This window comes from Bradyrhizobium sp. CCBAU 45394 (assembly GCF_028128655.1).
Lineage (GTDB): Bacteria > Pseudomonadota > Alphaproteobacteria > Rhizobiales > Xanthobacteraceae > Bradyrhizobium > Bradyrhizobium diazoefficiens.
The window spans coordinates 4,433-62,103 of record NZ_LBIX01000004.1 but is presented as its reverse complement, the minus strand read 5'-3'; the positions used below and the strand labels follow the sequence as shown (position 1 = coordinate 62,103).

Here is a 57,671-nt window from a genome sequence, read left to right as displayed (position 1 = left end):
GTACTGTCTTTCGGTAGAACGAGCCATTGACCATCTCTCGACCGAGCGAACCACCACTGCGTGCCACAAGGTCAGCTGCAAACTTACCTGACCACGGCTCGGGTAAGTAGCTCCACTTCGGAGGTACCCCGCTGGAAAGCGTGGACTTTCCGACGTCCACCTTTACGCTCCCGACCAGGCAGGTTCGGTCGGCTAGGTTGTCTCCCGACCGCGCCTTGTTCCGGCGGTAGGCGGTCGCTGTCCCGGAGATTGCGGCAACGGAGGCCGGACCGGTCGACCGCAAGGCGCTTTCCGCGAAGGCTATGGTCCACGGACCGAAGTCCGTCGCGCATACATGGAGGTTCGTCATGGTCTCCGACACCAATTCCATCAGCCATTCGAGGACATGGACATTCTTCCGAGGCCAGTGGCACGAGGGCAATGTGCCGATCATGGGGCCACGCACCCATGGGCTCTGGCTCGCCTCGACCATCTTCGATGGTGCGCGCGCTTTCGAAGGCGTCATGCCCGACCTCGATCGTCATTGCGCCCGCGTCAATCAATCTGCGGTCAACTTCGGGCTCAAACCGGTCGTCGATCTCGACACGTGGCTCGGACTGGTGCGCGAAGGTATCGCCCGTTTCCCGGTCAATGCCGAACTCTACATCCGCCCGATGTACTGGCCGCAGAACGGCATCGGCGGCGGTGTGCTGTTCGATCCGGAAACGACGGACTGGTGCCTTTGCATCTACGAATCGCCGATCCCGGAGCCCGTCGGCAGCGCGATTACCCTGTCGCCGTTCCGCAGACCGACCGCCGAATGCGCGCCGGCCGATGTCAAGGCCTCCTGTCTTTATCCGAACAGTTCGCGTGCGCTCAGGGAAGCCGCCTCGCGCGGCTTCCAGAATTGCCTGATGCTGGACATGCTCGGTAACGTCGCGGAGTTCGGCAATTCGAACGTGTTCATGGCGAAAGACGGCGTTGTCTTTACGCCTGCGCCGAATGGCACGTTCCTGAACGGAATCACGCGGCAGCGCGTGATCGAACTTTTGCGCGGTGACGGCATCACGGTGTTGGAGGCAACGCTGCGCTACTCCGATTTCGTCAGTGCGGACGAGATCTTTTCGACCGGCAATTTCGCAAAAGTCGCGCCCGTGATCCGGATCGACGACCGGCAACTCAGGCCAGGGCGCTTTTACGCGCGGGCACGAAAGCTGTATTGGGATTTTGCCCACGGAATGAAGCTTGCTGCGTGAGAGGGCATCACTGGGCAACATTGCGAGAGGATAGGGCGCGACTCTATATCAGCTTTCGCGGTCGCTCTGGTGAGCCAAGAAGCATTGCGAAATGTGAGAGGATGCGCGTGACGGCGAGCAGGAGGACCGTCCTTGCTGGCACCTATTCAGCGGCGACCCGGCCCGTGCGGCGGGGGCGTTCCTCGTCGGATGTGACGAAGAGGTGGCCTGCGTGCTTGATCACGTTGTCGGTCGTCTCGCGGATATGGCGCTCGATCAGCTCCTCGGCCTTCGCGGCATCGCGCGCGACGACCGAATCCATGATCATCTTGTGCTCGACATCCTTGGCGCGCCATTTGGTCCGGAATTGCGAGGACATGCGGCGGTAGCGGTGCGCGCGTTCGAACAGCTTCTGGCGGATCTCCAGGAGGTTGGGCGAGCCGCACGCGGCAACAAGCGAAAAATGAAAATCGCCGTGGAGCTTGCCCCATTCTTCCGAGAGATAATAATTGGAGCCGAGCCGGTTCTGCAGGCGATCCATCCGGTGGAATGCGCCGATGATGTCCGCCTCCCAGGCGTCGTCGCCGTTCTTGATCGCGAGCGCAACGCATTCGCGCTCGATGAGCACGCGGACATAGGTGAGGTCGTTGAGATCGTCGATCGAAACCGGCGCGACGACGAAGCCGCGCTGATCCTCCGCGATGACGAGCCCTTCGGCCACGAGGCGCGAGAGCGCCTCCCTCAGCGTCGAAAAGCTCACCGCGTACATGTCCCGTAGCGCCTCGAACCGCAGCTTGGCGCCCGGCTTGAGCGTGCAACTGATGATGTCTGCGCGCATCCGGTGGAGCACGTCAGCCGCGCGTGTTTCACCTGCTGGCTTGACCCTCTCACGCATCCGACGCCGTCCTGCCATCCCTCTGCTGCCAGTCAGTATCATCGATTTTCGAAAGAATATCAAACAGTTCGGGCTGCCGTTGCCCGGTTGGCACGGCGGTATCCACGGTGTTGAACGGATCGAAGCCTGCAGCAAGCGACGGGATTGCTGCGAACTCTCCGAACAGCTTCGGGTCCCTTCGTCGGCGAGCAGGATCGGACGAAGTCGTATAATTTCGAAATAATCATACTTCATCGAAAATATGTTTGTGCGCATTGCCCTGATGCGGTATCAGGACATCAAACATCGTCGAGCCCTGGGAGGGGAGCAATGCCGCCTATTGTTCATGCGGTCGGGTACGTGAAAATCAACACCACGGCGATCGAGGCCGTGGTCCGGGACGCGACCGAAATCCTCGGCTTGCAGATCACCTACACGGACGAGGGGCAGACCTGGTTGAGCTCCAACGGGCGCGCGGCGGAACTGGTGCTGCTCAGGTCGCACGAGAATGCGACCCATACGATCGGATTGGAGGCGCTCACCGTCGATGCCGTCCGCGAGGCGGAGTCGCGCGTCGAGAGCGCCGGATGTCGCGTCATCTCGCGTAAACCCAGCCTCGATTGCATAGCCGCGGGCGTCACCTTCGCCACGCCGGAAGGGCTGCGCTTCGAGGTGCATACGCCGACGCGCGACCAGATCTACGGTCGGCGCTATCCGACCCACGGCGTCGGACCGAACCGCATGGATCATCTCAATCTGACGTCGCCCGATCCGATTGCAACGCGCCAGCAGCTCGAGAGGATCTGCGGCCTCCGCATATCCGAACGCATGGTCGACGACAGCCTGAGCTGGATGTACGGCGGCAATCGCCAGCATCACATCGTCGGCGTCGTTCGCGGCAAGGTGGGGCTGCACCACTACTCCTTCGAGTTCAGGGAGTTCAACGACTACCTGAAGCTCGGTGACCTGCTTGACCGCTTCGACAGGCAGATGCTGTGGGGGCCGGGCCGGCATCGGCCGGGCGACAACACCTACGCCTATTACACCGATTCCAGCGGCGCGATGATCGAGTGCTCCGGATCGATGGCTCTCATCGCTGACGACGACGGCTTCGTGCCGAATGTCATCACCAATCTCGAGCGCCCGGGCAATGTGCGCTGCATGAATGTCTGGGGCACGCCCGCGCCGCTCGAATGGCGTCAGTTTCACTTTCCCTTCACCGCCATCACCTGACGGGAAGTCGGGCAGCCTTGCCCGTGTGCGCACTGCGTGAGCGCGCCGCCCCTGTCGCAGCCTACGAGAGAGATGCCAATGCAAGAGAAGCACACCTTCCGGTCTGACGGGCTCAAGCTATCGGCCGTATTGCACGTGCCGGACGCGAGAAAGCCGGGCCAGCGGCTGCCTGCCTTCATCGTCCTGCACGGCTTTGTCGGATCGAAGGACGAGTCCCACGCCGAAATCCAGGCGCGCATGCTCGAGCAGATGGGATATGTGGCGCTTCGCTTCGATTTCCGCTGCTGCGGGGAGAGCGAAGGTGAACGTGCGCAGGTGCGCTGCTTCGACCAGGTCGCGGACGCCAAGAACGCGCTGACGTTCCTTGCGGAGAGGGAAGAGGTCGATCCCGGGCGGATCGGCGTGGTCGGCCATAGCTTCGGCGCGGCCGTCTCCGTCTACGCCGCCGGCGTCGACGATCGCTTCGCCTGCGTGATCTCGTCCTGCGGCTGGGGCGACGGGGAGCGGAAATTCCGTGGCCAGCATCCGACGCCCGAAGCCTGGGCAAAATTCACCTCGCTTCTGGAGAAAGGGCGCAAGCAAAAGCAGGACACCGGCCAGAGCATGTGGATCTCCCGCTTCGATGCCGTCCCGATCCCGGAGCATCTGCGCAAGAATCTCTCGCCAAAGGCGATCATGGAGATTCCCGTCGAGACCGCGTGGAGCATGTACAATTTTCGTGCGGACGAGGTCGTCGGCAACATCGCGCCTCGTCCGATCCTGTTCCTGCACACCGCCAACGACACGATCACGCCGACGGAGCAGTCGATCCGCATGTTCGAGAAGGCCGGCCAGCCGGCCGAGCTCGTGCTGATCACCGGCACGTCGCATTTCCCGCTCGCCGAAGGCGATGCGCCGCGCACCAAGGCGATCATCAAAGGCTGGCTCGACAAGTTCTTCCCGTCTCCGCTCGGTGCCTGAGCATGACGGGCGCTTCAGACACGGTCGCGATCGGCGCCGATGCGCTCCGGCCGTTCGCGGCGGATCTTCTCAGGGCGGGCGGCTTCACGGCCGACCAGGCGGATCAGACGGCGGCCATGCTCGTCTGGGCCAATCTGCGCGGCGCCGATTCGCACGGGCTGTTGCGGATCCCGCGCTACGTCGAGATGGTCGAGCTTGGTCTGATCAATCCCGCCGCCGAACCGCGCCAGGTTTCGGGCAAGGGCGCGGTGGCGGTGATCGACGCACAACGCGCGCCCGGCGCCGTCGGAATGAGCCTTGCTGCGCGAAAAGCAAGCGAGCTTGCGGACACCCACGGGATCGGCTGGTGCGCGGTTCGCTCCATCAGCCACGCCGGCGCGATCGGATACTACGCGCATCAGGTCGCTCAGGCGGGACGGATCGGCATTGTTATGACGGCTTCGAAACCGCTGATGATCTATCACGGATCCAGCGCAGAGGGCGTCTCAACGAACCCAATCGCGATTGCCGCGCCGACCGGCAATCCCGATCGTCCCTTGCTCCTCGACATGTCGACGGCATCGGTGGCGCTCGGAAAGATCATGGCTGCGAGGGATGCCGGTCAGCCGATTCCGGTTGGCTGGGCTGTCGATGGGAATGGCCAGGCGACAACGGACCCGCGCGAAGCAAAAGCGGTCCTTCCGATGGCCGGTCCCAAGGGTTCGGGCCTCTCTCTGATGATAGAGGTTCTCGCCAGCGTCCTGACGGCCAACCCACTCATCGCCGTGGCGCTCGTCCACGGCGGCGATCCAGGCGGCAACGGTCTGGTGGCTGTGCTCGACCCGTCGGCCTTCGGCGACAACTTCACCCTTGAAGTCGATCGGCTCGGCGCGGCGATCAAGAGCCTGCCGCCCGCGGCCGGGGTGGACAGCGTATACCTGCCGGGCGAGCGCGGCTTTGAGGAAATGGAAAGACGGTCGCGCGCTGGGATTCCGCTCGCGCGGGGAACTGTTTCGCGATTGCTGGCGCTCGCCTCGAAACTGAATGTGGCGGTGCCCGAAGGCGTTGCCTAGTCGAGGACCCTCGGGCGCACCCCGGGCCGACCTGGTCGCCCTTATCGGCGTGAAATCGCGTGATTTGGCGATCCGTCGCCGACCGTTCCGTCACGCATCCCCACCTGCCTGCGTTGCGCGCGGGAGCCCAGCGTTTCCGTCAACCCTGATCTCGACGACATCGGGACCTGGATCGGTATACTGCCACCATGTACCGGAACAAGGATCAGATGATGGACGATACGATTGGCTTCCCCGACCCCGGCCTCGACCTGTCCGACGGTTTCAAGCCGCACACCTCGCATTGGGGCGTGTTCTCGGCGCGCAACGGCGCAGCCGGCCTTGAGGTCAGGGCCTATGCGGGCGATCCTGATCCGAACGGCATCATCGACAATTTCCCCGGCGCGCTGCGGCACCATGCGCGTATCGCTCAGCCGGCGATTCGCCGCGGCTGGCTCGAGCGAGGTCCCGGTCCGGACGATCGCCGCGGCCGCGACGAATTCGTCTCCGTGAGCTGGGAGAAGGCGCTCGACCTCCTCGGCGACGAGCTCGGCCGCATCCGCGACACGCGCGGGCCCGGCGCCGTGTTCGGCGGCTCCTATGGCTGGTCGAGCGCGGGCCGCTTTCACCACGCGCAGAGCCAGGTGCACCGCTTCCTCAATATCGCGATGGGCGGCTATGTGCGTTCGGTGAATTCCTATTCCTCGGGCGCCTCCTCGGTGCTGCTGCCGCAGATTCTCGCGGGCTACGAGGACATCACCAAGCGCAACGTCACCTGGGAGCAGATCGCGACTGAGACGGACATCGTGCTGGCATTCGGCGGCATGGCGCTGAAGAACTCCATGGTGGCCGGCGGCTCGATCAGCAAGCATGTCGAGCGCGGCGCCATGGCGGCGGCGCACCGGCGCGGCTGCGAGTTCATCCTGGTCAGCCCGCTGCGTGAAGACCTGCCGGTCGAGGCCGGTGCCGAATGGTTGACGTGCGTGCCCAGCACCGACACCGCGCTGATGCTCGGCATCGTCCACACGCTGGTCAGCGAGAACCTGCACGATCAGGCCTTCCTCGATCGCTACACCGAAGGGTGGCCCGTCTTCCTGCGTTATCTCACCGGGGAGAGCGATGGCCAGCCGAAGAGCGCCGAGTGGGCCGCCGCGATCTCAGGCGTTGACGCGGACACGATCCGCACGCTCGCCCGTCGCCTTGCCGGAAAGCGCGCGCTCATCACCGTCTCGCATTCGCTCCAGCGCGCCGAGCATGGCGAGCAGCCGGTGTGGATGGGCATGGTGCTGGCGGCAGCGCTCGGCCAGATCGGCTTGCCCGGCGGCGGCTACGCCTATTCGCTCGGGGCGATCGGCTATTACGGCCGCCGCGTCAACGACGTGCCGGGGCCGACGCTCGGGCAGGGCCGCAACGGCGTCCGTGATTTCATCCCGGTCGCGCGCATCGCCGACATGCTGCTCAATCCCGGAACCACCTATCGCTACAATGGCGAGACGCGCACCTATCCGGATATCCGCCTCGTCTACTGGGCCGGCGGCAATCCCTTCCATCACCACCAGGACATCAACCGCCTGCGCAAGGCTTTTGCGCAGCTCGATACCTTCGTCGTGCACGAGCTCGCCTGGACTGCGACGGCGCGCCACGCCGACATCGTGCTGCCGTCGACCATGACGCTCGAACGCGAGGACATCGGCTATTCCAGCAACGATCCCCTCATGGTCGCGATGCACCGGATCGCCGAGCCGTTTGGCCTCGCGCGCGACGACTACGAGATTTTTGCCGATCTTGCCGAGCGTCTCGGCGCGCGCGAACCCTTTACCGAAGGACGCACGTCGCGGGAGTGGCTAAAACATCTCTACGAGCCGACCCGCGCCTCGCTCGCCATGCGCGGCCTCGAAGCGCCGAGCTTCGACGAATTCTGGCAGCGCGGCAGCCTGGTCGTGCCGCAACAGCCCGACGACGGCGGCCGATTGCGCCGCTTCCGCGAGGACCCGGTCGCTCACGCCCTGCCGACGCCGAGCGGCCGCATCGAGATTTTCTCGACGAAGATCGCCGGCCATGGCGATGCGGATTGTCCGGGCCATCCGGTCTGGCTCGACAAGACCGACATGCCCAAGCCCGGTGCGCCATGCTTCCTCGTCGCCAACCAGCCGGTGACGCGCCTGCACAGCCAGCTCGATTTCGGCGGACATTCGCTCGGCGCCAAGCATCGCGGCCGCGAGGTCGCGCGCATGAACCCGGTTGATGCCGACGCGCGCGGCATCAAGGACGGCGACATCATCCGCCTGTTCAACGAGCGCGGCGCCTGCCTCGCCGCGGTCCATGTCACCGACGGCATCGCGCCCGGCGTGGTCCAGCTCCCGACCGGCGCCTGGTACGACCCGATGGACCCCGAGGACGACGCGCCGCTCTGCGTCCACGGCAATCCGAACGTGCTCACCCGCGACGTCGGCACCTCGTCCTTCGCGCAGGGCTGCACGGGGCAGCTGACGACGGTGGAGGTGGAGAAATTCACCGGCAATCTGCCGCCGATCCGGGCGTTCGATCCGGTGTAGCGGGGCGTTCGCCCCTTGCTCCGTCATTGCGAACGCAGCGAAGCAATCCAGAGTCTTTCCGCGGTGGCAGTCTGGATTGCTTTGCTGCGCTTGCAATGACGATGTGGAGGCTGTGAGCGCAACTTCATCCCCGTCAACAGACAAAGAAAAGGGGCCGTCCTGTGTGGGAGCAGGGACGGCCCCGAGTGGCTCGTAGGCCCGGGAGGACGAGGGCGCGAGCCGGCACAAGTGGCAGGGCACTACGTTCGAAAAATTGCAGACCAAACCAGACGCGTATTCCGCAACGCCATGTCGCCTGTCGTGTCGAAAGGACGAGCTACGCGGCCGCGCTGGCCATCCAGTCCCTGTCTGCAGCAGGACGGCGCCGCGGCAGCGCTTCCGCTGCGAGAGGCTCGGCCTTGCTGGCGAGGCGCCAGCGTGCCGGAGACTGGCCGCTGATGCGCTTGAAGACGGTCGAAAAATGCGCCTGGGTGCTGAACCCGACGGCAAGTGCGATTTCGGCCAGTGGCCGCCCGGTCGTCGCGAGCAGCGTCTTCGCATTCTCGATCCGGTGATTGAGCAGATATTCGCGCGGACGGTAGCCGGTCGCGGCGCGGAACTGTGCTGCAAAGTGCATTCTGGACAGGCCGGCGACATTGGCGAGTTCGGACAGGCTGATGCAGCGGTCGAAATTGTCCGCGATATATTGCTCAACGCGCCGCAGCCGCCATTTCGGCAAGGCGTTGACCCTGGCACGCGGCGGCTCCAGCCGGGCCAGATGCATCGCAAGGGTCTGGCCGACGCAGCGTGTGAACTCCCGGTCCGCGGCATCGCCATGCTCGGTCAGCGCCCTGGCGAGCTCGGCCGCGAGCGGGTCGCGCAGCAGGACGAGGTCGCCAAGTCCTTCCGCGGCAGGCGATTGCGCCGGGAAATGATCAGCGGAGATATGGAAGTGCAGGAAGGCGCAAGGCGCCTGGAATTGTGCGGCGAGAGGCTTCGACGGTGCGCTGACATAGAGCGTCCCTGCGGGCATGGTGCCGTCGAAAATGACCTGGCGGTCACGGGTCAATTTCGCACGCGTGGCCTTCAGGGCAATGCCGACGAAGTAGCGATCCTCCGGCGTCGTCGCCTCGTGCGACGAGCTGTCTCTGAAATCCTCCCATCGCGAAATCGTGATGTCCTCGATCGTCGCCTCCGGGCCGCGGTCGATCCGGCGCCACCCGCGTTCCCTCGGGATCGCTTGTGCTGCCTGGCGGAGCTGGTGATCGCGCGGCTCGGCCTGAAGATCAATCCAGGCAGGCGCCGCCTGCAAGTCGGTAAACATCGCTCGTCCTCTCTTGGCATCGCGGCCGCTGGCGGCGACCGGCAAACCCCCAAGCCCAAAGCTTTCGACAAGGCTTTCGAGAAGGTTTTCCATGCTCAGAGGATAGGCGTGAGCCGGACAAGAAGCCCGTTAGTGATGATTAGGATGTGTTAGATTTTGTGTGCGCGAACATGGTGTGACAGCCCGTCGCAGAGAGGTCGACTTTCTCAAATGTTTCAAGTCTTTGGCGCGAGGATGGCGCCGGACCTGATGTGGCGATCGACCCACCGGCGTGAGGTTTGCGCTCGGCGTTCACTGGACATCGCCTCGGCGCTGGATATGGCGCGCCGCGCGTCTCGATGCGGTGAAGGTGGTCGTCAGGATGAGCGACAAGTGAACGAGCTTTCGGCAGGACATGGCCCCCGCAGCAGTGGATCGTGACGTCGAGAGCCGCGCCGGCGGAAGCCGTCGGCGCCTCCTGCCTTCGTCTTCAGCCCTTGTGTCCGTCCAGTCGCGCAAGGAAGTCGCGGACGAGCGACGCGATCTGGTCGGTCGCCTCGTCCAGCGCGAAGTGACCGGCTTCGAGGATGTGAACCTCCGCCTCCGGAACATCGTCGCGATAGGCCGTGGCGCCGGCGACGGCGAAGGATGGATCGTACTTGCCCCAAACCACCAGCGTCGGTGGCCGCGTCTTGCGCAGCCAGTCCTGCCATTTGGGATAGGACGCGACGTTGGTCCGGTAATCCAGGAACAGCGTGGTCTGGATCTCGGCCTGGCCCGGGCGCGTCAGAAACGCGTATTCGTCGGTCCATGTATCCGGATCATAGCGTTCCGGGCGCGGGCTGGAACCGAGGTGCCGCTGGCGTGTCGCCTCCAGAGAGGTGAAGTTGGCCTTGAGCGCCTCGAGCTCGTGCGCCGGATCCGCCCAGTATCTGCGACGCGCTTCCCAGAGCGGGCTCAGCCCCTGCTCATGCGAAACGGCGTTCTGGATGATGATGGCGCTGGTACGTTCGGGATGCGCCAGCGCCATGCGGAAGCCGACGGGGCCGCCGTAATCCTGCATGAACAGCACGTAGCGGCTCAGGCCGAGCTTCGCCGTGAGCTCGCCGATCACGCCGGCGATATTGTCGAACGTGTAGGCGAAGCCGGACGGCGGCGGCGCGCTGCTGTTGCCGAAGCCGGGATAGTCCGGTGCGATCAGGTGATATTTGTCGGCCAGCAGCGGCAGCAGGGGCTCCCACATCCGCGAGGAGGAGGGGAAGCCGTGCAACAGCAGCACGGTCGGCGCGTCGGCCGGCCCGGCCTCGCGGTAGAAGATCTTGAGGCCGTGGATCTCGATGGTGTGGTAGCTGATCGAGCGCCGGCTCGACCGCAGCTCCTGCGCCGAGGCTGCACGGTCGCGCAGGCAAGGGCAGCAGAGAGGGCGAGGGTGGCTGGAATGCTCATATGTCGTCGCTCCGATGTCAGGCCGCCGCGCGATCGCCCGCTCCGGCGCTCGCGCGCGCGGCAGCTTCGGCCCGCCGCACGACGTCCGTGAGCTCGGGCGTAAAGCTTTCCTCGCCGTCCTCGATATGTCCCGTCAGCCGCGCCGTGATCTCCTGGAACACCCAGCCGTTGCCATCGGGATCGCTGAACGAGGCGTAGGAGGCGTAGCTCTTGCGCTGCGGGTTCGGGCCGGCGGCAAGGTCCTGGACGCTGGCATGATGGAATATGCCGCCGGGGTCGTGGAACGGCTCGCCGACGGTGATGCCGCGACGGCGCAGGTCGTCGCATGCGGCCTCGATGTCGGACACGATGAGATGGAGCCCCTTCACGGAGCCGGGAGCAGCAATGGTGAGGTTGCTGCCGAAAATGACTGAGCAGCCCGAGCCGGGAGGCGTGAACTGGATCACGCGATAATTGCTTGGGCCCTGATAGTCGATGTCGAGCCGCCAGCCGAGGTCGGCATAGAAGCGCTTGGCGCGCTCGACGTCCGAGACCGGGAGGACGACGACCTCGATCTTCATATCGACCGTATCGGTGGCAGCGGGTTCGCGAAGCCCGGCCTCGAGGATGTCGACGTCCTGCTCGACGGTCCCGCCGCTGATGCCGACGCCGGCGACGAGCTGTCCGTCGATGTGCAGCGGCGCGCCGCCGCCCATCGAGCAGAAGCGTCCGCCCGCAACTCCCATCAGGGGAAACAGAGCCTGTCCGGGCTGGACCATCGGAGAGAGTTCCGCCGTTCGCAGCCCCACCAGCGCGGACGTATAGGCCTTCCGCTCCGACAGCTCGAGCGAGAAGGTCGGCGCGCCGCTCATACGGTGCTTGAGAATGATGTTGCCGTGAATGTCGATGATGCAAACCGCCATCGGAACTGTGGCGCGGGCAGCCTCCGCTTCGATGCGCTCTGCGATCGTCTTCGCATAGGAAAGCAGGTCCATGATCGTGTCCTCTCCGAGGAATATCGCGGCGTCGGGAGGCGCCGTTGCGGGCGCCTCCCGAGATGCGACCGCATCCAGAATTTTACGACGCCTTCGCCATCCGTTTGCTCTTGAGGGCGGCGAGCAGCGTCTGCGCGGCGGGGCCCGACGAATGCGGATTCTGTCCCGTGATCAGCTGGCCGGCGCTGACGACGTGCACGCCCCAGTTGGCCGTTTTCGAGAAGACGGCACCGAGCTTCAACATCTCGTCCTCGACGAGGAAGGGAACCACCTTGGTCAGGCCCACGTCCTCTTCCTCGCCGTTGGTGAAGCCGGTCACTTCCTTGCCCTGGACCAGCGGCTTGCCATCGGGCGTCTTGACGTGGCGCAGCGCTCCGGTCGAATGACACACGACGGCGATGGTCTTGCCGGCGGCGAGGAAGGACTCGATCAGCTTGACCGAGTTCTTGTCTTCGGCGAGGTCCCACATCGGGCCGTGGCCGCCCGGATAGAACAGCGTGTCGAAGTCTTCCTGCCGGACGCTGTCGAGGCGGACGGTCTCGTCGAGCTGGGCCTCCGCCGCCGCATCGTTCTCGAAACGCACCGTCAGGTCGGTGCGGAACTCGGGCTCGTTGCTCTTGGGGTCGAGCGGCGGACGGCCGCCCTTGGGCGAGGCGAGCGTGATCTCCGCGCCGGAATCCTTGAAGACGTAGTAGGGGGCTGCAAGCTCTTCGAGCCAGAAGCCGGTCCTGCGTCCGGTGTTGCCAAGCTGGTCGTGGGAGGTGATGACCATCAATACTTTCATGACACGGATTCCCTTGATTGCGTTTGCTGAATGACGCGCTCCCTCCTGGTGGAGCACATCGGTGCAAGTCTTCGTCGAGCTGCTGCGTTCGTTCGCCGCTCGCAAACGTAATCTGCACCCAAGTTGGGCCGTTGGCTCGTTATGTGGTGTTAGACGTTGCGAGGGCGGCGTTGTCGCCGCGGCTACTCGAACACGGCGTCGAAGATCTCGACGTCCATCAGCACGGGCCTGGCAATCACGGTTCCATCAGCCTGCAGCGTCTGCACGCGCCGAAGCGTCGGCACCACGATGCCGGCGAAATTGTCATGGGCCCAGGAATAATGCGCTACCTTCATCCCGAAGAGATCGTGATCCGTCCGCCGTTGCAAAGCGCTCTGGTCGAAATAGAAGATCTGCTCGGGCGCGAGGGTGATCAGGTGCGCGGGGAATTGCGCCCGCAGCCGCCGCCAGGTCTCAGTGCCTTCAGACCACGGTGACAGCTCCTCCAACACGACATCGGGATGAGCGAGCAGGAATGGAATCGTCAGATAGTTCCAGATCGCGACGCCGCAGAAGAAGACGAGATGCAGTTCGTCCGCAAGCGCGGGGGCACTGGCCTCGGGAAATGCAAGGCTCGGATTGCGCCAGGTCCGCAGCACCTCGCCATCCAGGCTTTCGATCGTGATCGCGTCCGGTTGAAAGGAGCCTGAGTGTTCTCCCCCGGTGATGCCGGTGAAGCGGACGGATTGCGTCCGGGTCGAGCCTTCCGCGGTCACATCCTTGAATTCTCTGGCATGTCCGGCACTGGAGAACAGCATTCCGCCGACGGAAAGGTGGAGCGTGAAACGGTTCAAGCTGCTCCAGCGGTCCAAACCGCCACTAGCATCGATTACATCGTGAAGGAGAGCCATGTCCCGCCATATCCACCGTGAAACGTCACCACCATGGCGGGGCGGATGCGGCTTGGCGTGTTAGAAGTTGTTAGGAGTTGCGAGCAGGCAGTATGGCGGTATCTTGTTGAAGATACTCTCAATTCAGCGCGCCCAGGAGCTCCCTGGCGGCGACGAGATCACGGGTCTGGAGGCCCTCTTGGTACCGCGCGAGGAGCGGCGCGAGCAGATCGCGTGCGTCGCCGGCCTTTCCGGCATGACGCCAGACGCGGCCGAGGCTGATCGCCCCCCGCAGCTCCCAGCCGAGCGCGCATTGCCGCCGTGATAGATCGAGCGACTTCCGGAAGTAATTCTCGGCCCCCGCGGCATTTCCCGACCCGGCCAGGATGTCGCCCTTGACCCTGAGCATCTCCGGCATGTCGAAGGATTCGCCGTGCTCGGGGATCTGGGCGATGGCCTCATCGATCGTACGCAAGGCCTCATCGGGCTGGTTCTGCGCCACGAGACCCTCGGCAAGCGCGGTCGCAAACACCGTCGTCATGATCCGGTGCCGTGTGGCGTATAGCGTAGCCTGGCTGCGGCGAAGATGCTCGATCCCGCCGGCGACGTCGCCGCGGCGAAGCAGCAGCTCGCCCTTCTGGCCGATGCCGACCGCGTGGTAGGGGCCGAGGAAGTGCCGCGCCGAATGGTCGATCAGCCGCTCGATCAGGCTTTCGGCACTGGCCCAGTCGCCCACCCAGAGGAACACGTAGATGGTCCAGATCAGGGAAATGCCGAGGGTGAGCGGCTGTTCGAGCAGCTCGGCCTCGCGCACCGTGTATCTGGCCGCCTCGACGGCCCGATCGGGCCGGCCGGTGAGCCAGAGCCCGCGCGCCAGCGCCACCAGTGCAACGATGCGGTCGTCATAACCGAGATGGCCGATGTTCAGCCGCTGCGAGCCGGGATTGTGCACCATCGCGCTCTCGCAGAACTGCACGGCCTTGTCCTGGTTGCCGATCAGATGGTGGGCGACGCCGAGCATCCATTCCACGTTCAGTGTGGCGGCTGGATCATTCAGCTTTCGCGCGACGCCTTCGCCCTGCTCGCCGGTTCCGAGCGCGCCGTGAAAATCTCCGACCCTGGTCAGGTAGATGTGCAAGCCGCGCAGCAGCCAGAGCTGCCAGTGCAGGTCCTCGAGCTCTCTGGCAAGCTGGAGGCTGCGCGTGAAGGCGGAGCGGACCGCCTCCGTATTGCCCTGCGTGAACATCACGGAGACGCCGAGCGCGGCCTGCAACGTCATCTCCTGGCGGCTGTCGATCACGCCCTTATCGAGAGATACAAGCGCCTGCTGTGTCCAGCGGTAGCATTCCGTCAGCAATGTCAGCTCGAGGAAGAACTGGGCCGCTGAGGCCGCCAGATCCACGCCGATCGTCCGGTCGCCGCCGTCCGAGAAGCTCCAGGTCAGCGCGGCCCTCACATTGGGCAGGTGGTCGGCATAGGGAAGGAAGCCGCCCGCGCTCTGCATGCCCGTGGATTTGAGCGCGATGTCGCGCAGGAAATCGCGGAAATATTCGGCGTGGGCACGCGCGACGCGGGCCGCTTCGCCGCTCTCGACCAGCTTGCCGGCGACGAAGGTGCGGGTGGTGTCGAGCAGGCGATAGCGCAGCCGCCGCTCCGCGGGCGAGGTCGCGATCAGGGACTTGGAGAGCAGGTTCGAGATGGCTTCGACGGCCTCGGATTCGCCGATACCCTGGCAGGACGCGACGGCAAGCGCGGCTTCCAGGGTGAAGGGCCCGACGAATACCGATAATCCGCGCAGCGTTGCGCTTTCGGCTGCCGGCAGCAAATCGTAGCTCCAGGCGAGCGCGGCGCTTAAGGTCTGGTGCCGCGGGATTGCGCTACGCCGTCCCCGCCACAGCAGCGAGAAGCGGCTGTCCAGCAGCGAGGCGGTCCCGGCAATGCCGTAGGCGTTCACACGTCCGGCCGCGAGCTCGATCGCCAGCGCAATGCCGTCCAGCCGCCGGCAGATCTCGGCGACGAGCGGCGCATCCTCCTCGCTGAGCTCGAATTCGCTCAGGCTCTCGGCAATGCGTTCCACGAAGAGTTGGCTTGCGGGATAGGCAAGGATGTCGGCGATGCCGAGCCCGTCGCGCTCTGGCGGGCAATCCAGCGGAAACAGCCGATGGACGCGCTCACCTTCGCTGCGAAAGGATTCGCGGCTGGTGGCGAGAATATGCAGCTCCGGCGCCTCCTGGACCAGGCGCTCGGCCACTGGTGCGAGCTCGTCGAGGATGTGCTCGCAACTGTCGAAGACCAGCAGCGTCCGCCGGCTGCGCAGGAACGCCAGCAGGCCCGGCATCGGGTCGTCGGAATTGACGGTCAGGCCCAGGGTTGCCGCAATCGTTCCGGGAACGAGCCGGGCATCCGTCAGCGCTCCGAAATCGACGAAGCTCACCTGGCCGTCGAAGGCCGTGAGCTCGCCATGCGCGACGGCAAGTGCGACCGAGGTCTTGCCGATCCCGCCGGGGCCGACGATTGTGACGAAGCGATGCAGGGCAAGCTCGGCCGAAATCTTCTCGACGGCCTCGTCTCGCCCGATCATCCTCGCAAGCGGTGAGGGCAGCGCGTGGGGCGACGCGACAGGCGGGCTGCTCCGGCTCTCCGAAGGAGCCGGGTGAAGCAGCGGGGCGGTGAAACAATAGCCGCGTCCGGGGACGTTGACGACGTAGCGGGCACCTTCGCCGGCATCGCCCAGCGCCTTGCGCAGCGTCGTGATGTGGAAGCGCAGGCTGCCTTCGTCGACCGTCACGCCGGACCAGACGCGCTTGATCAACTCGCGCTTGTCAACGACCTCGCCGGCGCGCTCGGCGAGAAAAATCAGAATGTCGAGTGCGCGGCCGCCAAGGTGAAGCGGGGCGCCGTCCTTCTCCAGCAGCCGCGACTTTGCAAGCAGCCGGAATGGACCGAAGGCAATCGTCGAATCCTGGTCGTTAGTGTCCGGCACGGGCCAATGATTCCAGTGAAAGGGCTGGCGTCTGCGCTTTGACCTACCTGAGCGAGGTTATCAGTAAACGGACCGAAAGTGGCGAAATCGCGTGGGGATCGGCCGAATGCAGGCGGGATACCCGTCGCGAATTTTGCTTAAACGCGAGCGGTTTATGACGCGACTGCGACAAATCGTCAGCAGGCTTGACCGTCGCGACGACAGCCTCCGCTGCCGGTTTGTGATGCGCCGATCATAACAGAATCTTGCAACGTCTAACGGGCAAAACGCGCGCGATGCATCCAGTATGGCTTCCGAGTTAGGTCCTATTCCAATGGGAGGCTATCATGTCCGTTATCGGCTCCATGTCGGACGCCAGTGCCGTTCGATCTCAATTTGTCGCCAGCCTTGACGATCAGTCGCGTGATTGGGAACTCGTGCTGCGGGAGTCCCATCACCGCATGAAGAACACGCTGACGCTGCTGGGTGCGTCAGTCCGTCGCGACTTCACGCGGGCCGGCACCAGGGACGTGTCGCTTGCGGTGGATCGGTTCGAGCGGCGCGTCGTTGCTTTCGGCAGGCTCTATCAGCTCCTGTCCGACAACGACGATGACTCGGCCGTCCCCGTCGGGGCTTTTTTCGAAAATCTCTGCGGAGCGCTCTCCGAAGCGGTGCTGGAGCCGGCGGGCGTCCGCTGCGAGGCCGCGATCGAGAGCGGCGTGCTGCCGGCATCGCAATGTCATCGGCTCGCGCTGATGCTGACGGAGCTGGTCACGAACGCGGCAAAGCATGCCTTCCCGAACAAGAATGGGGCACTGATCCGCATCGACATGGACAACCGCGACGGCGCCTGGGTCTGTACGGTGGCCGACAACGGGATCGGCGCCACCGGGCCGCTTCAGGGCACCGGCATCCGCATTCTCGAAGGGCTCGCACGCAGCATCCACGCGCGGTTGCATGGCGAGGCGGGGGAGGGCGGCACGCGGGTGACCATCGTGATGCCGGCCGCTTGAAGTTCGACTGTATCCGGAACCGCTAACGAGCCCAAGCATTCGAGAACGAGCGACATTCGCCGTTCTGCGCAAAGTTGAGCCTGCAAAGCAAAGTTGAGCCTGCAAGAATGGGTTCGGTTGAGAGCCCGCGCCTCACATCAGGGAGTTCGACATGGCTACACTCGAAATCGATCGCGAAGCCGGGACCAGACCCTCGCCGTCGCGCAGCGTTGATCTGAAGCTCGAGGTCGTCGTGATCCCGGTGTCCGACGTCGACCGCGCCAAGGCGTTCTACATGCGCCTCGGCTGGCGACTGGACGCCGATTTTTCCTCTGGCGACGACTGGCGCGTGATCCAGTTCACGCCGCCGGGCTCGGCCTGCTCGGTGATCTTCGGCAGGAACGTCACGGCGGCAGCGCCCGGCTCGGTGCGCGGCCTGTATCTGATCGTCTCCGATCTGGAGGCGGCACGACAAGATCTGCTTGGCCGCGGCATCGCGGTCAGCGAGCCGTTCCACGGCGGCGGCGACGTTCATGCCGGGCCGGACGAACCATACCTGTTCGGCAGTATCCGGGTCAGCGGTGTTGACCCGAAGCGCGGCAGCTACAGCTCCTTTGCCTCGTTCAGCGATCCCGACGGCAATGGCTGGCTGTTCCAGGAGATCACCACACGACTGCCCGGACGCATCGAGGCAGACGGCACGAATTTCCCCTCGCAGAGCGATCTGGCGGCGGCACTGCGCCGCGCGGCGGTGGCGCATGGCGAGCACGAGAAGCGAACCGGCGGACACGACGACAACTGGGCGGCCTGGTACGCCGACTACATCGTGCGCGAACAGGCCGGTCAGCCGCTGCCCTCCTGACATTGTGGCATTCTCCGTTCACGGCGCGCGATGACTTGGTCATCGCACGCCGTGTTGCGTTGTATCGTGCCCATCGCAGAATCGTCGATCGCTAGCCTCTAGCGCGCAGGCTCGCAACGGCTAACGCGGTCTAACAATCCATAACGGGCAAATCGGAAGTGCCGGCGCCAATCTCCTTGCACGACGAACCGACGTCTCGATTTCGAATTCGGTCAACGGTGCCGACCAAAGCAAGGGAGATCCAACATGACCACGCAAGCACGCGCCGACATCCTCAACCCCGACCGCCGTCAATTGCTGGGCCAGGCCGCGATGACCGCGGTCGCCGCCAGCGTTGCGAGCCTGTTGCCGCTGCGTCCGGCAAAGGCGGCGGCGAGCGGCGCGATCCGCCCCTTCCACGTCAACGTGCCCGAGGAGGATCTGCTCGATCTGCGCCGGCGCCTCGCGGCAACGCGCTGGCCCGATCGCGAGATCGTCGCCGACCAGTCGCAGGGCGTGCAGCTGACCACGGTCCAGCAGCTCGTGCGCTACTGGCAGAACGACTATGACTGGCGCAAGGTTGAAGCGCGGCTCAACGCGCTGCCGCAATTCGTCACCGAGATCGACGGCGTCGACATCCACTTCATCCACGTCCGCTCCAGGCACGAGAATGCGCTGCCGATGATCGTCACGCATGGCTGGCCGGGTTCGATCATCGAGCAGATGAAGATCGTCGGCCCGCTGACCGATCCGACCGCGCATGGAGCGAAGGCGGCGGACGCGTTCGATCTCGTGATCCCTTCGCTGCCCGGCCATGGCTTCTCCGGCAAGCCGACGACGCTCGGCTGGGATCCGCAGCGCATTGCGCGTGCCTGGATCGTGCTGATGAAGCGGCTTGGCTACAATCGCTACGTCGCGCAAGGCGGTGATTGGGGCAATGCGGTGACGGAGCAGATGGCGGTGATCGCGCCGCCGGAATTGCTCGGCATTCACACCAACATGCCCGCCACGGTTCCTGATGACATCGCCAAGGCGCTGCAGCCCGGCGGAACGCGCCCGTCAAAGCTCTCGACCGAAGAGCGCATTGCCTACGACCAGCTCGACGATTTCTACAAGCACGGTCTCGGCTACGCGATCGAGATGTCGAACCGGCCGCAGACGCTCTATGGCCTCGTGGATTCGCCGGCGGGCCTTGCGTCCTGGATGCTCGATCACGATGCGCGCAGCGCCGCGATGATCGCGCGGGTGTTCGACGGCAAGGCGGAAGGGCTGTCGCGCGACGATGTGATCGACAACATCACGCTGTACTGGCTCACCAACACCGCGGTCTCGTCGGCCCGACTGTACTGGGAGAACAAGCTGGTGTTCTTCGAACCCAAGCACATCAAGATCCCGGTCGCCGTCAGCGTGTTTCCGGACGAGATCTATGCCGCCCCGCGCAGCTGGACCGAAAAGGCCTACCCGAAGCTGCTGCACTACAACCGGCTCGACAAGGGCGGCCACTTTGCCGCCTGGGAGCAGCCCGCGCTGTTCTCTGCGGAAATGCGCACCGCCTTCCGCCCGCTGCGCCAGTCGATCTGAACCGCATGGGGGACGCGCGCACCCGGCGCGTGTCCCCGTCCTTGAACGACGCCATATCAGGAGTGCAAACAATGAACCGCCCCGAACGTACCTTCACGACCGAGGACATCCGCCTGGAGCGCCGCCTGCCGTCATATTGGCGCGTCACCTTCGATATGCCGCCGGTGAACATCTTCGGCCCGAAGCAGCTTCCGCTGCTGGGCGACATCGTCACCGCGATCGAGACCGATCCGGAAGTCAAGGTTGTCGTGTTCGACAGTGCCGTCGAAGGCTTCTTCATCACGCATTACGACTTCCTCTCGCCGCTGGAGGATTCGCTGGGCATCTCGCCCGGGCCGACCGGTCTCCAGGCGCTGCCCGACATGCTGGTGCGTCTCAGTCGTGCGCCGGTGGTTTCCATTGCCTCGATCCGGGGCCGCGCCACCGGCGTCGGCAGCGAGCTCGCGCTCGCCAGCGACATGCGCTTTGCCAGCCGCGAGAAGGCGATCCTGTCGCAATGGGAAGTCGGTGCGGGCCTCGTGCCCGGTGGCGGACCGATGGCGCGGCTGCCGCGCCTGATGGGCCGCGGCCGTGCGCTCGAAGTGCTGCTCGGCGCCGACGACATCCACGGCGATCTCGCCGAACGCTACGGCTATGTGAACCGGTCGCTGCCGGATGCCGAGCTCGATGGCTTCGTCGAGGCGCTCGCCATGCGCATCGCGTCGTTCGACAAGGAGGCTATTGCCGAGACCAAGCGCCTGGTCGATGTCGCCAGTCTTCCGCCCGATGTCGAGATCAAGCCCGAGTGGGACGCGTTCCTGGCCGCGCTTGGCCGCCCGGCAAGCCAGGCCCGTATCAAGGCGCTGATGGCGCGCGGCTTCCATCGCGCCGGCGACGTCGAGAACCGGCTCGGCTTCCACGTCGGACAGATCGGAAATTAGAGCGTTTTCGAGCGAAGTGGATACCGGTTCGCGTGAAGAAAACGCGTCAAAACAAGAATCCGGAGCGTCGTTCCGATTCCATCGGAACGGGGCTCCGACGGAACCGCTGCGGCGTTCGGCCGGTTGGAATGGTGACAGGCGGTCGTGCCAATGTCGCTTTCCTCCGGTACCGAGCGCCGGCGCTAAACCCAACAAGGAGAATTGAGATGATCCGCAAGGCAACAGCAGTCTGGAAGGGCACCGGCCGCGATGGCACGGGCCATCTGTCGAGTGAATCCGGCGTGCTCGCCGAGACGCCCTATTCGTTCAAGACACGCTTCGAGAACGAGAAGGGCACCAATCCCGAGGAGTTGATCGCTGCGGCCCATGCCGGCTGCTTCACCATGGCGCTGGCCTTCGGTCTTCAGCTTGCCGGTTTCACGCCGGACGAGCTCTCGACCGAGGCCGCGGTTACGCTCGAGCCCGAAGGCAAGGGCTTCAAGATCAGCAAGTCGGCGCTCACGTTGCGCGCCAAGGTGCCGAACCTTGACGACGCAGGTTTCGCCAAGATCGCCGGCGAGGCCGAGAAGAACTGCCCGGTGTCGAAGGTGCTCAACGCCGCGATCACGCTCGACGCCAAGCTGACCTGACCGAACAGAGGGAGCAGCACCATGCCTCGCCAACATCAGCCGGATGAAGACAGGTTCCGGGCGATCCTGCCGGAGGATATCGCGTGGCAGCCGTTCCCCGCATTTCCACCCGGCGCGCGCCTCGCCGTCATGGTCGGTCATCCCGCTGAGCCCGGACCTTACGTGGTCCGGGTCAAGGTGCCCGGCGGCACCAGGCTGATGCCGCACAAACATCCCGAGGACCGCATCTACACGGTGATGTCGGGTGTGTTCTATATCGGGCTCGGCGAGCGTTTCGACGGCGACAAGGTCAATGCCTATCCGCCGGGCAGCGTCATCGTGCTGCCCGGCGAGACCTGGCATTATCACTGGGCGAAATCAGGCGAATACGTCACGCAGGTTTCCGCCATCGGTCCGCTGGGCCTGGAATATCACGATGACCATGATGATCCGCGCTTGCATGCGGCTGCGGACCAGCGCTGAATATCTCGACCGAACGAATGGAGCATCAAATGACGACGGAGCGCGCAGTGTTGGCCGGAGGCTGCTTCTGGGGCATGCAGGATCTGATCCGCAGGCAGCCCGGGGTGATTTCGACTCGCGTCGGCTACACCGGCGGAGAGGTCAAGAACGCGACCTATCGCAATCACGAAGGGCACGCCGAGGCGATCGAGATCATCTTCGATCCCGCCAAGACGAGCTACCGGACGATGCTGGAGTTCTTCTTCCAGATCCACGATCCCACCACGCTCAACCGTCAGGGCAATGACTGGGGCACGAGCTATCGCTCCGCGATCTTCACGACGAGCGACGAGCAGAAGCGGATCGCGGAAGACACGATCGCCGACGTCGAGGCCTCGCATCTGTGGCCCGGCAAAGTGGTGACCGAGGTCACGCCCGCCGGCGATTTCTGGGAGGCCGAGCCGGAGCACCAGGATTATCTCGAGCGCTATCCGGACGGCTACACGTGTCACTTCATCCGGCCCGGCTGGAAGCTGCCGCGGCGCGCGGCGGTTGCGGGGGGCTAGACCGCGGCGTCGCGTATTGCCGGGGAGAGGCTGGGTCTTGCGCGCGGACCGCTCGCGACGGCAGCCGCCTATTGACGAGGAATGCAAATGTGCCGGTTGTCGTCATTTCATTGTGCGGGAGAGTTGCTCCCGACCGTCACCGGCACGCAGGTTTTCGATCCCGAGAACGCCTCGCGGCTCAATGCGCATCTGCCCGGCATCCGCAGATCACGTCCACGGCCTTCCGGGCAAGCTCCCTTAGCTCGGCGCGGCGGGCGCCGGCGCGAGCGCGAATGGCGATGGTATGCATCGTGGCAGAGGCGAGGATTGCAAGCGCTGCCGGATCGGCATCACGCTTCAGTTCGCCCTTGTCCTGGGCAAGGCGGAAGCGGGCCTCGAAATCGGCGTCAATCGCGCGCAATCCCGCCGCTACGCTGTTCCGGATCGCCGTATCTTCTGCGACTTCGGTCACCGCGGTTCCCACCACGAAGCAGCCCCGCGCGGTTCCCTTGCCGGAAAAATAGATCGACAGCGCTGCGTCATAGGCCAGCATCAGGGCTTCGTCCAAGGGATGGTCCCCCGCGAGGGCCTCACGCGTTGCGGCAAGGCTTATCTCCCAATAGCGCGCGAGCGCTTCGAGATAGAGCGTGTGCTTGTTGCCGAACACGGCGTAGAGGCTCGGTGGGCTCATGCCGGTCGCGGCGGCGACCTTGTCCAGGGACGTGCCGGAGTAGCCGGTTCTCCAGAACGTCTCCGTCGCTCGCTTGAGGGCCGTCTCTGCGTCATAGGCGGGCGGCCGTCCGCGGCGCGCCGGGCCCGCTTCGCTCTTCTTCCGTGCCATGTCGCCAAAATCCTGGTTGTACTGTTCCACACATATATTTGTATGGACCGTTATAAAAATCAATGGCCGCGCGTCTTGATAGCGGCACTGCAGTACAATATTTGTAACGTACGTTAGTAAAAAAGATAAGACGAGGGCTCACGATGCGTTTGAACTTTGCGCCAATCGCCGGCTGGTTGGGCGATCGCAGCTTCCGCGGGAGCGAGGGGGCTGTGCCATTGTTCGGAGCGGACCTCGGCCGGCGGCTGCGCCGGCCCCTGATGCTCGCGCTGCCGACCGTGGTCGCCGTGTTCGGCGCCTTCATGTATCTTGCGCAGGAACAATATGTCTCGACCGACGACGCGTTCGTGCGTGCCGCCAAGGTGACCATCAACGCGCGGGTGTCAGGCCAGGCGGTCGAGATCGCCGTGCGCGATAACGAGCGCGTGCGACGGGGGCAGGTCCTGTTTCGGATCGATCCCGAGCCCTATCAGATTGCGGTCGATCAGGCCGAGGCGCGGCTCGGCAGCGCGCGACTCCAGATCGACTCGCTCAAGGCGACCCACCGCCAGCAGCAGGCGGAGCTGCAATCGGCCAGGGAATCGGCTTCCTTCGACGAACGCGAGTTCGATCGCAAGAAGATGCTGGTCGCCTCCGACTTCACGCCGCGTGCGGTCTATGAGCGGGCCGAGACCGATCTCAAGGTCGCCCGCCACCGCATGGCATCGATCGAACAGCAGATTGCCAACACGGTCGTCGCGCTCAACGGCGATCCCGATATCGATGCCGATCGTCATCCCACGGTTCGCGCGGCAAGAGCCCAGCTCGACCGGGCGCGGCTCGATCTCTCCTACGCGACGGTGATTGCGCCCGACGACGGTATCGTGACGAAGGTCGACGACTTGCAGATCGGGGGCTTCGTCAACGCGGGAGCGCCGACGTTCTCGCTGATGTCCAGCCGGGACATCTGGATCGAGGCGAATTTTCGCGAGACCGGCCTGACCCACATGCGTCCGGGCCAGGAGGCGACGATCGACGTCGATGCCTATCCGGATCGCAAGTTCAGGGCGCATATCGTCAGCATGAGTCCCGGCACCGGGTCGGACTTCTCGGTCCTGCCGCCGGAGAATGCGACCGGGAACTGGGTCAAGGTCGTGCAGCGGCTGCCGGTGCGCCTCGAGCTCGACGATCTCGATCCGACCCGGCCGTTGTTCTCCGGCATCAGCGTGACGGCGCGGGTCGATACCGGCCACCGCCGCAGCTGGCCGCATCTGCTCCAAGGCGCGCTCGCGACGGAGGTCAAATGAGCACGACCGTCCCATCGACCGGCGCGGCCGGCGACCATCGTGCGATCTCCGCGGCGGCCCTTATCGCGATCTACATGCAGGCTGTGAACATCTCGATACCGAATGCAGCGTTGCCGCACATTCAGGCGACGCTCTCGATGGCGAATGACGAGGTCGGCTGGGTGTTCTCCTCGTATATCGCGGCAAGTGCCGTGACCATGTCGATCACGCAGTGGCTCGCGGGCCGCTATGGCCGCAAGGCGGTCTATCAGGCTGCCCTCGCCATCTTCACGTTCGGTCTTGTCCTCGACACGCTGGCAACGACGTCGATCCAGTTCGTGCTGGCGCGGATCCTCCAGGGCGCGGCGAGCGGACCGCTCGCGCCGCTCTCCTTGGCCATCCTGCTCGAGGTGACGCCGCCGGCGCGGCATGCGCGCATGAGCCTGGCATCGACGGTCTGCTCCCTGCTCGGCATCAGCACCGGCCCCGCCATTGGCGGCTGGCTCAGTGAATACTACGGCTGGGCGTCGATCTTCTATGTCAGCCTGCCGATGACGGCCTTCATCTTCATGACGATGGCCTCGCTGCTGAGCGAGAAGCGGGCCGAGCGAAGCCAGCCCTTCGACTTCTTCGGCCTGACGACCTTTTCCGTCGGCATGATCGGGCTACAGATGCTGCTGGACCGCGGCGAGCGCCTCGAATGGTTTGCCTCGACGGAGATCTGGGCCGAGGCGGTCGCCTCGGTCCTGGGTTTTTATCTCTTCAGCGTGCACGTGTTGACGACCCGAGAGCATTTTCTCCGCACGGCGCTGTTCAGGGATCGCAATCTCGTCCTCTCGACGGTCATCTCCTTCGCGCTTGGCTTCGTGCTGCTGCCGACCCTGGCGTTGACGTCTCCGATGCTGGAGGAATTGCTCAACTATCCCGTCGACACCACGGGCTACATGACCATTCCGCGCGGTGTGGCGCTGGTGGGAGCGCTGGTGCTGACGAGCCTGGTTCCGGGGCAGGTCGACTACCGGCCGTTCCTCATGGGCGGCATGGCGCTGGTGGTCTATGCCAATTGGCTGATGCTCGGCTATTCGCCGGCGATGGATTGGCGGCCGGTGGTCGAAGCCGGCATGCTCCAGGGTGCCGGTCTCGGCATGTTGTTGCCGGCGCTCGCGAGGGCCGCGTTCGGCACGCTCGATCCGAAGCTTCGCCCGGAAGGCGGCGCGCTGATCAACCTGTCGCGCCTTTATGGCAGCACCATCGGCATCGCGGTGGTCCAGCTCTTCTTCTATGCCAACACCCAGGCCGTGCACGTCGCGCTCGCCAAGCATCTCACGCCTTTCCGCGTCGCGGCGCATGGCGCGGGCCCGATCGGGAAGCCAAGCCTTGCCGCGCTCAACGGCATGGTCACGCATCAGGCGGCCACGGTCGCGGTCATCGATCAGTTCGAGATCCTGATGTTCGCCATGCTCGTCGTGATCCCGCTGGTGTTCTTTCTCCGCAAGCCACGGCCTGCCGGTTAATGCCGGGGAGCCGCCAACCTCGATCGCTTCGTCCGCTAGGGCGGCGAGCAGACAACAAGGGAGTATCACCATGACGACCTCCGATTCGCTTCGTGACACGAGGATTCCAACTCATGAGTCCGTGACGATTCCGGCAGTGGGATTTGGCACGCTCATTCCGGATCCGCTCGTGACCAGGCAGGCCATCAGGGCCGCATTGGAGGCCGGATTTCGACATCTCGATTGTGCGGAGCGCTATCGCAACGAAGCGGCGGTCGGCGATGCGATGCAGGACGCCTTCAAGGCCGGGAAGCTCCGGCGCGAGGAGCTGTTCGTGACGACGAAGCTATGGAACACCAATCATCGGCCGGAGCGGGTCAAGCCTGCCTTCGACGCCAGCCGCCGACGGCTGCAACTCGACGAGATCGACTGCTACATCATCCATACGCCCTTTGCCTTTCAGCCCGGTGACGAGCAGGATCCGCGCGACGCAAGCGGTCGGGTCATCTATGATTCCGGCGTTACATTGGTGGAGACGTGGCACGCGCTGGAGCGCCTCGTTGACGAGGGGCACTGCAAGTCGATCGGCCTGTCGGACATTACCCTGGAGAAGCTGCGCGAGATCGTTGCCGTCGCGCGGATCAGGCCTGCCATGGTGCAGGTCGAATCGCATCCGTATCTTCCCGAATGGGACCTGCTCGACTTCTGTCGCGAGCATGGCATCGTGCTCCAGGCGTTCGCGGCGTTGGGACATGCCATGGAGCCGCGCGTGCTGGAGGATCCCGTGATCACAGCCATCGCGCGGCGCGTGCAGAAGACACCGGCTCAGGTTTGCCTGGCGTGGGCCGTCCAGCGCGGCACGGCGTTCCTGACGACCTCGACCAATCCCGCGCGAATCCGGGAGAATTTTGACATCTCGGCTCTGCCCGAGGATGCGATGCGGGAGATACGAGACGGGATCACGACGAACGTCAGGTTCAACGCAGTGGTGGAGACTGGCGTGCCCGGATTTATTCCAAGGGCCCGATGAACCGGGCAGTGCGGAGCGATCGCTCGACGGCCGAGCAGCGCTGCCTCAGTTCCGGAGCTGCGCGATCAGGCCTCGGGCCTCGCGCATGTCGGCGGTGCGGGATCCCTCGGTCAGCGGCCGGCAAACGGTTTCCAGAACCTCCAGCGCCTCTGCATCGCGGCCTTGTCCCAGTCTGAACCGCGCGAGGCCGATGGCGCATCTCAGCTCCCACGATCGTGCGCCCTGGTGCGTCGCGATGTCCATGGCCTCGCGAAAAGCCGCTTCGGCGGCGGGCAGGCCCTTGGTCTGCTTGAGCATCAATTCGGCCTTGATGCGCGTCAGCTCCGGCAGATACCAGCGCTCCTGGCGGTCGTTGCAACGCGCCAATATGTCCTCGATCATCTCCAGGCCGCGATCGGTCTGGTCGGCCTCGCCGAAACACGCGGCGAGTTCACCGAGCAGAGGAAGAAAGCGCGGCAGGAAGCGCGCATCGCCGGCGCGGTTGAGCTCTTCGCGCAGCAGCGGCAGGCCGGTCGCGACGTCGCCGCGCTTGGCAACGACTGCCGCGTTGAAGGCGCGTGCCCACAGGCCCCACAGCCGGATCGCGTGTCGCTCGGTGTGTTCGAGCAGCTCGGCGCCGTGGCGTTCCGCGGCGGCGAAATCGCCGGCCCAGAAGGCGATCGGGCAGGCCGCCTGTCCCAGCACGCTGCAGAAGGTCAGCGCGTGGCCGTTGGCGAGGCCCTCCTCGATGGTTCGTGCGGCCAGCGCCTGGGCCTGGTCGGCGAGGCCTTGCAGCCACAGGATGCGGGCCCGGAAATATTGCGTCGATATCCTGAGGTCGAGCGGGAATATCTTCGGCTTCTCCGCCAGCACATGCAGCGACGCGTTCACCCTATCGATGCACAGCCGCGCGTCGTTCTGGTCACCGAGATAATGCAGCGCGACGGCCATCAGCCGGTCACCCAGCAGGACATCGGACTTGTCGGGAGAATTCGCCGCCGCGTTCGCAAAACGGTCGGCGAGTGCGCGGGCCTTGCCGAACTGTCCGTTGTTGAACTGGTCGATGCACAGGCCCCAGAGCGCGCGCAGGCGGAAATCCTTGTCGTCGAGCCTGTCGGCGATCTCGAGGGTTGTCTCGAGGATCGGGCGCGCCTCGCGCGCACGGCCCTCGCCATACATCAGCGACCAGCCGAGTGCCGACAGGAGCTGCATGCGGACGCGGCCGTCACCGCCGCTGTCTCCGAGCGCTGCCAGTGCCGTTCTGCAGCGCTCGCGGCATTCGGCGAACAGCGAAAGCCGCACCCACAGCGTGACTGCGGCCGCCGTCAGCGCGATTCCCAGCGCGGGATCGCCGTCGGGCCCGAAGGCCCAGTCCAGCGCGGAGCGCACATTGTCCAGCTCCGCGCCATACACGTGCAGCCACTCGGGCAGCGGCGTCGACGTGTCGGCCTCGGCCCGCTCGAAGAAATCGCGAAAATGCTCCGCGTGGCGCCGCGCGAACTGCCTGGTTTCACCGAGCTCGTTGAGCTTTCCATGCGCGTAGGTGCGCGTGGTGTCGAGCAGGCGATAGCGCAACGTCCGCGAGCCGGACGGCGAGATCAGCGATTTGGTGACCAGGCTGTCGATCGCTTCGAGGGTTTCCGATGCGCTGACGCCGTCGCCTGCCGCGACCGTGGCGGCCGCCTCCGGCGCGAAGGGGCCGGCGAACACCGATAGTCGCCGCAAGGTGGCGCTCTCCGCCGCGGGCAGCAGGTCATAGCTCCAGTCGAGGGCCGCGGCGAGCGTCTGGTGCCGCGGCACGGCCGTGCGTCGTCCGCGCCATTGCAGCGAAAAACGGCTGTCGAGCAGGGAAGCCGTGCCTGCGATGCCATAGGCATTGACGCGGCCCGCCGCGAGCTCGATTGCCAGCGCAATGCCGTCGAGGCGCCGGCAGATGCTCGCGACGAGCGGGGCCTCTTCCGCGCTGAGCTGGAACGGACCCGAGCTCTGGGCAATACGCTCGATGAAGAGTTGGGCCGCGGGGTAGGTGAGGACCTCGGCGACACCCAGGTCTTCCCGTTCCGGCGGACAATCCAGCGGGAACAGCCGGAAGATCCGCTCGCCTTCGCTCCGGAACGACTCGCGGCTGGTCGCGAGAACACGAAGCTGCGGCGCTTCGCGAACGATGCGCTCGACGAGCGGGGCCAGATTGTCCAGCACGTGTTCGCAGCTGTCGAAGATCAGCAGGGCCGGGCCGGCCTTGAGAAATGTCAGCAGGGCCGGCGTCGGATCCTCCGCGCTGATAGTCAGCCCGAGCGCGGAGGCGATGGTGGTTGCAATGTGGCTGGCATCCCGCAGCGGGCCGAAGTCGACGAAGAAGACGCGGCCGCCGAAATCCTGGGAACGCCGATGCCCGACGGTGACGGCGACCGCGGTCTTGCCGATCCCGCCCGGGCCGACCACGGTCATGAAGCGATAGAGCGACAGTCCGTTCGAGATCTTTTCGATGACCTCCTCTCGTCCGACCATCTTCGCGAGCTGAACGGGCAGGGAGCGCGGAGGAACGATGTCGAGGGAGACCGGCGCGACCGGAGCGGCCGCTTGAGCGAGCGACGCGACGAAGCAATAGCCGCGGCCGGGCACATTGACGACATAACGGGCCGACTTGCCGGTATCGCCGAGCGCCTTGCGCAGCGCTGCGACATGGAAGCGCAGGCTGCCCTCGTCGACATTGACGTCGGCCCAGATGCGCTTGACCAGCTCTCTCTTGTCGACGACTTCACCGGGGCGCCCGGCCAGGAAGATGAGGATATCGAGCGCGCGGCCGCCGACATGAAGCGGCGAGCCCTCCTTCTCCAAGAGCCGGGACTTTGGAAACAGGCGAAATGGCCCAAATGAAATGGCCGAGTCTTCGTTATGCTCTGGCACGCGCCATTGCCCCCACGACGGGAGTCAAAAGGTATTATTTTTTGGTCTAGCAGAACGAGGCGTACAGTAAACTGTCCGAAAGCAGCATGGCTGGCAGACCTGCGCAGATCGCTTGGGTCGCCACCGGCCCGCCGGAATAAGACTTAGAACGTAAGGGGTTAGGTCGCCGTCCCATGGCGACCGCGCCGGGACTTGTCCGGGCGGAGCATTGACGGCGGTCGCGGATTGCTGCGATTGCTTGGTTCGGGAGCCGGTCCCGCCTCGACAGTGACTACCGCTTCCGGAATTGAGACATGCCCTCCTACTCGCGGCGACAGGTCGTTCATGTGTTATCGGGCGCGGCGGCGCTCGCCGCCATCCCACGCAGCGGACAAACCGCCGATTATCCGTCTCGTCCCATTCGCCTCGTGCTTCCGTATGGAGCCGGCGGAGCGGGCGATCAGATCGGGCGCCCCTGGGTGGACAAGATGTCGGCGCTGCTCGGGCCGACTTTCGTCGAGTACATCGGCGGCGCCGGTGGCGCGATCGGAACCGCAGCGGTCGCGCGCGAGGAGCCCGACGGCTATTCGCTGCTGCTCGGCAATGGCAGCACGCAGGTCATCATTCCCCTGACCTCGTCAAATCCCGGCTATTCCGTCGGCGATTTCCGGGCCATCTATCGCCTGATCAACAGTGCGCTGGTTTTCGCCGTCCATCCGTCGGTGCCTGCCGCAAATTTGCGCGAACTGATCGCCTACGCGAAGGCCAATCCGGGCAAGCTGTCCTACGGGACGCCCGGGATCGCCACCGGCAATCATCTCGTCGGGGAATCGTTCAAGCAGCAGGCGGGCGGACTGGACATCGTCCACGTTCCCTATCGGGGTATCGCGCAGGCGACCAACGACCTCGTCAGCGGCCAGATCTCGCTCGTCATCGGCGTCATGTCGGTTCAATTGCAGCAGCTGAGCCAGGCCGGAAAGATCCGGCTGCTTGCGGTCACGACCGAAAGGCGGCTGAGCGGCGCACCTGATATTCCGACCGCCGTCGAATCCGGCATGCCGGATCTCAGATATGAGGGCTGGTTCGGCATCTTTGCTCCCAAACTCACCGATGATGCGATCATCGATCGGATCGCGCAGACGACGCGCCTCGCCATGGCCGATCCGGCGCTTCAGGCGAGCTACCGTGCCCAGGGCATGGAGCCGGACAGCGATTCAAGTCCGGACAAATTCCAGCGCATTATCGATGCGACAACGGCAAGCCTGGCGCCCGTGATCAGATCGATTGGATTGAGCAAGTCATGAGCTCACGTGCCGGCAGGTGATACCTCGCGCTGCTCCGTCGTGACGATGCGCGCCGACAGCGTGACCAGTCCCATCAGCACAGCCAGCAGCCAGAACGCCGTCGGCAATCCGCCAAGTCGTGCGACGAAGCCGACGCCGGCGGGACCAACGAGGATGCCGGCGTAGCCCGCGGTCGTGATCGCCGCGACGGCGAGCCCCGTGGGCATCACCGTCTGCCGGGCTGCCCGGCGGAACAGCACCGGCACGAGGTTCGAGGCGCCGAGGCCGATGAGCAGGAAGCCGACTATGGCGACCGCCGCAACCGGAGCCGTGAGCAGCACCGCAAAGCCCGCGACCGCAATGATGCTCCCCCAGAACAGGGTGGTGCGATCCCCGATGCGCGCAACGACGGCGTCGCCGCCGAGTCGCCCCATCGTCATCGCGATCGAGAACACGATGTAGCCGATCCCGCCTTGCGCCTCGGAGACAAGGCCGGCGCCGATGACGAGCAGTGCGCCCCAATCGAGCATCGCGCCTTCGACCAGGAAGGTGATGGCGCCGAGCAGCGCGAGCAGAAGCACGGAGCCGTGCGGCAGCACGAACAGCGGTCCGTCCTGTACCTGCACTGAGCGAAGCAGGCGCGACCAGGTCACAAGCATCGCAATCAGCATCAGGACGGAGCAAATAAGCGTGCAGGCGAGCGCGCCGAGTTGCAGGGAGAGCAGCGCGGTCATCAGCGCTGATCCGGCGAAGCCGCCGATGCTGAACAGCGCGTGGAAGCCGGACATCAGCGGACGTTTCGCTGCGCGCTCCACCTCCACCGCATGGATGTTCATGGCGACGTCGATGGAGCCGAGCGCGGCGCCGAAGGCGAGCAGCGCCAGTGCCAGCGTCGCCGGCGAGCTTGCGATGGCCAGCAGAGGCAGGACCAGCGCCAGACCGAGCCCGCCGGCGATGATGATCGGCCTGCTGCCGTAACGCGCGCTCATGATTCCGGTCAGAAGCATTGCGACGACCGAGCCGATGCCGAGGCTGAGCAGCAGCAGTCCGAGAACGCCGTCGTCGACGCCGAGCCGTGCTTTCGCAAACGGCACCAGAGGCGCCCAGCACGCGATGCCGAAGCCCGCGACGAGGAAGGCAAGTCGCGTCGCAAGCCGTGTCGCCGGCCGGTCGGCAGAAAGCATGAGAACTCCGGAAGCAGAGGCAAGGAGGGCGCGGTCGACAAGCCCGACGATTACCGCGACTTTATGTCCTGATGTGCCCGATTTGTCGCAGCAGTTCCCAGATGTTGCGGAGCATCTCGGCGCCGGCGGATTGCCTGTCGGGCAAAACACCGGCCCTGTTTCGCTGCCCCGTCAATCCCTCGTCATGAAAATATTCCGATTTACAGAAATTCTGATTTGTCGTATGTGTCGCCCATCCCGGCTCATCCTTGAGGGGCGATCTTGTGTCGTCACGTTTCGCGAGCCGGGCTTGCGGTGGACGCGGCAGCGTCGGGCGCGAGAGGCGTGGGCAGGGCGGATTGCTCTCCGTGAGCCCAAGACTTCGTGCTGGATGAGCGGCGCTGTCAGGTTCGTCTCGTCTGTAAGTTTCCGGCTCCGTCGACAGGGCCGGGAAAACTGCGGCGAAATGGCGGGCCGTGCGTACGGCAAAACCGTGTGGTCCTTGCGTCCAGCATTTTTCACTCGGCTGCGACACAAAAAAACCGTTTTCGACCAAAGCGTTAGTCGAATTATTGATAGTGAAGCGATCCACGGGCGCGATGACCGGCCCCAATAGGCCCTAGACCGCTCAATCGGGAAAGCGGACGCAGATCACTTGCGGCTACACTTCTGCCAAGGGCCGGCCATCAGCAAGGTGATTGCCCTGTGAATAATCTAGGAGCCCGGGCCGCGGAGCGGCACTGGTCGAGGTGTCGGGTCAATTCGGCCGCCGAAGCCGAACAACCACCCAGTCTCTAAGTGGAACGCAAACTTATCCGGCGCCGGAACTAGATTGCCGACACAGCTTCTCGACGAAACGAATGTGTGGGCCAAGAGGTGTGCGTGAGAGCAGTCGCAAGCTGTTCTATCTCAAGCGTTCGGCCGCCGCAGTTAGCACAGGATAGCGGGCATAGAGCGTGTCGACGCGGTCCCGCCACATCGCCACGAACGCACCCGAGGTGAGACTATCGACCGACTTCCATTCGCGTTTGACCGCAGGCAGCGTGTTACCCCAGATAGCGCGCTTGCACCATCGCTCGCCCTTCGCCGAGCCCTCCTGGGTTGCGCACATCGATTTCCAGGCAATCCGCTGCGGACGGCTGATGTGTTGGGCGGCTCCTTCCCAGCCCTGCTGGTGGATCAGGTAGAGGTCGGAAAAGGTCGGCTTCTTCTGCGTCATTATTTCGAATAGCGCGGCCTCGCTGAGAAACTTGTAGGCCGCACCCATAGCGTTGTCGCGAGGATTGAGGATGTCGCCCGATCCGTATTTGCTGAACTCAAACTTGCTCAGCTGGAACAGGCCGATATAGGACCCGGTGCGTTGCCTGGGATTGAAATCGGATTCGATTTTGGCGACCGCCTTCATGAAATTGACATCGACACCGAACGCTTCGGCCGCACGTTCGATCTCCCGGACGGGCGTTCCGAGCGGAACGTCGCTCAACGCCGACAAGGCGATCTTCGCGGGTTTCTCCGGCGGCGAAATTTCCGAGTAGACGTAGTATTTGAGATACGACTGTTTGTCTTCGCCCGGATTGGGCGAAGCAAAGGGCGGGCGGTCCTGCTGTAGCGTTGCCGAGTTCTCGGGCAACGCTGCCTCAAGGCTGGCGACCTGCAACATTTGCCCTTGCGAAGTGGTTACATCGGACGGCGGCATCGAGTCCGGCGCCGCGGCGCTAAATCTCGCCGCGACGATCGCATTAGCCGATAATCCTGTATCAAATTTCGTCTCGATGGCCGGGGCCGGAAACGCGGCGCCAGCATTTGTCAGGACCGTCGTCACATTCAGCGGGATGCCCCTGAATGCATCAGCCACTCTTGCATTCGGCGTTGCGATGCTTGGGCGCGGTACCGCGATCTGACCAACCGCGGCAAGCGCTGTCAGCGCGCCGGCAATACAGCTTGCTTGCCAAATCTTCAATGTCGCCAGCCGCGCGGCCGCGGTCCCCCCATTCTGTCCCTGACTTGGCACGCAGATTAAGGAGGCGAGGGGATGACAATGGGGCGCACGTGTGGCGCAGGTGCGGCCAGTCTTGGCCGCGTCGCCAAGACTGCCTAAATTGGAAGTTGCAGTCATGATGGGCCTCTTGCCGAGGAACAGGACGGGCGCCATATCGCGCAACTATCGCTAAACAAGGCATCTTCGTGCGTTCGAGCGAGCGGCAAACTCGCGCGGTGCCTTTGACCCGTGAGAGGCGACCCGGCCAAGCTGTGCCGACGCTAGCCGCGATCAAACTTTGGCTCGTTCTCAGTCAACTGCTTGGCAAGGGGCCGGGCCAAAAAATGACGACCACAGAACGGCATGGGGCTCGCGGGGTGCAATTAACCGGAGGAGCGTAAATTCTCTCTACCCGACTTGTCTGATCGCCAGTTGATTGAAGAGCTTGATGGGCTCGACGCGCGTGCGCGCAGCGGATATGCGAATCGAGGACGAGATTGCAATTACCGCGCCGCAGAAGCGTCGGGCAATGCCTTATGGTCGGTGTATCTGGCTGCAGCGCGGAAACGAGCATTCGGTACTTCCACGCCGTCCAGTGGCGCTTTGCCGCGCGCTCCTTTGGCAATGCTGGTTCGCACTGCGCCGCGATCAGCGACGATCTTGGTGAGGCACGGCGCCCGCCTTGGCTCGACAAACCGCGGATAGTGACCGGGCGGATCGAGGCGCCGGTCATGCTGCAACAACCAAAATGGCGCCTAAGACCTTCAACCACGGACATCGCGCTTTGCTAAAGTTCGGCGAGCGACCGCATGTCGGCGAGCAGATCGTGCAGTTGGTGGTCGCTCAAGGCAGATCGCCGGCGAGCACTAGACGAGCACCCTCAACGCGTGTTCGGTGTGCCCGCAACGGCAGCAACCGCACGCGCACGCCGCCCCTTGCCCCGTGCCCGGTGCGGGTCGAATTCATCAACAGCGTTCTGCCACGCGATGATCTCGTCCTCAAACCAGACGCGCCGGTTCGGGCTGATATAGGTCGATTTGGGAAAGCGGCCGGATTTCTCCATGCGGTACAGGGTAGTGCGGCTCACCGGGATGATCCCCAGCACCTGAGTCTCGTTAAGCATGCGGCGAGGACGAGATTTAGCCGGTGCTACGTCCTCCGTTTCGGCTTCGCGTTGATTGGTTGCTATCATCACAATCTCAGGGTCGTTCCACCGGTGTCGCGCCCGCTACACCCGCCTCACCGAAGGTTTCGTGGGCCGGCGATCCCTCCCGGCGAGTAACGCTGTTGTAACGATATTTGCGCTTTAGCTGGGGAAGTCTCTCAACAAATGCGAAGTGCGAGCTTGTTCTGCGTATAGAATGACGCATTTCCTGCCAACGAAAACCGGCGGAGTGTTTTCGTGCTGCCGACTATCGTTCCAATCGGCGAGTCCGAATGACCAAGCACAGGCGACCGCTTATCAACGTAAATAACCGTGAGCAGCAGTTCGCGAAACTGCTAACGGCGATGGGTTTGAACGAGATGGGTCCCCTCGGTGAGTATGCACTGAAGGCCGCTCTTGAGCAGATCGCACTCGACTACCAACGCAGTGTTGCGGATCCGTCAAAACTACTGGTCCCGAAGCGGGTGCGCCAACTTCGCGCGGCCATAGCGAAGGTGCTCGCGCTTCATAAAGCTGCCGGGTCGGATACCTTGGACAACGAAATCGAGTTGGCGAGCTTGCAACTGCTCAACCCCAACGCCGATGCTAGTACGTTGCGGATGCTCATTGCCGACCACCGTCCTAAACACCGCATGGCTGTGGAGTTATCGGACTACATGCTGAATATCGACCACTGGCTCGCGTCCAATCAGAAGGGCTACAAAAAGCGCCAAGTGCGGAAACTGGTGGTCGAGCCTTTTTTAAAGCTGATGGCCGAGTACGAGATCACCACGAGTCGCAGAGAGCGGCCGCGCAAGCAGATATTCGATGCTTTGTTCGACTGGCTCGGGGTCGAACAGAATATCCGAGCATCCAACGCCAATATCAACACGATTGCCGCAGAACTCGCTGGCGCCGGCCCCAAGAAATCAAAAGCAAATCGGCGCCCCAAAACGTGACCGCCGCCTTTCCTGTAATTTAGCCAGACCAAGTCCCAGAGTGAATAACCCCAACGCGGCGCCGCGATGGGGTTTTCCCTAAAACTGGGTTTGCATCCCGGTCTTGGCTCGATTGCACAATGACGATGCCGTGCCGGTGCGACCCCGCAAGAGCGGAGGTCTCCACGCTATGAATTTCACCATCGTCCCGCGAGGTCCCAAACCCAAGTCGCCGATGCCGTTGCACCGGTACGTGTACCGCGCATGTCGCGACATTGAGCAGATCACGCGCACGGCGCTGACCTGCGCGCCGACCGACAGCTGGTCGCAGTACCTGCTCACGAACATCATCCGCGCGATGCGCAATGCGGCGGATGAGCTGGAGCGTGCTGTCGAGCTGCGCGTTGCTGAAGATCGCGCAGCTCATCAAGAAAAGCTCGCCGCGATCCGCGAACGCGAAACCGACGCGCGTTTGCACAAGTAGTCGTGCGCGACAATGAGCACTCCTGACATTGTTCCTCAGTCAGCTGACGAAGACATCAAGCAAAGCGACGTCGCCGGTCAGACCGACTTGGCGGGCGCACAACTGACCTTGATCACGAAAATGGACGAGCCGCCGCTGATGTCGAAGCGGCTGTCGTTGAACGACGACGGCTCGCTGAACAGCGACGGCTCGAAATGCTGGATGAGCAAGGGTATGGCTACGCGCGCATTCGCCGCCACCGCGGCTATGCTCGCGCGCATCATCGTCGCTTGTCGTCCCAATCAAGCGATTGCGCTCGGCTCGCTGGCGAAGAACATCGCCACCCCCGTCCACATCGTCACGAAAGACCGCATCAACCAGAGCCCCGGCAGCATTGCCCGGACCCGCGACTTCATCGACTATCGGTCGGGCGTGCCGTCTTGGGTCTTGATCGATTTTGATACCAAGGGCATGCCTTCGGAGGTCAAAGCCAAGATCGCTTCCAACGGCGGTATGTGGGAATGCCTGCTCATGGTCGCTCCGGATCTCGCGCTTGCCGCCCGCGTGAGCCGCGCCAGCACGAGCTCAGGGCTATCTCGTGGTGACACTGGTGATTTGATCCCCGGCTCGGATGGCGAGCATCACTACTTGCTCGTCGCTGACGGTGGCGACATCGAGCGCTTCCTGACCGATCTCCACGACCGATGCTGGCTGAATGGATACGGCTGGTACATAATCGGCCGCGCCGGCCAATTGCTCGAACGGAGCATCGTGGATCGCATGGTGGGCTTTGGCGAGCGCTTGTGCTTCGAGGGTACTCCCTTGCTCGTCCCGCCGCTGGTCCAGAACTCTTCGAAGCGAGAGCCTCGCGTCTTTGACGGCCAGGCGATTGACTCCAGCCGCGTCGTGCCGCCGCCGACCGAGTACGACCGGCACCGGATCAGCCTGGCCAAGGCTGACAGCAAGCGAGCTTTGAGCAAAGCCGCTGCCGAGGTCGCGAACAAGCACGACCAAGATCTCGCCAAGGCCATCTCAGCTCGGTCAGGCACGCCGATCGCTACCGCGTTGCGTTTGATCAAAGCGCGGCACCAGGGCGTGCTCTATCCCGACATTGAGTTGGAGTTCGATCGCCTTGGTAGCGTCACCGTCGGCGCCGTGCTGGCGACGCCGGAGCGTTACGTGAATGAAACGCTTGCCGATCCGCTGGAGGGCGTGTCGTACGGTCGCGGCAAAGCCATGGTGTTGGGAGGAGGCGAGGGCGATCTCGTGATCCACTCATTTGCGCATGGTCGTTCGCTCTATTACCTGCGTTACGATCTGGCATCAGCAAAGGCGATCGTCACCGCCGGACCCGCCGCCGGCATGGTAGATCACGCGATGGCGATTCTTGCTCAAGCCAGGCTCGAGCTGGACGAGCTCGACGACTTTGCTGCGTCGGTAGCAAAGGCGGCTGGCGCGAGCGTGCGTACAATCAAGGCGCGAATGAAGTGCGAACTCGCCGAACGAAAGAGCCAGGCGCGAGAAAGGTTTTTTGCGGAGGCGGCGACCGATGCCCGGATCGTTCGTCCGCTTCCGTACGCCAATGAGGAATTGCTGCCGACGGTCACCTTAATCGACGATGTTCTCGCAAAAGACGACAGCCCCGAGCCCCCGATGCGCAACGCAAACGGTGTTCCTGTTCGGATCGACGAAAAGGAGCCATGGGCTCTCCATCTTTTGACGTCCGGTTCGGCAAACGCGACCGCTCGCCCCGATGAGCTGATGAAGGCGCCGACCCAGCCGGTGATCACCGAGTTGACGGCGAGCAGCCTGCAGATGCTGATCGAGAAGTATCTCCGCTGGGAGAAGGTCTGCAAAGATGGACCTATCTATTTCGCGGCAACGCCATTGCCGTTCATCAAAGCGTTCTTTGACTATGCAGACAGCGAGATGCCCGTTGTTCGCGGGATCAATCAGGCGCCGCTCGTGACTGCAACCGGACGAGTGATCGACGGAAACGGCCTCGATCGGGCTCTCGGTGTTGTGCATCGCATCGATCCCGCCCTGCGTGCGTGCTTGCCCGCCGGCAAGCCGACGGACAACGAGGCTCGCGTGGCGCTGGAATTTCTGATGCGTGAATGGCTCGTTGATGTGGCTCTCGACGATGCCGGCAAATGCGTCGTCATCGTTCTCGCAATCACCCTTTTGCAGCGCGCGCTGCTCCCCGAGCGTCCGGCGTTCTTCGTCACGGCGGGCCAGCGCGGTGGCGGCAAGACGACGTTGATTCAAATGATTGTCGCGGCAATTCTCGGCCGACCTGCTGCTGCGGCGGCGTGGTCGGATAATGCGGAGGAGCGAAAAAAGGCGTTGTTCTCGTATCTGCGTCAAGCTGTCGGTGTGTTGATCTGGGATAACATCAGCCGTGGATCCACGATCAGCTGTCCCCATATTGAGGCCGCGCTCACTGCGCCCGAGATCTCGGATCGCGTCCTGGGCGTTTCCATGTTCGAGACTGTACCGGCGTCGACCATTCAGGTCTTCACCGGCAACTCGATCGCGCCTCGTGGCGACATGGCAAGCCGGTCGTTCATCCTGTCGTTGAACGTGGATCGGCCTGATCCGGAGAATCGTGTTTTCATGCACAGCGATCCTGTGGGCTGGACGCAGGCGAACCGCGCGCGTCTTCTTCGGGCGCTCTATTTGATTCTGGTTGCCGGCATTCAGAACCGACCGAGCGAGCAACAGGCGAAAACGCGCTTCAAGAGCTGGTGGAACCTGGCCGGATGGCCTGTTGAATACGCGGCGGCTTTGGTCGGCATTGACTTCGATTGCGGCAAGCTCCTCCTGGCCGGCGAGGCCCAGGACGAGGAAGCGAGCACGACGTCGCGCGTTCTGACCGCCCTTTGGATGCGGTTCGGTGAGGAGCAGTTCACCGCGCGGTCAGTGGCATCGCTTTTCTCGGATTACAATCTCGCGACCGACGAGGATGCCGCGGAGCTTGCGGACGGATTGGCGGAGTTGGCGCAGAAAGCGGTCGATAAGGCGACCGCGCAGGGTATCGGCAAGCTCTTCCAGAAGCATTTGACCGGCCGGCCAACGTGGATCGAAGGCCGCGTCGCGTTCCTGCGCCGCGTCCCTGGTCATCAGCAGAATCTATACCGGATCGAGATCCGCAGGGCGGCTGACGATCGGCCGTCGCCGGCGGTATCCGGCGATCGTGACGATGATCCTTTTTCGTCGTCGAACTGACGCGAGATGCCGCCACCAAGGGAAAGAGGGGAAAGAGGGGAAAGAGGGGAAAGAGGGGAAAGAGGGGAAAGAGGGGAAAGTTTACAGCCTCGTCGCAGGAAAATGCGCGAATTTTGGGAGTGAGCTCTTACTGGTTTTCGAGAAAATTCTCGGAGCCGCGGGCTCTAACATTCCCCACATTCCCCTTTCCCAAGCGAGAACCGATTACGAACCGGTGCGTCGGGTTCCCCCGCTGTGCGCGGGCAGGGCGAGAGGACGCGTCACGCTCGGTTCGAGGTAGTCCCAGCTATTGGAGGCAGAATGAATATGGATGAATTTTTCGATAGGTTTTACATAGTGGTTGAAATGACGCCGGCCCCCGATTGTCGCTTTGTGGGATCATGGCTCCTGGCAAAAGCGGCGGCCTTAGTCTCTCAAATGCGGGCGAAGCACACGTTCGCGCGTCTCATTTCCACATGGCTACTGAACCGACCATCGAAGCCGCCGCTTTGGAGGTTGTAAGCGCATCGCGGCATGATCCTGTCTGGCCCTTCCATGCCACTAATCCGAACATCGCGTTGGCCATTGAAATCGGAGACTTGACCGGCAATTTCGGGACGGAGTTCGCGATCCTCGTTGAGTTCGGCTTCTTCATCCTCAAGAACGGCCGTTATCAGATGTCCGTCCCGGAATCGGTGACACCTCAGGTGGCGCTGGAAGCCGTGCGGAAAGTCGCTTCTACCGATGTGGAGCAGGCAGGGCCGGAGCCGACGTTGATCCTGCATACGATGCCCAAAGCCAGAGCTGAAGCAATGGCGCAGCAGTTGCGCGACGCTACCTAGCGAGGTCATAGCCAAGTGCCGTAGGCAGAAACCGCTGCATGGAAATTGTCTCAATCGGGTCCTTCCCAGGCCCGGGCACATGCGGGTCGCACTTGCGCGCACGATATTTGTACCGTATAGTACAAAATTAGGGGTCAGTAGGAAAATGGCGACGATAGCTCAGGCGGCAGCTCATATTTGCTGCTCGCGCTCACAGTTTGATTCTTACCTCGCCGAGGGCGTGATCACCCGGCAGCCTTCCGGGAAGTATGATCTCGATCAGGTCCGTCGAGAGGTTTTGGCGCATCTGCGGTCCGTCGCCGCCGGTCGCGGCGGTGCTGCCGGTAGCAGGCTAACCGAAGAGCGCACGCGCCTTGTGGCCGCGAAACGTCGCCGCGAGGAACGCCAGGACGCTTTCGAAGCAGGCCAACTTGTGCAGCTTGAATCCGTCTGCCGTTGTCTGGAGCAAAGTCTCGTCGGCATGCGCAATCGACTGCTCAACTTACCTGGCGAGACCGCCTATTTGCTCGCTATGCGTCGGCAGGAAGAATGTTTCAAGGTTGTGGATGATGCTGTTCGCGCAGCCCTCGAAGAAATTGCCGATCCGGCCTGGACTGCTGCGCGTATGACGGCTGCGGGCCTTGTGAGCCAGATCGACGAAACCCATAAAGGCGATCATGATGACAAAGAAGACCCGGACGTCGCTTGAAAGTGAGTCGCGCGTTGGCTTTCGTATTCATTCGAATGGCGAAGTGGAAATGCTGACCGAGGCCGAGACCCTCGCGCTCATCTTGCGAGCCTTCCGCGAGGGCATGCGGCGCGCCGGCTGGTCACGGCTGGCACCAACCTTTCACTGAAATGACTTGCCACAGTTTGCGGGTGAGTGGCGCTTGTGTTGGAGATTGGGTAGGCGAGGCTGGCGGCGGGCAAGGTACCGGTGCTGCGAACGCGCTGACGTGGACGTCGCCTTCTACGCATGGGCCACTAGCACGATGTGCGGAATTTTGCTGAAATCGTGACCGCGATCCGTGGCGACCGCAACCACATTTCCCTCCAGCGAGCCATCGTGCGCTGGCGACATTAGGCCGCCCGGGCGAGCGAGCGCCGCTTCTGGCGGAGGTAGCGCGTGATCTCCGGAAGCGTCATCGCGTTCAGGACACGGTCGGCGGGAATGCCGCCCTTCCGGGCCATCTCGACGCCCCAGTGCATGTGGTCGAGCTCCGGGATCGAGTGCGCGTCCGGATTGATGCTGAGCATGCAGCCGAAGTCGAGGGCGGCCTGGTGCCAGCGCCAATCCAGATCGAGGCGCCACGGATGGGCGTTGATGCTGCACCGCAGCGGTCTCGACGATTGCCGACCATCCGTATTTGATGTCAAATTGATCCTTGTTCTGGGTCGAGCTTTTTTGATGTCTATTTTCAGGGAGGAATTGCGATNCAGAACACTTGATCCTACAGCCGCGGGCGGCTGCGGGCCGCGAAAGCAGCCGCTCACCTCAATTTTCTGTCTAGCTTTCATCTCACATGCATCTTCTCGACGATCGCGTAGAGTAGCATGAAGATCGGCGGGAACACGAACAACCAAGCTCCGCGCTGCGCGCAAACTCGCGGTTCGGGTCGGTATGCTTTGCGAATGGTGTCGACGGCGGCGCGGGCCGGCGACGCCCAGCGGCCCGTTTTAGCATCCGTGACCGCAATTTTGTCGGCAGGCTTCGACCGTCGTTGGGTATCAGAGTGTGAAGAGGCGGGGCGATGACTGCACCCGTTCAAGATCGACATAGCCGTTTTCGTTCAGCCATTCGTGCGGACAATAGGCAAGCGATGCAGGATCGATCGTAAACCCGTCTCTCGCGATGGCGCGGCGCGTGCCCATGCGGCCGGCCCACTCCTTGCCGCCGTTGATCGGATCGACGCGAAGGGTGTCGTACACGGCTGTGTCGTTTGTCAAGGCAATCTCCTCAGGGGGCTGAAATGAATGGGCGCTAATGCGAGAAGATTATCGGAAGACTGATTTCAAGCAACGATCATCGTTGCTGCGGTGCGAACACTCACCACCGCATTCATCCTTGGCGGCCAGGCCGCTGGCCATCATCGGGCCGGTGTTTCGTCTGAGAATTCGACGGCCGTTGACCCGCCCTAATGCAAGAGCGATATCGCCATGGTTCGACAAAGCTTCCGGCCCACAATGCCGGCGCTGGCGCGCTCGGCGCGCCGTTGCGCTTCGACGTATTGGCTGTTGGAGTACTTAGGCCAATCGAGCGCATGCCCGTTCGAGACCATCCAATGCGCGATATCCGGGCCCGGCTCTCCGATCTTGCAAACGGCGACGGTCCGGCCGTATTGGTCGCGGTCTTTGGGCCTACAGATAACGGGGCGCGGGATCGCATAAAATAGGCCAGCCAAGGCTGCCGCTGCCTTTTGGCCGCATCGATAGAGTTCACTGTCGTCGCCGCGGCAAAGCTGATCGTGCTCCGGCGCGTCGATGCCCCACAAGCGAATGCGCGTGCCGTGGATTTCGATCGTATCGCCATCGATGACGCTCGCACGCCCGACGATATCATGCGCAGCCGTTGGGCAGGCGGCGGCTAGTGTGGCTAAAACGACGAAAAGGCCAGTAGCCATAAGACCGAGGTTAGCCGGCAATTGCGGCTCGGTGTCACGCCCATCTCAATTCTTTCGCAGAGGTATCGCGACATCTACAATCACGCCTCCACCGTCTCTAGTGAACGCCTGACATCCGACCGTCGCGTTGGGAAGAGCGACGGCAGCTTGTTCACCTGTGTCCCTGAGCGCGGCCCGATGGCATCGATGCGCCGCCGCTTCTAATTTCTCAAGGTCGGCTCCTGTGACTGCGTTTCCGGCCGTTGCTGCGAGGACGAACCAGTCGGCTGGCGGGAAGCCGCTCGCATCCCAGTTCAAGGAAACATAGGTCACGAACTTGGGGTCACAGATCAGGACCATGTCCGGCCTTTTAAAGAAGACGCTGCCGCCAGATGGCGAGAAGTGATCGATTCGTCCGCTCGATGATCCGGGCCGTTATTTCCTTGCATTCGGGCGTCTCGGCTGATCGCTCGCCGGCCTAGCTGCGTGGGATCGACGCTAGCGCAACGAGTACCGTCAAAAGGAAGGGACTGGGCAGATAGCGCATAAGTTAACGGGCGCGAAGGGGTACGGCCGGGGCAATGCGTGCTCTGGCTTGATTGTAGACTTCGGAAATGCCCGGCATCGCGACGGTCACCGCTAGCCCAAACGGGACCAATTCGTCGACGTCGGCTCCGCGGTCGGGCTCTCGCTGAACGACGAACTCAATTGAAGAGGTCGCGGTCAGGGCCGGTGCTTTATCGCCGTCCCAACGTCTGGAAAAAACGGTTCCTTTGCTGGCCTGATTAGCATCTGGTTGTGCCTTCGCAGGCAGAACGCGAAAACCGCCAAGCTCGTCAGGGGCCAAAAGCGAAAGCTTGACCGATCGATACGACTGTCGTCCGGGAAGGACCGGAGTAAGCCAAGCAAGCGTTGCTCGTACGGAATGCGCGAGCGGTTGGCCGCTCATGCAGGTCGGAAGCGGAACGGTAATCGAACGTCGGGTTTCGGAGCCAAGAGTTCCTGCCGCCCAGAATGTAGCCCGATCTGATGCGCAATAGATCGCATCCTCCGCGCTGACTATTCCGAAACCCAGGAAGCGTCGGACGTTGTCTTTCTGTCGTACGTGCTGCTTTGCATCAGGAGGACCTAACACGCTCTTTATGAGGTCCGCGCTGTCTGATGGCCAAGCCGCGGTGTGGACCAGCAATGCTTTGAGGATGACTGAGCGTTGGTGCTCCGACAACGAGACGAACTGTTCTCCGTATGCCTCTTCCAACGCGTCGTGAATTCTATGTGCCGTCCGCGATGCTAAGGCCGATGCAGCACTCGTGCCGCAAGTGTAGTGCTCCCAGTTGTTGCTCCCGTCGCGCGGCGGCGCCGCGACCCTCAAGCCATGCGGTCGCGCTCCTCCTGTCGGCCTTACTGCAAGTGCCGCCCCACTTGCCACCATCGTCAAGTGTTCGCGAGAACCCGCCATTAAGATGTCTGGCTTCACGCTGTTCGCGAAGCCCGGTCCTAAAGCGCTTGATGGGTTGGCGGTGACCATCGGTTGAAATGGGTCAACCCGGCCCGCCGCGCCGCGACGCTCCGCAGGGCTAACTGCGTCGATGTTTGCCGAGCCCACCGTTATTCCGTTGATCGTTTCGGAGGGCGAAAGGAGGCGTCGATATCCTATCAGCGCCGAAAGCGCTGTCAGCGTTTGCGTGGCTCGCCCCGGTTGAACAGTGGCTTCGTACTCAGCCATCGTCAGAAAAGGCGGGAGATCAAACGGCTGAACGTGATTGCCCGCACTCACGCAAAAGAGAATTCCGTATCGATGGGACAGCCTGTCAAGAAGCCGTGCCCACGGCGACAGCCGACCTTGGAAGGGCTTTCTCGCGTTCCCGAGTGAGATATTGACGATTAGCACTAACCGGGCAGTGGGGTCATTGTCGCGACGCATGGCCGTAACTGCTTGGTAAACGAGGTCGATGACAAGCCGATCTTCGGGGAATTGGTCGCCTGCGCCCATGACGGGCACGAAATGAATGCGGCGGCCTAGCGACGGCTCTGCAAGATTTCGATCGCCGTGCGCAATTAGGGAGGCCATTGCAGTCCCGTGAACTCTCTCGGCTACCAGAGCGGCGGGCTCAAGGCCGAAGAGATCATCAACATTCAGCCTGCCGCGAAGCAGGGGATGTTGAGCGACGGGTACGCCATCGAGTATCGCTAAGATTGGTTCGCCGTCTGCCGTAGGGACAATTTGGTCAGCTGGGGACTGCGCGGCATCGTCTGTGCTATCCGGCGAAGCGATACTTTGCGGCCGGATGTGCATTACAGCATCCATGCCGCTGATGCCGTTTTCTGACCGCTCTACAATTTGCCGCACGGCAGGTGCGGGCAATCGGGCCAAGAGCGCGTGATAAGAAATGTCCGCAATCCGGCTTCTTGATACTAGCGCGCCGCCCAGCCCTCCAATCCTCTCGATGACTGCGTGTTCGGCAGCGGTCGCCAACTCTTCAGACGATCTGAACACGAGTTCGATTTCGATGGCGAGAAATTCGCCATCGCCCATCAACTCAACTTCCTCTTCGAAGATTTCTCTGTCGCTTTCTTGGACGCGGTCGCTTGGACCCCACGTCCTTATTTCACGAAGCGTTGCGAACACGTCGCGCCATGGTGCGAACCCGGCGCCCAGCTCCTGGCCCGCCGTCCATCGCTTCCATAACGACAAGATGTTCTGTAGAGCGGCTGCATCCGGCACCAAAAGATACGCTTCAGGTGCCTTGTCCTGATTATCACCTTCAAGCTCTTCTTCGTCGACTAATTCGAGCCCCGGAATTCTTCTGATTGCGTTGGCAAAGTTTGTGACGGCTCCACGGACCTCGAACACCAACAGCCGTTCTGGTGCGAGCGCAGAGGGGTCAGCGCGCAGCGTCAGCCCGGAGGGGTCCCGGCGAAGCACTTCATCCAAGCGTCGAAAACGTGGGCCGAAGGTCGCGTTCTGAGCGGCGGGAGAATATTTAGCCGGCTTCGGGATTTTTAGCTGCTTGCCGGCCGGTCTTGCGGTCGGATTGCTCGGCGTTAGCCGTAACAGTGGTTTGGTTGGATCGCCCGCCATAAATGTTCTCTGGTTTTACCCTCGACGACCAATATTCAAGTTCGGCCGTTATCGCTGAATTGATCGAAAGCTCACCGAGGCCGAGAATTTGACGGCGGCGGACGTTCTGACAGAAGTCCAGAACCTCGGCATATGAAGTCGCGTCAATCTTTTCAGCCAATTCCTGAGCCGATAGTGATGGGCGTTCCGGCCAGCCGGCAAAAAGTCGCCCGATAAAATGCGCGATTTCCGCGAGTTGAGGAGCCGGGAATGAAAGCTTGAGCTGGAAGCGCCGCCACACGGCGCGATCGAGTAATTCGGCATGGTTGGTAGCAGCGATGGTCACAACGTAGCTGGGAAGCTTGTCGATCTGCATCAAAAGGAATGAAACAACCCGCTTTATTTCTCCGGTTTCGTGGTCGTCTCCGCGCTCTTTGCCGATCGCGTCAAACTCATCGAAGAAAAGAACGCAGGGCTGGGTACGTGCATAGTCGAACAGCGCGCGAAGGCGCGCGTTCGTTTCACCTAGATAGCTTCCAACCAACGCGTCGTACCGAACGACGAAGAACGGTAACGCAAGCCCCTCAGCGATCGCCTCTGCAAACGATGTCTTGCCGTTGCCGGGCGGGCCCGACAGAAGAATGCGATGTCTCGGCTCATAGCCGCTCGCTCGGAGCACGTCAGCGCGCACGTGCTCTTCGATCAGTTGAAGACCCTCCGCCCGAGCAGGCAAAGGCAGGACCAATTCGTCGAGCGATATGCGCGGTGTGACTTCGAGGATTGTGTCTCGGCCGGCCGCGGTGGTCGGGCGTTGAGACGATGTCGCCAAGCTGGGCGGAGTAACGGCAACCGTTTGCAACGCGCGTTCGAGCCGATCCGCATACGCATGATGGCTCTTGGCGCGCTCGTCAGCGACGATCGCCTCAACAGTGGAGCGCAGCATGGGCTTATCGCCGGCAACGCCGGCGCGCACGAGTGAGACTAGGAGATCGCTTTTGGCCATAATGGACAACCTATACGGATATTTTAGCGTCTCGACACTGCTACGAAAGGCGCTTCCTTGTGAACAACTGGGCGCCGGCTGGCGTTCCTGACCGGCCGGCGCTAACGCCCGTTTTGGTCACCTAGCATCTTCGAAGCGAATTAAGATATTGAGAACGCGTACAGAATAGTCGTCTGGTGGCTTGCCTCAGCGGCGGCGTCACGTCGCCGATCGTCGACCGGCCTTGATCGGTACGACCAAACCGGAGCGCCTCAGGTCGTCCAGACGATCGGCCCACCACTGCATCATGCGAACCCGCTCATCCCAATACTGCGCCGAGTTGTAGGCGGCCCGGACCTCATCATTGTCTTGGTGGGCAAGCTGCCGTTCGATCGCGTCGTGATGCCACCGGCGGCTTTCATTGAGGAGGGTCGACGCCGTGGAGCGGAAGCCGTGCGCCGTCATCTGGGTCTTGTCGTAGCCGAGCCGGCGGAGGGCGGCGTTCAGGGTGTTGTCTGAAATGGGGCGATGCCACGACCGGATTTGGGGGAAGAGGAAGCGAGACGATCCTGTTACCTCGCGGAGGGCCGCGATCAACGCGAGTGCCTGTCGAGAAAGCGGTACCTTGTGCGGCCGGGGCATCTTCATCTTTTGCGCCGGAATGTCCCAGATGGCGTTGTCGGTGTCGAATTCAGTCCATTCAGCGTGGCGAAGCTCGCCCGGCCGGACGAAGGTTAGCGCGATCAGCTGCAACGCGGCGCGCGTGGTGGCCTGACCGTCAATGTCGTCGATGGCGCGGAGCAGGGCGCCGACTGCTTTTGGTTCGGTGATGGATGCGCGATGCTGGACCTTCGGCGCGATGAGGGCGCCGGCGAGGTCGGCCGATGGGTCGCGCGCGGCGCGGCCCGTCACTATCGCATAGCGGAAGATGCGGCCGGAGAGGCTGCGAGCGCGTCGCGCGCTCTCATACCGGCCGCGGCGTTCGATCTTTTTCAAAGCATCCAACAATTCCGGAGCCGCTATTTCCGCAATGGGGCGATCCCCGATCTCAGCGCACAGCAGGTCGACCAGCCATTTCTTTTTCTTGAGGGTCTTGGGATCGTCTCCCTCAACCTCGAACTTGGCCACCAGTTCGTCGGCGATGATCCGGAAGGTGTTGGTCCGGGCAAGGCGGGCAGCTGTTCGATCGAGCTTCCTCTGTGCCGATGGGTCAACCCCTTTCGCCAAGAGAGCCTTGTTGGCGTCGCGCGCATTGCGACGCTCGGCGAGGCTCACAGTCGGGTAAGCACCGAGTGCGATCAGCTTCTGCTTTCCGTCGAACCGATAAGCTTGCCGCCATAGCCGCGAACCGTTGGTCTCGACAAGCATGTGTAGACCACCGCCGTCGCTGACCTTGTAGGCGTTGGTCTTGGGCTTGGCAGAGCGGCAGGCGGTGTCCGTAAGCGGCATATGAGGGGTCCCCCAGTGCTACCAACACACCGATCGGGCCTACCAACAGTCCTACCAACAAAATGGGCGGTTGGTCGCGAGCGATCGCGAAGGTCGGCGAATAGAAAACTGCTTATTTTCCAAGCATTTCTATCACGCGAGCGAAGGTCAGCGAAAGTGGGGGAATGAATTATTGGTGCCCTGGCCGATACCGCTTAATCCCATAACCATATGCAACTAAAGTGGTTTTTAGCATCAGTTGTGACCGATGCCAACAAAAATACCAACAAACTGACAAGCGCTGTTGGTCGCCAAAGAGGCTCCTCGGCGGCGGACTCCACAATCGCCGCGCGACCGGAATCGAACCCAGCATTGCTTCGAATTCTCGACGGGATCGACCTAACATGATTATCGCGAAGTCAATGGCGGGTCTTTGTCACGTGCACGCGAAGCCGACGCCGAGAGCGCTGATCCTCGACGCGCTGCACGTCCAATGCCGATGGCGGCAATGTCCGACAACACCTGAACAAGACGCTGCGGATCGTGGACTGCAGTACTGCCCCCGGCGGTGATCACTGCGCGCGCGGCTCCAGTTCGACCGCGTCGACCCAGCTCAAGCGATGAGGGCGCGTTCGACGACGATGTAGTGGAAGCCTAACTCGCCCACGACACGGAGCACAAAAGCGCCGCAGCGCAAGGTGTTGGTGCGGGGCCACCCCGGCAAGGGCGACAACAAGAACATCCCCGTCATCTATAACCGTGCTGCCTATTGGGTCGAGCGCGTGCGTTTAATGCAGTATTAGTCTGATCGCCTCGATAAGCCTGCGCGACAGTGCGCCCGCCGTCTCGCTGAAAAGATCGGCGGCCTAGCCCGCTCTCGTTTCGACCCTCGGCAGCGAAGCGTGATATTCATCCACGCTGTCGAGGTCGATCATGGTCTTGCCTCCCATTTTGTAGGCCCTGATCCTCTCGAGGGCGATCAGCTCATAAGCCTTAGTCTTTCCGAATTTGCCATACCGGCAACCGTCCTTGAATTCGACGATTCGGCGCCGGTTGCTGTTATCATTGTCAACCATGAGTCCCTGCATGTGCTTCGATGATCTCCCCATAATCGGCTCAAGCCTGGCTGAGTGAGATGAGCATTTTCCTAGTGCGACTCTTTTGCCGATGCGGGCTTACAGAAAGGCGCCGCTTTTGCGGTAGTTGACGAGTTCCCGCTGACTTGTTCAACGCCTTCTGCGCGTAACCCTTTTGCCCAGGATGCGTGATCTATATCGCCTTCGGTGCCAAACAAAGGGCTTCTGATGCCGCGGCCAACTCCTGCGCGCGGTAGCGTACAAATCGGACGGATCGGAAGCGTCGTTGGCAAGCTCGTAGCCTGCCGTCCCGTGCTCGCTTGGCCCTGTACGGCAACCTCAGAAGCGCCGGTGGAAGCGAAACTTCAAATCCTCAGAGTCAGACGTTCCAATTAGTTCCTGTGCAACATTGCAACAGCTACAGCGAAATTTGCCGTCGTCCTCTTAAGGCTGAAGCAGGAGTTCGATCCCGCTATGGAGCGTCCAAAATTTCAGTGACATAGATCTGTTTCGGCGAAGTCGTCGAATAGCCGGATATCCGTTCTCGCCATTGCGGCGAGCTTACCGAACATCGTTGGCGACAACTGTCGCGTCGAGGAACGCTATTGCCAAAGTGCTCTTTTCACTGAGGCAAAACTCCGCGGGACAGATCATGTCGGCAAACAAATCATCTTTATTTGAGGATGGATATTGACTGGAAGGTCACGATGATGGCTCGATCACGCGCTTACATGGAGTTTTCATGCGCGCCCCATCGCCACGCAAGAGCACAGCAGACGGCGAGCCGTCACCACGCTCCAGCCCCTCAAATGAACGTCGTTGGACCGCAGTAGAAAAGGATAAGCTGCGAGGCATGGTCGATCGAGGACTGCCGACGAGCAAGATTGCCCGCAATCTCAGACGACCACATGCCTCCGTTGTGGCGATGGCAACGAGCTTGAGGCTGCCGTCCGAAAACTGAGTCCATCCCGGCACATTGCCCAACCCGCCGGGGCCGAACGGATTGGCTCCGTCTGCCCATAGGGCACCGAAGAATATCTTTCTCACAAAGCGGACTGCACAAACTATCCGAGATGCGGCACCAGGAGTTTTCGAGTCGCGTCCGCGAATTCGGCGACGACATGGCGATAGGCTGACGCTTCCTGAGTGGTCGCGACGCGCGGCGGATAGCTCGCGCCTGCCGTCTGCAGCCGTTGCAGGCAGAATCGGTCCAACACCTGCACAAACCAGACCCAGCGATGGCCGCCGCCTGGGTCTTACCCTTCGCTTCGAATGCAAGGCTTCTGACGCCTACCGGGACGACATAGACTGTATGCGCCGTTTTGCGGCAGACAGACAATGACCCACTCGATGGGATCGAGGGGATAGCCATGCTTCACTTCCCGAGATGATTAGCGGAACAATCAAAGCTCGCTCTGACATCAAACCTGGATGGGCACGAAGTGGTTGATCGCCAATACGTTCCCAGGACCCGAAACTACGTCGACGGCGCGTACCCCATTCTTCAGAAGCGCGAGCTGTTCCGGACGGAATACACCGGCTCGCTGCTCCGCGACCACTTTGTTTAGTCGCTACGCGAAACAGGCGCCGGAAGTCGCGTCGACCCAGCCGCCGCAGAGATCTAGCCAAGGGACCGGGCCAGCCGCTCGGCGGGCCCGGTGGGTTGCTTCGCCCGCACGCGCGGGATCACCTCGAGCGCAAATCGGCGCATCTCGGCCTCGAACGGCTGGAATTGCAGCATGAAGAGCTCAATGCCGGCTTCATGGAAGGCCTCGATGCGCGCTGCGACCTCGTCATAGCTCCCGACCAGTCCCGCTGCCGTGCCGCCATTGCTGCCGACGCGCGGCGTCTTCTGCATCGTCTGCATCATCACGACCTTGGGGTCGGTATTCTGCTTCTGGATGGCCCTCATCGGTGCATCCTTTGCAGCCAGGCTAAGCAGCCGCTCATAGGCCGCCTGCGCCTGCTCCCGGGTTTCGCGCGCGACGACGAAGGCCGACAGACCGAAACGAAGCGGCGCCGCACCCCGCGGACGCGCGGCGACATTGGCGATCAGGCCGGCCACATCCTCCAGGGGCTGACCATTGATGAACCAGACGTCACCATGGCCAGCGACCAGGTCACGCGCTGGCTCGGATTCTCCGCCGACATAGATGGCAGGGCGCTTGCGGTACAGGCTGGTCGGGCGCAGCGCATAGTTGGAGACGTTGAAGTGATCGCCTCTGTAGTTGAGGCGTTCACCCTCCATCAGGCGCGAGACTACCGAGATCCATTCCGTGCCGTAAGCATACCGAGCGTCATGATCTGGAAAGCCAATCCCCGCCTTCTCCAATTCCGGGCGGTTCCAGGCATTGACGAGGTTGATCGCGAAGCGGCCGCGGCTGATGTTCTCGATGCCGAGTGCGAGCTTCGCCAGCACGACGGGATGATAGAGATAGGGCTTGATCGCGGCGATGATCTCGATTCGCGTGGTCAGCGCCGCAATTGCCGCCGCGGCGCTCCAGGCCTCAAGTTGATCGAGATCTTCCTGATGTGGATTGATCGTATGTTGCGCGATCAGCGTAGAGTCATAACCGAGCTCTTCGGCTGCGAGCACCAGATCCCGATTACGCTCCCATGACGCATCATAGGGCTCTTCCGGGTCATGGTGCGCGGCTCGCGGCCCATGCACCAGCGCCCAGATGCCGAAACGAATGGGTGCAATCGCCATCGTACTCTCCCGCAACTTTCTCTCGCTATGCCATCGCATCGGTACGCGTTCTCGCCGCGCGCTGACGAAAGATCAAGCACATCCACCTCAAAAGATTTTCTTTGTCGTGCACCGGTGCCGTGACGGCAGCAGATCACTCCTGAGCGAACGACAATTGAAATAGTGCTCTATTTCTGTCGAGCCGATTTCGTGGGACATTTTCCGCGGATGGCAAGTTGTTGGCATCGCACCTCCTGCATCGGATGCAGTGCGTGGAACGGGGTCTCACGTCTTGAGCAATATCGAACTGAGCCAAATCGACCGCACGGTGATCGGTGCGGATGACGCGCCGTCATCGCAGGGCAGCGTTCAATCGCCAGCGCGAGGAAGCAAGCTTGGTGCTCGCGGCCTTCAGCTCCTGTCCTGGATCGCGCCCGTGCTACTCGTCATTGTCTGGGAGGCGCTTGCACAGGCGGGATGGCTTTCGCCACAGGTTCTGCCCGCGCCGAGCAAGGTCATCCGAACAGGATTCAAGCTTGCGACCACCGGGAGCCTGTTGAACGACCTCGGCGTCAGCCTGCTGCGTGCCGCAGCCGGCTTTGCGGTCGGTGCTGCGGTTGGCGCCACGCTGGGCGTTCTTGTCGGCTTCTCGCGAATCGCGGAGGCCGCGATCGATCGCAGCGTGCAGATGATCAGGGCCGTCCCTTTCCTCGCCGCGCTCCCCCTCGTCATCGTCTGGCTGGGCGTCGGCGAAGCGGAAAAGATCTTCCTTGTCGCGCTCGGCGTCACGTTCCCGATCTACATCAACACCGTGCTCGGCATCCGCCAGGTCGATCCCAAGTTGCTCGAACTTGGTCGGGTCCAGGGCCTGAGCTCGATCCAGCTGATCAGACGCATCATCCTTCCCGGCGCGTTGCCCTCGATCCTGACCGGCGTCCGCTATGCCCTGGCCACGGCCTGGCTCGCGCTGGTGGTGGCTGAAACCATCGGTGCCCAATCGGGGATCGGCTTCCTCGCGATGGATGCGCGCGAATTCCTGCGCACAGATGTGATCGTCCTGACGATCGTGATCTACGCGCTGATCGGCGTCGCGGCCGACGCCATTGCCCGCTTTCTCGAACGTCGCCTCCTCGCCTGGCATCCGAACTACGGAGCGGAGCGATGAACGTGCACGTCGCTCCGCAGTCTTCTACGCCATTCGAATCCGGACCGGCTGTCGTTGTCAGCAACCTTGTCCGCAGCTACGGCAGCCGCGTCGTGATCGAGAAATTGAACCTGCGCATCGATCGTGGCGAGTTCGTCGCCCTGCTCGGCGAGAGCGGGTGCGGCAAGACAACGCTGTTACGGGCGCTGGCTGGGCTCGATCCCATCCAGGGTGGCCGTATCGTGGCGCCCCGCCGGCCGGCCGTGGTGTTTCAGGAGCATCGCCTGCTGCCATGGGACAACCTCTGGCACAACGTGGCGCTCGGCTTGCAGGTTCCGGATCCTCGCGAGCGCGCCGCCGAAGCGCTTACCGAGGTCGGCCTCGGTGACAGGCTCGAAGATTGGCCCCGCCATCTCTCCGGCGGGCAGCCCAGCGCGTCGCCCTCGCCCGCGCGCTGGTGCAGCAGCCCGAGCTTCTGCTGCTTGACGAGCCGTTTGCCGCGCTCGATGCGCTGACCCGTATCCGCATGCACCAGTTGGTCCGCGAACTGGTAGCCAATCATCAGCCGGGCGTCCTGCTCGTCACCCACGATGTCGACGAAGCGATCACCCTCGCCGATCGGATCCTCGTGATGCGCAACGGCGCGATCGCTTTCGAGCATCGCGCCGTGCGTGACGGCTCGACACCTATCTCGCGCGCCGATCTCCTCGGCGAGCTTGGCGTGGTCCCCCATTCTCACAGCTAGTCATCCGGAAGGCCGACATGTCCGACTTTTCATCCGCCAAACCATCCCGGCGCAGCTTCCTCGGCTCCGCAGCTTTTGGCGTTGGCGCGCTCGCTGGCATGAATATCAGCGAATTCGCCCAAGCCGCACCTGGCCGGACCACCGACACAGTTCGCCTGACCTGGGGCTTGAGCGGCCTCAACCTGATCGCCAAGGAGCGTGGCGAGTTCGAGAAAGTGCTGGCCAAGGACGGCATCAAGGTCGAATGGCTCGGCCCCTTCCCGAACCATGCGCCGACCCTGCAGGCGGTCACGGGCGGAAGCGCCGACTTCAGCTTCGGCGGCAGCACGACCCCGGCGCTCGCCGCGATCATTGCAGGCTCGCCGCTGGTGTTCACACAGTTCGTGGTCTACGAGCCCCGCACCACGGCGATCATTGCCAAGGACGGCTCCGGCATCGATAAGGTCGAAGACCTCGTCGGCAAGTCAGTTGCGGTCAACCGCTCCGGCCTTGGAGAATTCCTGCTGGTCGCCGCGCTGGAGAAGCACAAGGTTGACCGTTCCGCGGTGAAGTTCGTCTATCTCAATCCGCCTGATGCCGCGCCGGCACTTGGCTCCGGCAAGGTCGACGCCTGGTCGATGTGGAGCCCCGGCGTCGATATCGCGCGGCTTGAATACAAGGCGCACGACATCTTCCTGGAAGGCCGCGATCTCGAATTCCAGATCGACTACACGTCCTACCTGACCACTCGCAAATTCGCGACGGACAATCCCGCGCTGGTGCGGGCCGTGAACGATGCGTTCCGCGCCGAAGGGAAATGGGCTTCGGAGAACGCCAAGGACGCCGAGTACATCGCGCAGAAGACCGGCAAGTACAGCGATGAGCTCCGCGACCAGTTCATCGCGCTGAAGCGCCAGTATCGCTATTTCGCGGTCAATGACGAGCAGTTCGTCAGCGAGCTGCAAAAGGCCGCCGACTGGCTCGTCGCCCGCAAGGTTCTGCCCGAGCCGGTCAGGGTGGCCAATCATCTCGCCCAGCTTTGAGAGCCCTCCAGCCGGTCAAGGCAATGAACAAGACCTATCCACGCTCTCCCTCACGCCGTCGGAGCCGCTCAAGGCCGGCTCTCCGGAACTCAGCTCTACTCAACCAGATCGGGCCAGTGACCGCGTGGCGCGGGCAGAGTTGTTCTTGGACTTCCTTACTTCTGAGCAGCGCGGATCGCCCGCCGCTCGTTCAAGATCAACTGGAGTGTTTGGGCAATCGGCTTGCGTTGCCGATAACATTCTCGGAAAATGAAGACGCCGCTCAACCCGATAAGGGGAGCGGCGCTTATAGCATTCCTTGTGGTCCAGCGCTCCCTGCCAAGTACCGATATCTTTTTTGTAGTTGCTCCAAACGACCTGTGCTGCCGGATATCCAACGAGGTTTAGATCCAAGTAGCATTCAATCGCGTCGGCTCGCCCATTGATATCACAAGCGGTAATGCCCTCCGGCCCGCGTGCCGGGAAGCTCCGAAATTCGTCTAAATCGGGAAGTCGCATCGCGTGCATATTGCTCGAGAGCCTCAATTCCTGAAGTTTGCGATAGGCGTCGACCCCTTCAGCATCATTGTCGAGCAGAAACAGCACCTTATTCTGTATGTCGATACGGAGTAGGCCTTCCGCGAATTTCACCAAATTGCCTGTGCCCCAAAAATGGTGCCGCTCCTCTACATCAATAAATCGGAAGAAATCAGCGACGTCCGGCCGCAAGATTTCGAGAGCGCGACTGACGATGCGCGCATCCGATGCGCCTTCGGTGGCAACCAAAATTGATTGGGTTCGCCTCGCTCCAGATTGGAATTCCTCCCTAGCGGCCCAGCCCGCGTTCACCAGCGGCCCAAATTGCCAAATAACCTCAACTTCGGCATTTGCTGGATTTGTGCCAAAAACTTGCAGCATCGCCGGCGCGCTCAGGATGCACAATTTATCCGACAGATAGCTGGCTTCCGACCAATATGAATTGAAACTGCCGCCCCAGGGGAGACGCCCAATATCATCCTGGTCGTTCGCGAGCCGACCTTGAGCGATTGCCGCGCGCTCGGGTGTGTCGAAGTCAATATAATCAGATGCGAGGGTCGAGAGGGGATTTCCTTGACCGCTGACCTGGACGGCAAGGCGATTACCTTCGAGTCATTCTGGCACAAATCCGGCTATGAGCTCTTTGTTGCGATGCGGGACTTTGCCGAGGCTTTGCCAGAATGAAGGGCGATCGGGTTATGATTGGGCGAAAGCGATGAGCGGCCCGAGATCATGATTGTCGGCCGCCTGGAGCGCTGCGATATAAGTCGCACGGGCGGCGCCAGCCGTTTGCAAGTCTGCGCCGCCCCACGTGAAGCGTTGGCCGCCAAGCTGCACGATCAACACATCGGCAGCCAATCGTGACCAGCGGCCGTTGCCGTTTGGAAACGGATGTACGGATACCAGGCGGTGATGGAAGCGAGCGGCAAGCTCGTCCGGTGGATAGGTGTTGTTCTCGACCCAATACCTTGCATCGTCGAGCACCTGATGCAACGAAACTTCGATTAGATGCGGCGCGACGCCGAGGTTGCGCTCCGTCGTTCGAAATTTTCCAGCCCAGCGCCAGACGCGTTCAAACATGCGCCGATGCAAGCTTTTGAGAAAACTTTCCCGCGTCGCAACCTTCCGTCGGCCGAATGCCCAGCGGTTTGCCGTCGCGATATTCTGCTGCTCAAGTTGGTTCAGTTCGCTGCGCAAAGTGATGTGGGTCGGGATGAGATCCTCCGGGCCGGCATGGGCATCGCCTTCAACACCATGGCCCTCTACCAGCACGATCCGATCCTGAGGCGGCTTGCTGAAGTGGTGGCCGCGATCGGCGGCGACCGCGACCACGGTGCACCCCAGCGAGAGCGCGTGCGCCTGCTGCATCAGGCCGCCCGGGCGAGCGAGCGCCGCTTCTGCCGAAGGTAGCGCGTGAGGTCCGAGAGAGGCATCGCGTTCAAGACCCTGGCGGCGGGGACACCGCCCTTGCGGGCCATCTCGACGCCCCAGTGCATGTGGTCGAGCTCCGGGATCGAGTGCGCGTCCGGATTGATGCTGAGCATGCAGCCGAAGTCGAGGGCGGCCTGGTGCCAGCGCCAATCCAGATCGAGGCGCCACGGATGGGCGTTGATGCTGCACCGCAGCGGTCTCGACGATTGCCGACCATCCGTATTTGATGTCAAATTGATCCTTGTTCTGGGTCGAGCTTTTTTGATGTCCATTTTCAGGGAGGAATTGCGATGCTGCGGGCCTGCTTCTCATGCCTCTTCGTTGCGATCGTTTCGCTGTCAGCAATGGCCGCC

General features: G+C 62.8%; 45 protein-coding genes and 4 pseudogenes. 25 read left to right on the top strand and 24 right to left on the bottom strand.

Translation table 11 applies throughout. The features are described from left to right. Positions 1–347: 347 nt before the first annotated feature. A complete protein-coding gene (locus tag WN73_RS01110) occupies positions 348–1,235 on the top strand; it encodes a branched-chain amino acid aminotransferase (protein ID WP_271551117.1) in 888 nt (295 codons plus the stop codon). 142 nt (positions 1,236–1,377) lie between these two features. On the opposite strand, the gene WN73_RS01105 is transcribed toward WN73_RS01110, so the two are convergent. Next, positions 1,378–2,109, bottom strand: coding sequence for a GntR family transcriptional regulator (locus WN73_RS01105; RefSeq protein WP_271551115.1), 732 nt, complete (start codon positions 2,107–2,109; stop codon positions 1,378–1,380). Between the two features lie 309 nt (positions 2,110–2,418). Here WN73_RS01105 and WN73_RS01100 point away from each other — a divergent pair, with 309 nt between their 5' ends. From WN73_RS01100 to WN73_RS01085, 4 genes are all read left to right on the top strand, one after another. Beyond that, on the top strand, positions 2,419–3,321 hold the full coding sequence (locus WN73_RS01100; RefSeq protein ID WP_271551113.1) for a VOC family protein: 903 nt from the start codon (positions 2,419–2,421) through the stop codon (positions 3,319–3,321). Positions 3,322–3,399: 78 nt separating this feature from the next. Beyond that, positions 3,400–4,281 (top strand): alpha/beta hydrolase, encoded by an 882-nt coding sequence (locus WN73_RS01095; protein WP_110116869.1) that lies wholly within the window; start codon positions 3,400–3,402, stop codon positions 4,279–4,281. Between the two features lie 2 nt (positions 4,282–4,283). Further along, positions 4,284–5,333, top strand: coding sequence for an Ldh family oxidoreductase (locus WN73_RS01090; protein ID WP_271551110.1), 1,050 nt, complete (start codon positions 4,284–4,286; stop codon positions 5,331–5,333). A gap of 212 nt (positions 5,334–5,545) precedes the next feature. Further along, on the top strand, positions 5,546–7,867 hold the full coding sequence (locus WN73_RS01085) for a molybdopterin guanine dinucleotide-containing S/N-oxide reductase (RefSeq protein ID WP_271551600.1): 2,322 nt from the start codon (positions 5,546–5,548) through the stop codon (positions 7,865–7,867). Between the two features lie 316 nt (positions 7,868–8,183). Here WN73_RS01085 and WN73_RS01080 read toward each other — a convergent pair whose 3' ends face one another. The 6 genes and pseudogenes from WN73_RS01080 to WN73_RS01055 form a co-directional block, all read right to left on the bottom strand. Then, complete coding sequence (locus WN73_RS01080; protein WP_271551108.1) at positions 8,184–9,170, bottom strand: helix-turn-helix domain-containing protein; 987 nt, start codon at positions 9,168–9,170, stop codon at positions 8,184–8,186. Positions 9,171–9,639: 469 nt separating this feature from the next. Continuing rightward, positions 9,640–10,595, bottom strand: a pseudogene (locus tag WN73_RS01075) (alpha/beta fold hydrolase). A 17-nt stretch (positions 10,596–10,612) separates the two neighbouring features. Beyond that, complete coding sequence (locus WN73_RS01070) at positions 10,613–11,569, bottom strand: heme-binding protein (RefSeq protein WP_271551106.1); 957 nt, start codon at positions 11,567–11,569, stop codon at positions 10,613–10,615. A gap of 82 nt (positions 11,570–11,651) precedes the next feature. After that, positions 11,652–12,353 carry a type 1 glutamine amidotransferase domain-containing protein gene (locus WN73_RS01065; RefSeq protein ID WP_271551104.1) on the bottom strand — a complete coding sequence of 234 codons (702 nt, stop codon included), beginning with the start codon at positions 12,351–12,353 and terminating at the stop codon, positions 11,652–11,654. Between the two features lie 182 nt (positions 12,354–12,535). Next, entirely contained in the window at positions 12,536–13,243 is a 708-nt protein-coding gene (locus WN73_RS01060; RefSeq protein WP_011089008.1) for a hypothetical protein, read from the bottom strand. Between the two features lie 118 nt (positions 13,244–13,361). Then, on the bottom strand, positions 13,362–16,205 hold the full coding sequence (locus WN73_RS01055; RefSeq protein ID WP_271551099.1) for an ATP-binding protein: 2,844 nt from the start codon (positions 16,203–16,205) through the stop codon (positions 13,362–13,364). A gap of 326 nt (positions 16,206–16,531) precedes the next feature. Here WN73_RS01055 and WN73_RS01050 point away from each other — a divergent pair, with 326 nt between their 5' ends. From WN73_RS01050 to msrA, 7 genes are all read left to right on the top strand, one after another. Next, positions 16,532–17,197, top strand: a complete 666-nt coding sequence (locus WN73_RS01050; protein WP_271551097.1) for a sensor histidine kinase — start codon at positions 16,532–16,534, stop codon at positions 17,195–17,197. 151 nt (positions 17,198–17,348) lie between these two features. Then, positions 17,349–18,038: a VOC family protein gene (locus WN73_RS01045; RefSeq protein ID WP_271551095.1), complete on the top strand. Its 690-nt coding sequence runs from the start codon at positions 17,349–17,351 to the stop codon at positions 18,036–18,038. Between the two features lie 246 nt (positions 18,039–18,284). Continuing rightward, positions 18,285–19,598, top strand: coding sequence for an epoxide hydrolase family protein (locus WN73_RS01040; RefSeq protein WP_271551093.1), 1,314 nt, complete (start codon positions 18,285–18,287; stop codon positions 19,596–19,598). A gap of 71 nt (positions 19,599–19,669) precedes the next feature. Then, positions 19,670–20,518 carry an enoyl-CoA hydratase/isomerase family protein gene (locus tag WN73_RS01035; RefSeq protein WP_271551092.1) on the top strand — a complete coding sequence of 283 codons (849 nt, stop codon included), beginning with the start codon at positions 19,670–19,672 and terminating at the stop codon, positions 20,516–20,518. Between the two features lie 206 nt (positions 20,519–20,724). Continuing rightward, the gene (locus WN73_RS01030; protein WP_182872277.1) at positions 20,725–21,147 is read left to right on the top strand and encodes an OsmC family protein; all 423 of its coding nucleotides are present in this window, start codon (positions 20,725–20,727) and stop codon (positions 21,145–21,147) included. 21 nt (positions 21,148–21,168) lie between these two features. Then, positions 21,169–21,609, top strand: a complete 441-nt coding sequence (locus WN73_RS01025) for a cupin domain-containing protein (protein WP_271551089.1) — start codon at positions 21,169–21,171, stop codon at positions 21,607–21,609. Between the two features lie 29 nt (positions 21,610–21,638). After that, on the top strand, positions 21,639–22,154 hold the full coding sequence (msrA, locus tag WN73_RS01020; protein ID WP_182872275.1) for a peptide-methionine (S)-S-oxide reductase MsrA: 516 nt from the start codon (positions 21,639–21,641) through the stop codon (positions 22,152–22,154). 178 nt (positions 22,155–22,332) lie between these two features. On the opposite strand, the gene WN73_RS01015 is transcribed toward msrA, so the two are convergent. Next, positions 22,333–22,974, bottom strand: a complete 642-nt coding sequence (locus tag WN73_RS01015; RefSeq protein WP_060912643.1) for a TetR/AcrR family transcriptional regulator — start codon at positions 22,972–22,974, stop codon at positions 22,333–22,335. 143 nt (positions 22,975–23,117) lie between these two features. Here WN73_RS01015 and WN73_RS01010 point away from each other — a divergent pair, with 143 nt between their 5' ends. The 3 genes from WN73_RS01010 (at position 23,118) to WN73_RS01000 (ending at position 26,762) form a co-directional block, all read left to right on the top strand. Next, positions 23,118–24,260, top strand: a complete 1,143-nt coding sequence (locus tag WN73_RS01010) for an HlyD family secretion protein (protein WP_011088998.1) — start codon at positions 23,118–23,120, stop codon at positions 24,258–24,260. After that, positions 24,257–25,753, top strand: a complete 1,497-nt coding sequence (locus WN73_RS01005) for an MDR family MFS transporter (RefSeq protein ID WP_182869182.1) — start codon at positions 24,257–24,259, stop codon at positions 25,751–25,753. Before WN73_RS01010 ends, WN73_RS01005 begins: the two co-directional genes overlap by 4 nt. Positions 25,754–25,823: 70 nt before the next feature. Then, positions 25,824–26,762 carry an aldo/keto reductase gene (locus WN73_RS01000; protein ID WP_011088996.1) on the top strand — a complete coding sequence of 313 codons (939 nt, stop codon included), beginning with the start codon at positions 25,824–25,826 and terminating at the stop codon, positions 26,760–26,762. 45 nt (positions 26,763–26,807) lie between these two features. Here the strand turns inward: WN73_RS01000 and WN73_RS00995 are convergent, their stop codons facing one another. Next, complete coding sequence (locus tag WN73_RS00995; RefSeq protein WP_110116857.1) at positions 26,808–29,648, bottom strand: ATP-binding protein; 2,841 nt, start codon at positions 29,646–29,648, stop codon at positions 26,808–26,810. A 293-nt stretch (positions 29,649–29,941) separates the two neighbouring features. Between WN73_RS00995 and WN73_RS00990 the strand changes: the two genes are divergently transcribed. Further along, entirely contained in the window at positions 29,942–30,931 is a 990-nt protein-coding gene (locus tag WN73_RS00990) for a Bug family tripartite tricarboxylate transporter substrate binding protein (protein WP_110116856.1), read from the top strand. A gap of 2 nt (positions 30,932–30,933) precedes the next feature. Here the strand turns inward: WN73_RS00990 and WN73_RS00985 are convergent, their stop codons facing one another. The 3 genes from WN73_RS00985 to WN73_RS00975 form a co-directional block, all read right to left on the bottom strand. Beyond that, positions 30,934–32,094: an MFS transporter gene (locus WN73_RS00985; protein ID WP_028175692.1), complete on the bottom strand. Its 1,161-nt coding sequence runs from the start codon at positions 32,092–32,094 to the stop codon at positions 30,934–30,936. Between the two features lie 883 nt (positions 32,095–32,977). Beyond that, positions 32,978–34,189, bottom strand: a complete 1,212-nt coding sequence (locus WN73_RS00980) for a transglycosylase SLT domain-containing protein (RefSeq protein WP_271551052.1) — start codon at positions 34,187–34,189, stop codon at positions 32,978–32,980. Between the two features lie 742 nt (positions 34,190–34,931). Next, the gene (locus WN73_RS00975; protein WP_271551599.1) at positions 34,932–35,174 is read right to left on the bottom strand and encodes a helix-turn-helix transcriptional regulator; all 243 of its coding nucleotides are present in this window, start codon (positions 35,172–35,174) and stop codon (positions 34,932–34,934) included. 314 nt (positions 35,175–35,488) lie between these two features. Between WN73_RS00975 and WN73_RS00970 the strand changes: the two genes are divergently transcribed. From WN73_RS00970 to WN73_RS00945, 6 genes are all read left to right on the top strand, one after another. Continuing rightward, on the top strand, positions 35,489–36,154 hold the full coding sequence (locus WN73_RS00970; RefSeq protein ID WP_271551051.1) for a hypothetical protein: 666 nt from the start codon (positions 35,489–35,491) through the stop codon (positions 36,152–36,154). 169 nt (positions 36,155–36,323) lie between these two features. Next, positions 36,324–36,617, top strand: coding sequence for a hypothetical protein (locus tag WN73_RS00965; RefSeq protein ID WP_271551050.1), 294 nt, complete (start codon positions 36,324–36,326; stop codon positions 36,615–36,617). Positions 36,618–36,629: 12 nt separating this feature from the next. After that, on the top strand, positions 36,630–39,824 hold the full coding sequence (locus WN73_RS00960) for a hypothetical protein (RefSeq protein WP_271551049.1): 3,195 nt from the start codon (positions 36,630–36,632) through the stop codon (positions 39,822–39,824). Between the two features lie 455 nt (positions 39,825–40,279). Continuing rightward, positions 40,280–40,645 (top strand): hypothetical protein, encoded by a 366-nt coding sequence (locus WN73_RS00955; RefSeq protein WP_271551047.1) that lies wholly within the window; start codon positions 40,280–40,282, stop codon positions 40,643–40,645. Between the two features lie 145 nt (positions 40,646–40,790). Next, a complete protein-coding gene (locus WN73_RS00950) occupies positions 40,791–41,333 on the top strand; it encodes a hypothetical protein (protein ID WP_028171487.1) in 543 nt (180 codons plus the stop codon). Next, positions 41,302–41,481 (top strand): hypothetical protein, encoded by a 180-nt coding sequence (locus WN73_RS00945; protein ID WP_038967984.1) that lies wholly within the window; start codon positions 41,302–41,304, stop codon positions 41,479–41,481. Before WN73_RS00950 ends, WN73_RS00945 begins: the two co-directional genes overlap by 32 nt. A gap of 223 nt (positions 41,482–41,704) precedes the next feature. Here WN73_RS00945 and WN73_RS00940 read toward each other — a convergent pair. The 9 genes and pseudogenes from WN73_RS00940 to WN73_RS00900 form a co-directional block, all read right to left on the bottom strand. Beyond that, positions 41,705–41,950: pseudogene (locus tag WN73_RS00940) on the bottom strand (DNA polymerase/3'-5' exonuclease PolX); the annotation flags it as partial. A gap of 402 nt (positions 41,951–42,352) precedes the next feature. Next, a complete protein-coding gene (locus tag WN73_RS00935) occupies positions 42,353–42,571 on the bottom strand; it encodes a hypothetical protein (protein WP_097668982.1) in 219 nt (72 codons plus the stop codon). 188 nt (positions 42,572–42,759) lie between these two features. Beyond that, on the bottom strand, positions 42,760–43,266 hold the full coding sequence (locus WN73_RS00930) for a thermonuclease family protein (protein WP_333937939.1): 507 nt from the start codon (positions 43,264–43,266) through the stop codon (positions 42,760–42,762). A 508-nt stretch (positions 43,267–43,774) separates the two neighbouring features. After that, entirely contained in the window at positions 43,775–46,306 is a 2,532-nt protein-coding gene (locus tag WN73_RS00925) for a S8 family peptidase (protein ID WP_271551037.1), read from the bottom strand. Continuing rightward, complete coding sequence (locus WN73_RS00920) at positions 46,209–47,288, bottom strand: AAA family ATPase (protein ID WP_097669662.1); 1,080 nt, start codon at positions 47,286–47,288, stop codon at positions 46,209–46,211. The genes WN73_RS00925 and WN73_RS00920 overlap by 98 nt, the downstream gene beginning before the upstream one ends. 198 nt (positions 47,289–47,486) lie before the next feature. Beyond that, positions 47,487–48,716, bottom strand: coding sequence for a tyrosine-type recombinase/integrase (locus WN73_RS00915; RefSeq protein ID WP_271551032.1), 1,230 nt, complete (start codon positions 48,714–48,716; stop codon positions 47,487–47,489). A gap of 845 nt (positions 48,717–49,561) precedes the next feature. Then, entirely contained in the window at positions 49,562–49,771 is a 210-nt protein-coding gene (locus WN73_RS00910; RefSeq protein WP_097669670.1) for a hypothetical protein, read from the bottom strand. A 1,064-nt stretch (positions 49,772–50,835) separates the two neighbouring features. Next, positions 50,836–50,988 carry a hypothetical protein gene (locus WN73_RS00905; protein WP_179880066.1) on the bottom strand — a complete coding sequence of 51 codons (153 nt, stop codon included), beginning with the start codon at positions 50,986–50,988 and terminating at the stop codon, positions 50,836–50,838. 404 nt (positions 50,989–51,392) lie between these two features. Beyond that, on the bottom strand, positions 51,393–52,481 hold the full coding sequence (locus WN73_RS00900) for an LLM class flavin-dependent oxidoreductase (RefSeq protein WP_097669660.1): 1,089 nt from the start codon (positions 52,479–52,481) through the stop codon (positions 51,393–51,395). 397 nt (positions 52,482–52,878) lie between these two features. On the opposite strand from WN73_RS00900, the gene WN73_RS00895 reads away from it, so the two are divergent. The 3 genes and pseudogenes from WN73_RS00895 to WN73_RS00885 all read left to right on the top strand — a co-directional run bounded on the left by WN73_RS00895 (position 52,879) and on the right by WN73_RS00885 (position 55,371). Then, positions 52,879–53,625, top strand: a complete 747-nt coding sequence (locus tag WN73_RS00895) for an ABC transporter permease subunit (RefSeq protein ID WP_271551598.1) — start codon at positions 52,879–52,881, stop codon at positions 53,623–53,625. Next, positions 53,622–54,349 (top strand): annotated as a pseudogene (locus WN73_RS00890) (ABC transporter ATP-binding protein). The gene WN73_RS00895 and the pseudogene WN73_RS00890 overlap by 4 nt, the downstream one beginning before the upstream one ends. Before the next feature lie 17 nt (positions 54,350–54,366). Continuing rightward, positions 54,367–55,371 carry an NrtA/SsuA/CpmA family ABC transporter substrate-binding protein gene (locus tag WN73_RS00885; protein ID WP_097669658.1) on the top strand — a complete coding sequence of 335 codons (1,005 nt, stop codon included), beginning with the start codon at positions 54,367–54,369 and terminating at the stop codon, positions 55,369–55,371. A 99-nt stretch (positions 55,372–55,470) separates the two neighbouring features. Here the strand turns inward: WN73_RS00885 and WN73_RS00880 are convergent, their stop codons facing one another. The 3 genes and pseudogenes from WN73_RS00880 to WN73_RS00870 form a co-directional block, all read right to left on the bottom strand. Continuing rightward, entirely contained in the window at positions 55,471–56,397 is a 927-nt protein-coding gene (locus tag WN73_RS00880; RefSeq protein WP_271551596.1) for a HEPN/Toprim-associated domain-containing protein, read from the bottom strand. A gap of 186 nt (positions 56,398–56,583) precedes the next feature. Further along, positions 56,584–57,255, bottom strand: a complete 672-nt coding sequence (locus tag WN73_RS00875) for a mobile mystery protein B (RefSeq protein ID WP_271551025.1) — start codon at positions 57,253–57,255, stop codon at positions 56,584–56,586. After that, positions 57,255–57,500 (bottom strand): annotated as a pseudogene (locus WN73_RS00870) (DNA polymerase/3'-5' exonuclease PolX); the annotation flags it as partial. The gene WN73_RS00875 and the pseudogene WN73_RS00870, both read right to left, overlap by 1 nt. Positions 57,501–57,671 lie beyond the last annotated feature (171 nt).

Excerpts from the sequence above, each read along its gene's own strand:
- WN73_RS00920 (WP_097669662.1), bottom strand. The coding sequence starts at position 47,288 with ATGGCCAAAAGCGATCTCCTAGTCTCACTCGTGCGCGCCGGCGTTGCC.
- WN73_RS00915 (WP_271551032.1), bottom strand. The coding sequence starts at position 48,716 with ATGCCGCTTACGGACACCGCCTGCCGCTCTGCCAAGCCCAAGACCAAC.
- WN73_RS00875 (WP_271551025.1), bottom strand. The coding sequence starts at position 57,255 with ATGCAGCAGGCGCACGCGCTCTCGCTGGGGTGCACCGTGGTCGCGGTC.
- WN73_RS01090 (WP_271551110.1), top strand. The coding sequence starts at position 4,284 with ATGACGGGCGCTTCAGACACGGTCGCGATCGGCGCCGATGCGCTCCGG.
- WN73_RS00900 (WP_097669660.1), bottom strand. The coding sequence starts at position 52,481 with ATGGCGATTGCACCCATTCGTTTCGGCATCTGGGCGCTGGTGCATGGG.
- WN73_RS00960 (WP_271551049.1), top strand. The coding sequence starts at position 36,630 with ATGAGCACTCCTGACATTGTTCCTCAGTCAGCTGACGAAGACATCAAG.
- WN73_RS01030 (WP_182872277.1), top strand. The coding sequence starts at position 20,725 with ATGATCCGCAAGGCAACAGCAGTCTGGAAGGGCACCGGCCGCGATGGC.
- WN73_RS00975 (WP_271551599.1), bottom strand. The coding sequence starts at position 35,174 with ATGCTTAACGAGACTCAGGTGCTGGGGATCATCCCGGTGAGCCGCACT.
- WN73_RS00925 (WP_271551037.1), bottom strand. The coding sequence starts at position 46,306 with ATGGCGGGCGATCCAACCAAACCACTGTTACGGCTAACGCCGAGCAAT.
- WN73_RS01005 (WP_182869182.1), top strand. The coding sequence starts at position 24,257 with ATGAGCACGACCGTCCCATCGACCGGCGCGGCCGGCGACCATCGTGCG.
- WN73_RS01040 (WP_271551093.1), top strand. The coding sequence starts at position 18,285 with ATGACCACGCAAGCACGCGCCGACATCCTCAACCCCGACCGCCGTCAA.
- WN73_RS01015 (WP_060912643.1), bottom strand. The coding sequence starts at position 22,974 with ATGGCACGGAAGAAGAGCGAAGCGGGCCCGGCGCGCCGCGGACGGCCG.
- msrA (WP_182872275.1), top strand. The coding sequence starts at position 21,639 with ATGACGACGGAGCGCGCAGTGTTGGCCGGAGGCTGCTTCTGGGGCATG.
- WN73_RS01110 (WP_271551117.1), top strand. The coding sequence starts at position 348 with ATGGTCTCCGACACCAATTCCATCAGCCATTCGAGGACATGGACATTC.
- WN73_RS01060 (WP_011089008.1), bottom strand. The coding sequence starts at position 13,243 with ATGGCTCTCCTTCACGATGTAATCGATGCTAGTGGCGGTTTGGACCGC.
- WN73_RS01100 (WP_271551113.1), top strand. The coding sequence starts at position 2,419 with ATGCCGCCTATTGTTCATGCGGTCGGGTACGTGAAAATCAACACCACG.
- WN73_RS00990 (WP_110116856.1), top strand. The coding sequence starts at position 29,942 with ATGCCCTCCTACTCGCGGCGACAGGTCGTTCATGTGTTATCGGGCGCG.
- WN73_RS01050 (WP_271551097.1), top strand. The coding sequence starts at position 16,532 with ATGTCCGTTATCGGCTCCATGTCGGACGCCAGTGCCGTTCGATCTCAA.
- WN73_RS00970 (WP_271551051.1), top strand. The coding sequence starts at position 35,489 with ATGACCAAGCACAGGCGACCGCTTATCAACGTAAATAACCGTGAGCAG.
- WN73_RS00910 (WP_097669670.1), bottom strand. The coding sequence starts at position 49,771 with ATGGTTGACAATGATAACAGCAACCGGCGCCGAATCGTCGAATTCAAG.
- WN73_RS01080 (WP_271551108.1), bottom strand. The coding sequence starts at position 9,170 with ATGTTTACCGACTTGCAGGCGGCGCCTGCCTGGATTGATCTTCAGGCC.
- WN73_RS01085 (WP_271551600.1), top strand. The coding sequence starts at position 5,546 with ATGGACGATACGATTGGCTTCCCCGACCCCGGCCTCGACCTGTCCGAC.
- WN73_RS01035 (WP_271551092.1), top strand. The coding sequence starts at position 19,670 with ATGAACCGCCCCGAACGTACCTTCACGACCGAGGACATCCGCCTGGAG.
- WN73_RS00945 (WP_038967984.1), top strand. The coding sequence starts at position 41,302 with ATGATGACAAAGAAGACCCGGACGTCGCTTGAAAGTGAGTCGCGCGTT.
- WN73_RS01000 (WP_011088996.1), top strand. The coding sequence starts at position 25,824 with ATGACGACCTCCGATTCGCTTCGTGACACGAGGATTCCAACTCATGAG.
- WN73_RS00885 (WP_097669658.1), top strand. The coding sequence starts at position 54,367 with ATGTCCGACTTTTCATCCGCCAAACCATCCCGGCGCAGCTTCCTCGGC.
- WN73_RS00985 (WP_028175692.1), bottom strand. The coding sequence starts at position 32,094 with ATGCTTTCTGCCGACCGGCCGGCGACACGGCTTGCGACGCGACTTGCC.
- WN73_RS00955 (WP_271551047.1), top strand. The coding sequence starts at position 40,280 with ATGGCTACTGAACCGACCATCGAAGCCGCCGCTTTGGAGGTTGTAAGC.
- WN73_RS01045 (WP_271551095.1), top strand. The coding sequence starts at position 17,349 with ATGGCTACACTCGAAATCGATCGCGAAGCCGGGACCAGACCCTCGCCG.
- WN73_RS01095 (WP_110116869.1), top strand. The coding sequence starts at position 3,400 with ATGCAAGAGAAGCACACCTTCCGGTCTGACGGGCTCAAGCTATCGGCC.
- WN73_RS01070 (WP_271551106.1), bottom strand. The coding sequence starts at position 11,569 with ATGGACCTGCTTTCCTATGCGAAGACGATCGCAGAGCGCATCGAAGCG.
- WN73_RS01065 (WP_271551104.1), bottom strand. The coding sequence starts at position 12,353 with ATGAAAGTATTGATGGTCATCACCTCCCACGACCAGCTTGGCAACACC.
- WN73_RS00980 (WP_271551052.1), bottom strand. The coding sequence starts at position 34,189 with ATGACTGCAACTTCCAATTTAGGCAGTCTTGGCGACGCGGCCAAGACT.
- WN73_RS01010 (WP_011088998.1), top strand. The coding sequence starts at position 23,118 with ATGCGTTTGAACTTTGCGCCAATCGCCGGCTGGTTGGGCGATCGCAGC.
- WN73_RS01105 (WP_271551115.1), bottom strand. The coding sequence starts at position 2,109 with ATGCGTGAGAGGGTCAAGCCAGCAGGTGAAACACGCGCGGCTGACGTG.
- WN73_RS00965 (WP_271551050.1), top strand. The coding sequence starts at position 36,324 with ATGAATTTCACCATCGTCCCGCGAGGTCCCAAACCCAAGTCGCCGATG.
- WN73_RS01025 (WP_271551089.1), top strand. The coding sequence starts at position 21,169 with ATGCCTCGCCAACATCAGCCGGATGAAGACAGGTTCCGGGCGATCCTG.
- WN73_RS00950 (WP_028171487.1), top strand. The coding sequence starts at position 40,791 with ATGGCGACGATAGCTCAGGCGGCAGCTCATATTTGCTGCTCGCGCTCA.